The organism is Segatella asaccharophila, assembly GCF_054687055.1.
This window is the reverse complement of record NZ_BAACAN010000008.1, coordinates 115343-173013: the sequence shown is the minus strand read 5'-3', so window position 1 is coordinate 173013 and position 57671 is coordinate 115343. Positions and strand designations below refer to the sequence as shown.

The 57671-nt window shown below is 44.1% G+C and carries 41 protein-coding genes and 1 tRNA gene (2 of these 42 running past the window's edge); 27 read left to right on the top strand and 15 right to left on the bottom strand.

From position 1 onward, the window contains the following. A protein-coding gene (locus tag ACYRYG_RS07095) for a PD-(D/E)XK nuclease family protein (RefSeq protein ID WP_460197892.1) crosses the window boundary here: on the top strand, positions 1-1401 show its 3' portion. Its footprint begins 1356 nt before the window's first position; 1401 of the gene's 2757 nt are visible here — the last part of the coding sequence; its start codon lies off the left edge, out of view; it ends in the stop codon at positions 1399-1401. 3 nt (positions 1402-1404) lie between these two features. Then, a complete protein-coding gene (locus ACYRYG_RS07090) occupies positions 1405-4575 on the top strand; it encodes a UvrD-helicase domain-containing protein (RefSeq protein ID WP_460197891.1) in 3171 nt (1056 codons plus the stop codon). Positions 4576-4906: 331 nt separating this feature from the next. On the opposite strand, the gene ACYRYG_RS07085 is transcribed toward ACYRYG_RS07090, so the two are convergent. Continuing rightward, on the bottom strand, positions 4907-5203 hold the full coding sequence (locus ACYRYG_RS07085; RefSeq protein ID WP_460197890.1) for a hypothetical protein: 297 nt from the start codon (positions 5201-5203) through the stop codon (positions 4907-4909). Between the two features lie 96 nt (positions 5204-5299). Beyond that, complete coding sequence (locus ACYRYG_RS07080; RefSeq protein ID WP_460197889.1) at positions 5300-5872, bottom strand: type IV toxin-antitoxin system AbiEi family antitoxin domain-containing protein; 573 nt, start codon at positions 5870-5872, stop codon at positions 5300-5302. A 1100-nt stretch (positions 5873-6972) separates the two neighbouring features. On the opposite strand from ACYRYG_RS07080, the gene ACYRYG_RS07075 reads away from it, so the two are divergent. After that, entirely contained in the window at positions 6973-7230 is a 258-nt protein-coding gene (locus ACYRYG_RS07075) for a hypothetical protein (protein ID WP_460197888.1), read from the top strand. After that, positions 7227-7502 carry a helix-turn-helix domain-containing protein gene (locus ACYRYG_RS07070; RefSeq protein WP_293416646.1) on the top strand — a complete coding sequence of 92 codons (276 nt, stop codon included), beginning with the start codon at positions 7227-7229 and terminating at the stop codon, positions 7500-7502. Before ACYRYG_RS07075 ends, ACYRYG_RS07070 begins: the two co-directional genes overlap by 4 nt. A 439-nt stretch (positions 7503-7941) precedes the next feature. Here ACYRYG_RS07070 and ACYRYG_RS07065 read toward each other — a convergent pair. Then, positions 7942-8023, bottom strand: a tRNA-Leu gene (locus ACYRYG_RS07065). 159 nt (positions 8024-8182) lie between these two features. After that, positions 8183-10981: a DNA gyrase/topoisomerase IV subunit A gene (locus ACYRYG_RS07060; RefSeq protein WP_460197887.1), complete on the bottom strand. Its 2799-nt coding sequence runs from the start codon at positions 10979-10981 to the stop codon at positions 8183-8185. 309 nt (positions 10982-11290) lie between these two features. Here ACYRYG_RS07060 and ACYRYG_RS07055 point away from each other — a divergent pair, with 309 nt between their 5' ends. From ACYRYG_RS07055 to ACYRYG_RS07035, 5 genes are all read left to right on the top strand, one after another. Next, entirely contained in the window at positions 11291-12853 is a 1563-nt protein-coding gene (locus ACYRYG_RS07055; protein ID WP_293416650.1) for a glycine--tRNA ligase, read from the top strand. Then, positions 12834-13493, top strand: a complete 660-nt coding sequence (locus tag ACYRYG_RS07050; RefSeq protein ID WP_293416652.1) for an FKBP-type peptidyl-prolyl cis-trans isomerase — start codon at positions 12834-12836, stop codon at positions 13491-13493. The genes ACYRYG_RS07055 and ACYRYG_RS07050 overlap by 20 nt, the downstream gene beginning before the upstream one ends. 156 nt (positions 13494-13649) lie before the next feature. Continuing rightward, positions 13650-15680, top strand: coding sequence for a M13 family metallopeptidase (locus tag ACYRYG_RS07045; RefSeq protein WP_293416654.1), 2031 nt, complete (start codon positions 13650-13652; stop codon positions 15678-15680). 160 nt (positions 15681-15840) lie between these two features. Beyond that, positions 15841-18672 (top strand): M16 family metallopeptidase, encoded by a 2832-nt coding sequence (locus ACYRYG_RS07040; protein ID WP_460197886.1) that lies wholly within the window; start codon positions 15841-15843, stop codon positions 18670-18672. Between the two features lie 177 nt (positions 18673-18849). After that, complete coding sequence (locus ACYRYG_RS07035; RefSeq protein WP_460197885.1) at positions 18850-20964, top strand: hypothetical protein; 2115 nt, start codon at positions 18850-18852, stop codon at positions 20962-20964. A gap of 102 nt (positions 20965-21066) precedes the next feature. Here ACYRYG_RS07035 and ACYRYG_RS07030 read toward each other — a convergent pair whose 3' ends face one another. From ACYRYG_RS07030 to rfbA, 3 genes are all read right to left on the bottom strand, one after another. Next, positions 21067-21495, bottom strand: coding sequence for a BT0820 family HAD-type phosphatase (locus tag ACYRYG_RS07030; RefSeq protein ID WP_293416660.1), 429 nt, complete (start codon positions 21493-21495; stop codon positions 21067-21069). A 58-nt stretch (positions 21496-21553) separates the two neighbouring features. After that, a complete protein-coding gene (locus tag ACYRYG_RS07025) occupies positions 21554-24109 on the bottom strand; it encodes a GumC family protein (protein ID WP_293416662.1) in 2556 nt (851 codons plus the stop codon). A 78-nt stretch (positions 24110-24187) separates the two neighbouring features. Continuing rightward, entirely contained in the window at positions 24188-25075 is an 888-nt protein-coding gene (rfbA, locus tag ACYRYG_RS07020) for a glucose-1-phosphate thymidylyltransferase RfbA (protein ID WP_293416664.1), read from the bottom strand. 311 nt (positions 25076-25386) lie between these two features. On the opposite strand from rfbA, the gene ACYRYG_RS07015 reads away from it, so the two are divergent. The 10 genes from ACYRYG_RS07015 to ACYRYG_RS06970 all read left to right on the top strand — a co-directional run bounded on the left by ACYRYG_RS07015 (position 25387) and on the right by ACYRYG_RS06970 (position 37672). Continuing rightward, positions 25387-26040: a hypothetical protein gene (locus tag ACYRYG_RS07015; protein WP_293416666.1), complete on the top strand. Its 654-nt coding sequence runs from the start codon at positions 25387-25389 to the stop codon at positions 26038-26040. Positions 26041-26183: 143 nt separating this feature from the next. After that, positions 26184-26486 carry a hypothetical protein gene (locus tag ACYRYG_RS07010; protein WP_293416668.1) on the top strand — a complete coding sequence of 101 codons (303 nt, stop codon included), beginning with the start codon at positions 26184-26186 and terminating at the stop codon, positions 26484-26486. 94 nt (positions 26487-26580) lie between these two features. Next, positions 26581-26895: a cell division protein ZapA gene (locus ACYRYG_RS07005; RefSeq protein ID WP_293416670.1), complete on the top strand. Its 315-nt coding sequence runs from the start codon at positions 26581-26583 to the stop codon at positions 26893-26895. Between the two features lie 24 nt (positions 26896-26919). Then, entirely contained in the window at positions 26920-28452 is a 1533-nt protein-coding gene (gene rny, locus ACYRYG_RS07000; protein ID WP_293416672.1) for a ribonuclease Y, read from the top strand. 217 nt (positions 28453-28669) lie between these two features. Next, positions 28670-29626: a LuxR C-terminal-related transcriptional regulator gene (locus tag ACYRYG_RS06995; RefSeq protein WP_293416693.1), complete on the top strand. Its 957-nt coding sequence runs from the start codon at positions 28670-28672 to the stop codon at positions 29624-29626. A gap of 636 nt (positions 29627-30262) precedes the next feature. Beyond that, a complete protein-coding gene (nrdD, locus tag ACYRYG_RS06990; RefSeq protein WP_293416674.1) occupies positions 30263-32416 on the top strand; it encodes an anaerobic ribonucleoside-triphosphate reductase in 2154 nt (717 codons plus the stop codon). Then, positions 32410-32874 carry an anaerobic ribonucleoside-triphosphate reductase activating protein gene (gene nrdG / locus ACYRYG_RS06985; protein ID WP_293416676.1) on the top strand — a complete coding sequence of 155 codons (465 nt, stop codon included), beginning with the start codon at positions 32410-32412 and terminating at the stop codon, positions 32872-32874. The genes nrdD and nrdG overlap by 7 nt, the downstream gene beginning before the upstream one ends. 122 nt (positions 32875-32996) lie before the next feature. Beyond that, the gene (locus ACYRYG_RS06980; RefSeq protein WP_293416678.1) at positions 32997-35516 is read left to right on the top strand and encodes a ribonucleoside-diphosphate reductase subunit alpha; all 2520 of its coding nucleotides are present in this window, start codon (positions 32997-32999) and stop codon (positions 35514-35516) included. 29 nt (positions 35517-35545) lie between these two features. After that, positions 35546-36595 (top strand): ribonucleotide-diphosphate reductase subunit beta, encoded by a 1050-nt coding sequence (locus tag ACYRYG_RS06975; protein ID WP_293429410.1) that lies wholly within the window; start codon positions 35546-35548, stop codon positions 36593-36595. Between the two features lie 207 nt (positions 36596-36802). Then, positions 36803-37672, top strand: a complete 870-nt coding sequence (locus tag ACYRYG_RS06970; protein ID WP_293416683.1) for a VIT1/CCC1 transporter family protein — start codon at positions 36803-36805, stop codon at positions 37670-37672. A 20-nt stretch (positions 37673-37692) separates the two neighbouring features. On the opposite strand, the gene ACYRYG_RS06965 is transcribed toward ACYRYG_RS06970, so the two are convergent. The 4 genes from ACYRYG_RS06965 to kdsA all read right to left on the bottom strand — a co-directional run bounded on the left by ACYRYG_RS06965 (position 37693) and on the right by kdsA (position 41605). Further along, positions 37693-38322 (bottom strand): response regulator transcription factor, encoded by a 630-nt coding sequence (locus ACYRYG_RS06965; protein WP_293416685.1) that lies wholly within the window; start codon positions 38320-38322, stop codon positions 37693-37695. A 91-nt stretch (positions 38323-38413) separates the two neighbouring features. Beyond that, positions 38414-39733 (bottom strand): cardiolipin synthase, encoded by a 1320-nt coding sequence (gene cls / locus ACYRYG_RS06960; protein ID WP_293416687.1) that lies wholly within the window; start codon positions 39731-39733, stop codon positions 38414-38416. A gap of 64 nt (positions 39734-39797) precedes the next feature. Next, complete coding sequence (locus tag ACYRYG_RS06955; RefSeq protein ID WP_293416689.1) at positions 39798-40778, bottom strand: KpsF/GutQ family sugar-phosphate isomerase; 981 nt, start codon at positions 40776-40778, stop codon at positions 39798-39800. Positions 40779-40849: 71 nt separating this feature from the next. After that, positions 40850-41605 (bottom strand): 3-deoxy-8-phosphooctulonate synthase, encoded by a 756-nt coding sequence (gene kdsA / locus ACYRYG_RS06950; protein ID WP_293416691.1) that lies wholly within the window; start codon positions 41603-41605, stop codon positions 40850-40852. 301 nt (positions 41606-41906) lie between these two features. Here kdsA and ACYRYG_RS06945 point away from each other — a divergent pair, with 301 nt between their 5' ends. Further along, positions 41907-42035: a hypothetical protein gene (locus tag ACYRYG_RS06945; protein WP_293423584.1), complete on the top strand. Its 129-nt coding sequence runs from the start codon at positions 41907-41909 to the stop codon at positions 42033-42035. Positions 42036-42931: 896 nt separating this feature from the next. Then, the gene (locus ACYRYG_RS06940; RefSeq protein WP_293419730.1) at positions 42932-43801 is read left to right on the top strand and encodes an aldose 1-epimerase family protein; all 870 of its coding nucleotides are present in this window, start codon (positions 42932-42934) and stop codon (positions 43799-43801) included. Between the two features lie 18 nt (positions 43802-43819). Here ACYRYG_RS06940 and hemG read toward each other — a convergent pair whose 3' ends face one another. From hemG to ACYRYG_RS06925, 3 genes are all read right to left on the bottom strand, one after another. After that, positions 43820-45175 carry a protoporphyrinogen oxidase gene (hemG, locus tag ACYRYG_RS06935; protein ID WP_293419733.1) on the bottom strand — a complete coding sequence of 452 codons (1356 nt, stop codon included), beginning with the start codon at positions 45173-45175 and terminating at the stop codon, positions 43820-43822. A gap of 55 nt (positions 45176-45230) precedes the next feature. Next, positions 45231-46604 (bottom strand): oxygen-independent coproporphyrinogen III oxidase, encoded by a 1374-nt coding sequence (gene hemN, locus ACYRYG_RS06930; RefSeq protein WP_293419736.1) that lies wholly within the window; start codon positions 46602-46604, stop codon positions 45231-45233. Between the two features lie 76 nt (positions 46605-46680). Next, positions 46681-48747, bottom strand: coding sequence for a TonB-dependent receptor (locus tag ACYRYG_RS06925; protein ID WP_460197884.1), 2067 nt, complete (start codon positions 48745-48747; stop codon positions 46681-46683). Positions 48748-48971: 224 nt separating this feature from the next. Between ACYRYG_RS06925 and ACYRYG_RS06920 the strand changes: the two genes are divergently transcribed. Further along, the gene (locus tag ACYRYG_RS06920) at positions 48972-51005 is read left to right on the top strand and encodes a TonB-dependent receptor (protein ID WP_460197883.1); all 2034 of its coding nucleotides are present in this window, start codon (positions 48972-48974) and stop codon (positions 51003-51005) included. Positions 51006-51040: 35 nt separating this feature from the next. On the opposite strand, the gene ACYRYG_RS06915 is transcribed toward ACYRYG_RS06920, so the two are convergent. Continuing rightward, a complete protein-coding gene (locus tag ACYRYG_RS06915) occupies positions 51041-51613 on the bottom strand; it encodes a hypothetical protein (protein ID WP_293419745.1) in 573 nt (190 codons plus the stop codon). A gap of 468 nt (positions 51614-52081) precedes the next feature. On the opposite strand from ACYRYG_RS06915, the gene ACYRYG_RS06910 reads away from it, so the two are divergent. The 5 genes from ACYRYG_RS06910 to ACYRYG_RS06890 all read left to right on the top strand — a co-directional run. Continuing rightward, on the top strand, positions 52082-52450 hold the full coding sequence (locus ACYRYG_RS06910) for a BlaI/MecI/CopY family transcriptional regulator (protein WP_460197882.1): 369 nt from the start codon (positions 52082-52084) through the stop codon (positions 52448-52450). A gap of 18 nt (positions 52451-52468) precedes the next feature. Continuing rightward, on the top strand, positions 52469-53722 hold the full coding sequence (locus ACYRYG_RS06905) for a TonB family protein (RefSeq protein WP_460197881.1): 1254 nt from the start codon (positions 52469-52471) through the stop codon (positions 53720-53722). Between the two features lie 44 nt (positions 53723-53766). Next, entirely contained in the window at positions 53767-54717 is a 951-nt protein-coding gene (locus ACYRYG_RS06900) for a tetratricopeptide repeat protein (RefSeq protein ID WP_293427829.1), read from the top strand. A 7-nt stretch (positions 54718-54724) separates the two neighbouring features. After that, entirely contained in the window at positions 54725-56842 is a 2118-nt protein-coding gene (locus tag ACYRYG_RS06895; RefSeq protein ID WP_460197880.1) for an outer membrane beta-barrel protein, read from the top strand. Positions 56843-57228: 386 nt separating this feature from the next. Continuing rightward, positions 57229-57671: the 5' portion of a tetratricopeptide repeat protein gene (locus tag ACYRYG_RS06890; protein ID WP_460197879.1), read on the top strand. Its footprint extends 1141 nt past the window's final position; the window shows 443 of its 1584 coding nt (coding positions 1-443); its start codon is at positions 57229-57231; the stop codon falls past the right edge of the window.

Here is a 57671-nt window from a genome sequence, read left to right as displayed (position 1 = left end):
TACAAATATGCCGATTACCGTCAGTACAGTGCACAGCGTGGCTGCCGTAACGTCATTGCCTCACCAGGGAATATCGCAGGACAGACAGAGCGCACGGTCTGGTGCGACTTTATGGGATATGTGTCAGAGAAACTGACATACAGTTTTCTGACTCCAATGGAGAAAAGGGCGTTCAAGAAGGAATTGTCCTTGTGGGACGAGAGTAAGGAACTGCAATACCGCCGTGAGACCCTGCTGTTGCCGTTAAAGATGACATCCTTGCAACTGACGCTTGTTACTTACGACCGAAACGAGAGGGAGCCGGTGGAGAAGCATCCGTTGATGATACGGCTGATGCAGTCAATAGAGAACCTGGATGTTATTATTGACCATCCGCAGCTTGACAACAGTCTCTATGAGGATGCTAAAGTCATCGACAACAAGAACCGTAACAATGACACCGATGAGTTCGTGCACCTGCCACATCCTGAACTTGTTATCTTCCCCGACTGCGAAAGCTACAGCTCGCTAAGCAACATGTTCCAGAGTCCGGTTGACTATACTTTCCAGTTCATCGCAGACATTTATCAGTCCGGACTATCAGCCATGGCACCGATGAGGACAACGAAAGGAAATGTGGCTCATGCCGTCATACAGACACTGTTCTTTAATAAGGACGTTGAAGGCAGCGGTTGTGTTCCTTATATTGAGAAGAATCTCAAGGACAATTATGACCGTGTATTTGTAGAAACCGTCGATGCATACGGCTCCATCATGCTCCTGCAGGAAAACCGGATTGACACCCGGACCTATAAGGAACAACTCCGCCAGTGCGCTGAGAGGCTGTTGGGCATCATCAAGGCTAATAGTTTTCACGTCACCGGTATAGAGACTTCTGTAAAGAACAAGCTGGGCTTTGCCCACGACATAGACCTGCTCGGCTATATAGACATGTACCTTGCCAATGATGACGGTATGCCTTTTATTTTCGATTTCAAGTGGAGTGACAACCATAAATGGTTTGACGGACTGTTACGGGAGAACAAGTCGTTACAACTCTCGCTCTACCGGGCGCTGGTCAACTCCAGGGAAGAGAAGAAGGTTGGCGGGGTAGGCTATTTTCTTATGCCCGAAGGACGCATGGCCACTACTGGCGGTATCGCAGGCGACCTCGTCTCGACAATTGCGTTAGACGAAGACCGCAAGGGTAAAGACCTCATGACCGAGATGCGCAACTCATATGCCTACCGCCGCAATCAAATTGAACGAGGACTTATTGAACTTGGCGAAGGAGAGGGGGTTGGAGCTCTCCAATACGGAAAGGACGAGACGGAAAAAGATCTTGTACCGCTTGACACCGACGAGGATGGCAACAAGGCGACCTGCCCATTCAGTATTTATGAATGTTTCAAAAGAAAGTAAATAATGAGGAACATACAATATATCAGCGCAAGTGCGGGCAGCGGCAAGACCTATACGCTGACCCACAAACTGGCGGATGCCGTCCGCGGCTATTCCCTTGATGATAAAGGTGGCAAGACTCCCTGCGTGAAGGTTGAGCCTGAACAGGTAATCCTCACTACCTATACCGTGAAGGCGGCAACGGAATTCCGCGAGAAGGCGAAAGCTGCGATGCACGAAGCTGGACTCCACGATGAGGCAGAGCGTCTTGACCAGGCAATGATAGGCACCGTCCACAGTGTCGCTGATGGATTCATCCATAAATATTGGTATCGGCTCGGCATCAGTCCGGAGCTTAACGTGATGACTGATGAGGACAAGGATTTCTTCATCAATCAGTCGCTCGCGTCCTTGCCGTCTGGGGATGAACTGAGGTTCCTCAGCCAGTTCAGCTACCAGTTCGCCGTAGGCTACAAGTACGGCAGCGGCAAGTATGACGTGAACGATAAGCACTGGCAGGAGGACTTGAAAAGCATCGTTGACTACACGACCAACTATGGCATTACCGACTACACTCACAGTGAGGAATACTCCGAGAATGTCATTAAAAATTTCTGCCGTGAAGGAGCGCATGTAAACTTTGACAGGACCACTGCCGGAAAAGTCTTGGATGAACTCGGTTCCATCAACCGTACGGAAAGCGAGAGCGGCGCGTCCAGTAAGCGTAAAAATAACATTGAGGAGTTCGGTCGAAAACTGAAGTTCATAAACTATGCCGACATGGTCAGACTGCGTGACTTTATCTACGGCCTGCCAAAGAAATCCTGCTGTCCGGCAGCACTTGATTTTGCCTCTACCCTTGACAATATTTGGGTGTCGGAGGAAGTCCGCGATATGCAACTGCGCTATATCCGTCTGCTGTTCAAGTATGCCAAAAAGTGGCGTACGGTATTCGTCGATTACAAGCGTACCAAGCACCTTATCGACTATAACGACATGGAGGCACTCTTTCTTGACTTGTTAGGCATGCCCGATGTGGCCGCTGATATCCGGGAAGAATACAAATACCTGTTTGTAGACGAGTTTCAGGACTCCTCTCCCATACAGGTTCACATCTTCGACCGTCTCTCGGAAATCGTGGACCATTCGGTGTGGGTAGGTGACTACAAGCAGGCCATCTACGGCTTCCGTGGCGCAGACACTGATCTTGTCAAGGCCGTTACCGACATCATAGCCAAAGGTGATAATGGATGCACTACCGATACCCTTGGCACAAGCCACCGCTCCTATCCTGAAATAGTGGAGACCTGCAACAAAGTCTTCATACCGGCTTTCAGTGGCATTCTCCAACTTGAGCAAGTGGAGTTGAAGCCGTATAAGAAGAACAAGGAAAATCTGAGAAACCTCCGTGTATGGCCGCTTGAAGGCAGAAGCAAAGACGAGCGTATGGGCCATCTGGCATATAACATAGCCTGTGAGATAAAGGGCGGTAAACAGCCTAAGGATATTGCAGTCCTTGCGTTGGCCAATGCGGACCTTGACTCTCTTGCCGATAAGTTGCGTCCTTATGGTATTCCCATCTGCCGGGATGATGCTAACGTCGCTACAAGAGACGAGACCTTGCTGCTCACGGCATTGCTGTCGCTTCTTGTCAACCCAAATGATGAGCTCTCAAGGGCACAGATTGCTCTGCTCACGGTCCAAGGCTACGGTACTGCGAGAATTCTTGACGAAAAACTCGTTGTTAACGCTAGTGACGGCAAGACCAAGCGCTATCTTGACGACATACCGCTGGTCAGGGAGTTGCTCTCAAAGCTAAATACCTTTCGCTTACAGTCTGTGCGTGCCGTGGTGGAGAGTATCATCATCGAACTTGACCTTGACAATGTAGTCGCGCACTGGGAAAATCCTCAACAGAGCCGTTCCACACTCCAGGCACTGGCGGAGACTGCGGCAGTGTATGAGGATCATTGCCTCCAGATGACTCTTCCTGCTACAGTATCCGGCTTCATTGCCTATGTCAGCCAAAACGGAGTCATCGCCCTTGGAGCCCCTGATGGTATACGTCTGTCCACCTACCATAGTGCCAAGGGACTTGAATGGGATACCGTCATCCTACTGTCCCTTGACGACAATCCTGCAGACATCAACAAACTGACAACACGTTATTACTACGGGGTTCAGGTTTTTCACGAAACTATGCCGAGTGCCAGCAACCTGTATCCCGACATGACCATCAGCCTGCTGCCGTGGATTTACGGTTCACAGAAAAGTGCGCCTGAAGAGGTGGCGGAACAGCTGATAGACTCTGAAAGATTCAAAAGTATCCGTACTCAGAGACTGTCTGAAAGCAAGCGGTTGCTATATGTGGGCATGACACGCCCGTCAAAAGAGTTGATACTCGCCCCCTCAACCTCCTCAAATGGCCTGCGTATCTTCGACACTATCTATGACGGCACTTCGTTGAAGACCGGCAATTATACGAAGTCCGGACTTTGTGACCCGTTGGGTATCGGCGTCAACTTCCTGTCTGAGACACCATGCGATAATGTGTTGGAGAATGGTGACTGGAATTACCAGACCGTTACAAATAAGATTCTCCGTCTTCACGGGGAGCCTTGCAATGAGCCGCCACGCGATATACAACCGAGCGGAACGGAGTCTTCGGAAATGGAAATAGAGAAGGAACTGGACAGTGACGGAAGACTGCTCACAATAACAGGTCATCCAGACATGGCGGGCATTGGTTCCTGCATCCATGACATCTTCTGTGCCCTTGATAGGAACAAGAACGAAGACTATGTGAAAAATATCATAGACGGTTATGGACTGTCGGACCATCTTACTGATCCATTACAGGTAATAAAGGCTTGGAACAGGTTGGAACAATATCTTACCGGACATTTCGGCAAGTCGATCCGCCGGTATCATGAGTTGCCTTTCAAACAACTGGTAGATGGTCAAATTGTCACGGGTAACATGGACTTGGTGTGGAAAACCGACAAGGGATGTGTTCTTATCGATTACAAGACTTTCCCGGGTAACGAGCAGCTGGTTCTCTCTCCCGGTGACCACTATGCTGGCAACTACAATGGCCAGTTCGACTATTATACGAATGCGTTGAAGGCTGCGGGTGAAAATGTAATTGCAAGATTTGTTTACTATCCTGTAACGGGGATGCTTGTGAAAATATAACGGACAATGGATGCAATTGAGATAAAAACGGGAACGGATATATGCATGTCGACATACCCTTGTCAGCAGATGACAGGCCTGCCATACTGAAAGACAAGAACATTCAACAAAATTTCATTGATATTTTGCGGAAGTTTCTATTACGAGCCGAGACATGAGGCGACCTGTAAACCAAGCGGCCAGTGACTATGGCATGTCCTTTACAGTTCAATGGACATCCTCTGACTTGATGAAGAAAGTGGGTGCATTGTTTTCCAATGCAATATATACTATTCAAAGTTGGATCTTATGGCGAAGGCAAAAGATGCAGGATTTGGACCGTAAAGAGTTGTTAACTTAGCTGGTAAAACTCCATGATGTCCAGCATAATGAATAATGTTCCGTTGATAGAACTGCGCCAGCTTTGATGGAAATGCCCATAACACCAGTACTTTATATGGTGATTATGCTGTTGCAGATAGTTATAGATTTTATCCATTATTGTACGCTCCAAAGAGACATCAGCAAGCAAAGCAGAGTCTCTTTTACCCCATGCCTTTAACCCGTCCTTTGAATGTAATTCACAAAAGGCAGGAGCTGTATGCGTGATTACTGTGTCAACGGTAAATCCTTCACTGATAACATCCATTTTCTTCGAATCATATACAGGTGCTTCAGCTTGCCAGTAGATATTTCTGCCAAGCTCTTGTCTGAATGGATTTACCGTAATTCTTTATCTGTTCACTCATAGCTTTATCTCAAGATATTTGCTGAGAATATTGGCAACGCGCATCGTTTGCGCGTAATCCATCAGAAGGGAGAGGTTCCTCTCCGGGCGGTCAAGGTAGCTGTTAACGACCTCGGAGCATATATCCATACCGACCTTATTACGGAATTTTACAGCGTCGCATACACTTCTCTCTGCATTGTAGACTTTCACTTCATATCCACTGACAATCTTTTGTTCTATTCCGATTTCAAGAAGATCCTCAGAAATATGGTACAACTCTATTCCTGGATATTCAGGCAGCACGATCTTCCGTCCCCTTTTTATAGCGACATGATAGGCTTGTGGCATAGAGGTGGTCAGACCGTGAATACTCCATGCCGAATAAAGACATAGAATACCCTTTGGAATTACAACTTCAAGGTCTATCATGGTATCAGCCAGTTGCTCCTTGCTGGCGTATACTCCCCGACGGATACGGACAAGTTCACCTTTGTGAACTTCGGTCAGCATCCTGTAATATGCTGTCCTTCCCTTTTCCTTGTATCGTGAAGAAGAAAGAAACTGATTAACATTGTTGTTATTCTCCATATCATTTCTGTTTTCGGTACAAATATACTACAATTATTTAAATATGTAGTTGATTCGTACGGATTATTCCCTATGAAAGAGCTGGATTTAACACTTTTAAATTATAGAGGTGGAATATCCTTTCTATAAATAGAGTTGTCAGAAATGAATATAACCCCTGCAAATATTGCCATTTTCTTTCTGATCAGCAAGGATTCCATTGATTTTTGCCGGCCATATCTGAAATCCCTGAGTTGTTAATGCTATGATGAAAGGTAAAGGTATCCGGCATACCCTTCCAGAACTGGTGCATTAAGGCCGATGATAATATCTGTACCATCTATACCTGTACTTGAAAGACAAACCTTACTACTCATTTAAAATAAAGCAGCGAATGATGATTTCAGTTATTTCCTGGTGAAAATTGAATTGATCCGGGGCAGAGGCGGGGACTTTCCGGACATGAGGATTACACAGTATCCGGGAGAAGGCCTGAAATGCAGTTATGTGAAATCCCGTAAGGATATGATCAATCATAGTGAAATTCAAAGGATAGGACCTTTCAAATATTGAAAGGAGATAGCCGGTATCGAAAGGACTTTCCAAAAAGTTAATACGTGCACTGATGATGGATTATTCAACCGTAAGATTGTAAAAAAGAGGAATGAGAGATTTGAATTTCATTCCTCTTTTTTTTTATTTTCGGTGAAATATAAGAAGCAGAAAGCGGTTTTGATCTTACTGTCAACCAATTGTGTGGTTCTTGAAATTCCGGTTATTGCTTTATGTGGCATCTGGTGATGTTATCAGAAGTATCTTCTATATATCAGCAATACTACTTGAGACTTATTATAGAATATGCGATATTCTGCTGGTAAAATGAACGGTAATTTCCATTATTTATAATGACATTTGTGCTGTTTACAGATTCTGCAATGACCTTTAATTATGGTTGAATAGTTACTTTCAATATAGATAAATCCTGAAAAATTAAATTTTTCTCTCTTTTTGGGATGACAAATATGATATTAACAGTATAATATTTAGAAAGTATAGAGATTGAGATGAAAAGATATGTCCGATAATTCTGTACTTTAAACTAAAATTAAAAATAAGTTCTTATGAAAAAAATTAAGAAAGTCAATACTCCTAAGACTATAAAAAGGGAGCGGAAAATCGCAGTCCATACAAATTGTGCTGTGTGGGTAAATAATATCTTGTGCCGGATTATGGCTGAAACAAGTCTTGGCCTTCACAAGAACCTCCATTCAAAAAAGATTGAGACTGCTAGGATGCAGATGTCAATGAATACCTGCCATGATATTTTTACCGACATGAAGCGAACAGAAAATTTTTACATGAAAGGGATTAGAATATGAATATTGGTGAATTAATGAATAACGGGCAAAATGCCTTGCTTGTAGTATCTATGTCAGATTTAAAGGAATTTGCTATGGAGATTATCAATGAAGTAAATCAGTCTAAGGTTCTTGACAATACAGCCTATACTGCACAGGAATTTGCGGATAAGCATCATGTAGATGTATCAACTTTGTGGAGATGGAAAAAGCAAGGGATTCTCAAGCCGACTAGGATTGGTGGGCGCGTGTTTTACCATGAAAGTGATTTGTTGAAAATGACTGAATCATGAAGTAGAAATGAGAAATTAGGTAGACTCATCAACCGAAAATTCAAATACAAGTTTATCTGTTTTTAAGTTATAGACCAGTTCTATGTATTGCTATTCACCCTAATAACCAAGGGGCAAAGCAGGTATGGATCATAGGGTAGGATTGTTCGTCTCATTCGACGGACAGTCCTTTTTGATTTATAGACCGGAAGGGAAATCTTCCCCCGAGAACTTTCAAACCGGTTTGTAGGTAAAGGAAATAGTTGCTACCTTTACATTTGTCGTTAACAACTTAATTCATTTTGGGGTGTAATACTGGGATAGCCGTGTGTTCATCTTTCTGTACCATTAATGGTATCAAAACACGACAAAGTCAAAATAAGTCGCCAAAATGTCGCCAAAATATTATTTTCAAAAAGCGTAATCGCTTGTAAATGAGATAGTTATGCTTATACTGATGTGCGCCTGACAGGACTCGAACCTGCACAGCGTAAACTACTAGATCCTAAGTCTAGCGCGTCTACCAATTCCGCCACAGGCGCATTAATCGTGTGCAAAAGTACAAATAAAATTTGAATTCAGGGATATGAAGTTCAAATAATTTGTCTTTCATTCGGATTTAAGTGAAACGATTATTCCATTGGCTCAGTTGCTGATGAGGATAGAGGCTGATCCTGCTTCCTCCTCAATGGCGAGGAGGCTTATTCCTTATTCTTCAAGTCTGTGTCTTTTGCTGCCGAGTCTTTTCCCTTTTGCTCCTTTTCCGAGAACAAACTTAACTGACCGGTCATCTCATCGATGACCTCCTGTTGACTCTTGTCTTTATCTGGATCAAGATCTTCTTCGGTTTCCTCAATATCTGCGTCGTTTCCGTCAAGATCAGATACAGGAGAAGGAGAGTCCGGCTCTGCTGACTCCTGCTGTTCTTCCTGCGGGAGTTCTTCTATTTTATCAACGGTCCAGGTCGTGAGCCGTTTGCCCTTGGCCTTGAATCCTTTTACTGTAATAAACTCGTCAGCCTTGATTTCTTCCGCATTTCGGACTGCATCGACTCCTCCATAAGTGATCTTGATAACCGGATGTATCGTGTCCGTAAGCAGGATCAACCTGGAATTCGGATTATCCCCCATGAAGGTCTGATGACTTTTGGTAGCTTCCATCATAAATCGCTTGATGTAGGGATAATCATGATTATCTGCATCATAGAGCACGGCAGTCCATATCTTGCCCCGATCCCATTTCTCCAGTCGGAGGATATTGTCTTCATAATGGTTGTTGGCATCGAAAGAAGTAATGTAGAATTCGTTGTTCTTCAGAATGACCAGCACGGCATCATTGTCATAGAATTCTCCCAGATATTTTCCATGTTCGTCATAGTTGAGTCGCAGAACATCCGGATCGAACCATACTTTTCTTCCTCCGAGGGTAGAATGTCCCCGGCTCTTCAATCCGATACGATGGACACTCTCTTTGGTCAGAATATTTCCTCTTGCAGAACGTCCCTTGATCATCACTTCAGCAAAATCCTTATAGAGGAAGATATTTCTCTTTTTGGGGCTTGGGTTCAGGGTCACCTTGATGACTTCCGCTTCCCCGTTGGGGTTAGCAGAGAAATAAAGAATCCTGGAGTCCGGTTTGCCTTGTGTTACGTCGTAATCACGGTCATGGATGATAGCCGGGATATAGAACCTCTTGATATAAGTATATCCTTTTGATCCATCACGGTAAACGACATTATAGATCGTCCGCTTGTCATTTTTCTTGAACACTTGTACCCACAGGATATTCTTGCCTGCAAAGTACTTGTCAGCCACTTTAATGACCTTGTATCTGCCGTTCTTGTAGAAGATAATGATGTCATCCAGGTCAGAGCAGTTGCAGACAAATTCATCCTTTTTGAGTCCCGTTCCGATGAATCCTTCCTGGCGGTTGATATAGAGTTTCTGGTTAGCGTCTACGACCTTTGTCACCTCGATGGTATCGAAGTTGCGGATTTCAGTTCTGCGAGGATGATCTTTGCCATATTTTTGCTTGAGATATTCATACCAGTCAATAGTGACCCTTGTCATCTGGCTCAGGTCCTTATTGATGTCAGCAATTTCAGCTTTGATCTTTGCAATCAGTTCGTCAGCTTTATCCTTATTGAATTTCAAAATGCGCTGCATTTTGATTTCCATCAGTTTGAGAATATCCTCCCGGGTCACGGGGCGAATGAATTGTTCTGTAAACGGCCGGAGTTTCAAATCTACGAAAGCCACGGCTTCATCCATATCATTTGCCTGTTCAAATCGTTTCTCCTTATAGATTCGCTGCTCGATGAAGATCCTCTCCAGAGAGGCAAAGAAGAGTTGTTCTTCCAACTCCTTTTTCCGGATCATCAGTTCTTTACGCAAGAGTCTCTCTGTGCGGTCCACGGAATAACGGAGGACATCGCTGACCGTAAGGAAGCAAGGTCTGTCATCCATGATGACACAACAGTTTGGATTAATGTTTGTCTCGCAATCTGTAAAAGCATAAAGAGCATCGATGGTCTTGTCAGAGGATGTTCCTGGTGTGAGATGGACCTGTATTTCCACTTCTCGTGCGGTCATATCATCAACACGTCTTATCTTGAGTTTGCCCTTTTCTACAGCCTTGGTAATTGAATCCTGGATGGTCGCAGCTGTCTTTCCGTATGGGATTTCGCGGATGACGAGAGTTCTGCTGTCCATTTTCTCTATTTTTGCCCTTATCCGGAGGACACCTCCCCGCTGGCCATCATTATATTTGCTGACATCAATAGCGCCGCCTGTAGGGAAGTCCGGATAGAGGTGGAACGCCTCTCCCTTGAGATATTTGACCGCTGCATCACAGAGTTCGTTGAAATTATGGGGCAGTACTTTAGAAGCCAGTCCTACGGCGATGCCTTCGGCCCCCTGAGCCAGCAATAAAGGAAATTTTACAGGTAAGGTGATCGGCTCCTTATTACGTCCGTCATAAGAGAGTTGCCAATCAGTCGTCTTTGGGTTAAAGACAGTTTCCAGAGCAAATTTAGACAGGCGTGCTTCAATATATCGAGGGGCAGCAGCCCGGTCACCAGTAAGGATATTCCCCCAGTTTCCCTGAGTGTCTATCAACAGTTCTTTCTGTCCCAACTGCACGAGGGCGTCACCGATGGAAGCATCTCCATGAGGATGGAACTGCATCGTGTGTCCTACGATGTTAGCGACCTTGTTATATCTGCCGTCGTCCATCCTTTTCATGGAGTGGAGGATACGCCGCTGGACAGGTTTCAGGCCGTCTTCGATACTTGGGACAGCACGTTGCAGGATGACATAAGAGGCATAGTCAAGAAACCAGTTCTTATACATTCCGGACAGATGGTGCACGGCAGAGGCATCAAACCTTTCTACTGGTTTGTAGTCAGAGTGCAGGTCGGGAGTTAACGCTTCGTTTTTATCTTCAGACCCTTTTGCATGGTTATTGTCTTCCGTGTGGTTCTTGTTGTTTTCGTCGTCCATAAAAGTATCTTGGTTTTATCCTTGCAAATATAGTAAAATATTTTGGATTGCCAAAATTCAGAATCGTTTTCATATTCAGTAGCCATCGGACTTTGCTGGTCAGTGGAGAAACAGAAAACAGGCGATGGCCTGAATTAGCCAGAGGGCGGAAGCGGGAAGCCTGTTACTGTTCAAATTGCAAGGATAGCATCTTTGCTGTTGCTAATTGTTGTTAACTTGCCTTGAAAGAAGAACATAATTTGCATATTACAGAAAAAAAGATGTATCTTTGCAACAACTAATTAAAATTAAAAAAGAGAGCAAGAGAAGATGGCACAAGAAGACGTTTTCAAGAAGATAGTCAGTCATTGTAAAGAATATGGCTTTGTCTTCCCGAGTAGTGAGATTTATGATGGCCTCGCAGCGGTCTATGACTATGGTCAGAATGGTGTTGAACTGAAGAATAACATCAAGAAATACTGGTGGCAGAGTATGATCCTGCTCCATCCGAATATCGTTGGAATTGATGCTTCTATTTTCATGCACCCAACGGTTTGGAAAGCGTCAGGTCATGTGGATGCCTTCAATGACCCTCTGATTGATAACCGCGATTCCAAGAAGCGCTATCGTGCTGACAATTTGATTGAAGACCAGATTGCCAAGTATGATGAAAAGATTGATAAAGAGGTGAAGAAAGCGGCCAAGAAGTTCGGTGATTCTTTTGACGAGAAGAAATTTCGTGAGACGAATGCCCGTGTCCTGGAGCATCAGCAAAAGCGTGATGCCCTTCATGCGCGCTATACTGCGGCCATGCAGGGTCCTGATCTGAAGGAATTGAAACAGATTATTCTGGATGAAGGAATAGCTGATCCTGTCTCCGGAACAAAAAACTGGACGGATGTGCGCCAGTTCAACCTGATGTTCTCCACTCAGGTGGGATCAACTACGGATGCTACGAACCGGATATATCTGCGTCCGGAGACTGCGCAGGGAATTTTTGTCAATTTCCTGAATGTCCAGCGTTCCAGCCGCCAGAAGCTACCTTTTGGAATTGCCCAGATCGGTAAAGCTTTCCGGAATGAAATTGTGGCCCGTCAGTTTATTTTCCGTATGCGTGAGTTTGAACAGATGGAGATGCAGTTCTTCTGCCAGCCTGGTACCGAGAAGCGCTGGTTTGAATACTGGAAGAAAGCTCGTCTGGCCTGGCATGAGACTTTGGGCATGGGAGCAGAAAACTACCGTTTTCATGATCACGAGAAACTGGCCCATTATGCAAATGCGGCTACCGATATAGAATTCAAGATGCCTTTTGGCTTTAAGGAAGTGGAGGGTATCCATTCCCGTACGGACTATGATCTTTCCCAGCATGAGAAATTCTCCGGCCGTCAGATTAAATACTATGATTCTGACCTGCAGAAGAATTATACTCCTTATGACGTGGAGACATCCATTGGTCTGGATCGGATGTTCTTGAGCATTATGTGTCATTCTTATACGGAGGAGAAGTTGGACAACGGCGAAAGCCGAGTGGTCTTAAAGTTGCCGGAAGCTCTGGCCCCTGTAAAATGTGCCGTGTTCCCCCTTGACCGTAAAGACGGTCTCGAAGAGATTGCCCGGCAAATCGTAGACGATCTTAAATTCCATTTCTACACCCAGTATGGTGATCCGAAGGATTCCATCGGGAAACGTTACCGTCGTCAGGATGCCATAGGTACTCCGTTTTGTGTAACCGTAGATCATGATACCCCTAAGGATCATAAAGTGACCATTCGTTTCCGTGATACGATGGAGCAAGAGCGCGTAGACATTGATCGTTTACGTACTATCATCGAGGATCGCGTCAGCATTACAAGTTTATTGAAAAAACTGGCCAATGTTATCAAAGACTATTAAATATTGCACATCTGCACTGCTTTTAGGTCTGCTTATGCTGACTTCGTGCAGTCAAGAGAGTGGAACGGTAGACGAATATGCCAATTGGCATAGCCGTAATGATAAAGCTTTCAGCGACACGCTGGCGTATGCACATGATCGTATTGCCCTGGGGGATTCTACCTGGAAGGTGTTCTGTGACTGGTCTCTGGCCGGGCAGATCCAGTATGGCAATACGGTATTGACACATACAGGTGTTGACAGTATCATTGTTCATGTCGTTCAAAAAGGGACGGGAAGCGGGTGCCCTTTTCTTACGGATAGCGTACGTGTACATTATGCGGCTTATCTGATTAACGGACATTGCTTTGACTGTTCGTGGACCGGGGATGAACTTGATCCTTCTACGGCTGTACCGGCAGGTTTCAACGTCAAGGAGGTGATAGATGGATTTGCTACAGCACTGATGAAAATGCACATAGGTGACCGGTGGACGATCTATATTCCTTATCATTTAGGTTATGGTTCTTCCTCTAATGGTACGAGTGGCACAACATCTTATATTCCTGCCTATTCAATGTTGAAATTTGATGTGACCCTTCATAGCTATTATCGTAATTCAATAAATTCTGAAACAGAGGAAAATGAAAATGATAATTAGGTGTCATCCTTGCAAAGCACAGTTTGAAGATATGCACGGAATGGCGGTCAGAAGTTAAGATGTGTACGTAGTGCGAGAAATAAAAATTGAGAGAGGATGCAGCCATCTTTTCAGGCAGAAGAGATGATACTGCCATCCGGTCTAATAACAACAAATATGAATTATAAAATCTTATTATTCGCTTCTTTGCTTTGCTCTTCAGCACCGGCATTGGCGCAGAATAGTCAGTCAACGGGTTATGACCGGTCCAATCTGGATACATCCGTAAGACCTGGTGACAATTTTTATGAGTTTGCCGTCGGAGGATGGCTGAAATCGCATCCTTTGGATGCTCAGCATACGGAAAACGGTGCGTTTATCGATTTGTATGAACTGAACCAGACACGGATCCGTAATTTGATTCTGGAATATGCCAGCAAGCCTCAGAAGAAAGGTTCACTGGGACAGAAAATCGGAGATCTTTATAATCTTGCCATGGACAGTGTCCGCTTGAATAAAGAGGGCTGGGATCCGTTGAAACCCGATCTCACCCGGATCAATAATATCAAGGACCGCAGAGAATACCAGTTAGTCATGGCTCAACTGGACCGTTGTGGCGCAGGGACCCTGATGTTCGGCATCGGAGCAGATGCAGACCTTCGCAATGCTTCTATGAACCTCGTATCCATCGGTCAGGGAGGACTTGGACTGGGAATCCGTGATTATTATTTCAAGCAGGATGAACAGAGCAAGAAGATCAGGGCTGCATATAAGGCTTATCTGAAAAAACTCTTCATGATGACGGGGGATGATGAGGCCGCCGCCCAGAAGAAAGTTGATGCGGTATGGAACATCGAAATGCAAATTGCCAAGGTGAGCTATGACCGTGTGAAATTGCGTGATATTGATGCAAATTATCATAAACTGTCCTATGATCAGCTGGTGACAGATTATCCTGGGATCGACTGGGGTAATACTTTCCTGGCTGAAGGCTTTCCTCCTTTCGAATCCGTTTGTGTAGGTGAGCCGGAGCCGATTCATGAGGTAGAGAAGATCCTGACGGATACTCCGTTGGATGATCTGAAGGCTTATGCCGAAGCTAAGGTGATCTCGAATGCTGCCAGTCATCTGAGCGATGATTTCCGGAAGGCAGATTTTGACTTCAGCAGAGTGATGACCGGCGTTAAGGAAGACCGTCCTCGCTGGAAACGGGCCGTAAGTCTGGTCAGTGGTACTCTGGGTGAGGCTATCGGCAAACTTTACGTAGAGAAATATTTTCCGGCAAGCAGTAAGCAGATGATGCTTGACCTGGTCCATAATCTCCAGACAGCCCTTTCAGAACGCATCAATGAGGCCACGTGGATGGGTGCTGCTACGAAAGCAAAGGCACAGGACAAACTGAAGAATTATATTATCAAGATCGGTTATCCAGACAAATGGAAAGACTATAGTGGCCTGCAGGTCAATGACAGTTTATCCCTTTATGATAATCTTGCAGCCATCAGCCGTTGGGCCAGTGATGACTATATTGCGCGTCATGTGAATAAACCGGTGGACAAGTCAGAGTGGGGGATGACTCCGCAGACGATTAATGCTTATTATAATCCGACAACAAATGAAATCTGCTTCCCGGCTGCCATCCTTCAGCCGCCGTTCTTTGATCCTAAGGCGGATGCAGCAGCTAACTATGGAGCTATTGGCGGTGTGATAGGCCATGAGATGAGTCATGGATTTGATGACCAGGGTTCGCAGTTTGACAAGAATGGCAATGAGAAGAACTGGTGGACAAAGGCTGACAAGGCAAATTTTGATAAGAGAACAAAGGTGCTGGCCGATTATTTCAGTAATTTCGAAGTCCTTCCGGGTGTAAAAATCAATGGTAAGCAGACGTTAGGAGAGAATATTGGAGATAATGGCGGATTGAACATCTCCTATCGTGCTTTTCAGAACGAGATGAAGAAAGCACCGTTGAAGACCGTAGACGGATTTACTCCTGACCAGCGTTTCTTCCTTTCCTGGGCTCGTGTATGGGCATCCAATATGACACCACAGTTTATCCAACTGCTGATTACCTCTGATGTCCATTCTCCGAATATGGCACGAGTTAATGGAGCTCTGCCTCAGATTGACGGATGGTATGATGCTTTTCATATCAAGAGAGGCGATAAAATGTATTTACCGAAGAGCAAGCGTGCCCATATCTGGTAATTAAATTTATAGATCAGACCAGTCATTGGACATCGGGAATATTTCCCCGAAATCTAATGACTGGTTTCGGTTTTTACCAATATACCTGTTTTATAAGACTGAAATAACAGTATAACACTGAGATAACAGTCTGATCAAAATTCAAATTTTCGATATGAACATGAAAATCAAACAAATTTTAGTGTCTGGCCTGTTACTGTTGACGGGGATGTTATCCGTTTGTGCACAGGTCTCCCAGATGCCGAAGATACCGGTTGATCCAAAAGTGAGGATCGGGCATCTTAGCAATGGACTGACTTATTACATCCACCACAATGACTATCCGGCTCACGTAGCTAGTTTTTATATTGCCCAGAAGGTCGGTTCCATTAATGAGAATGATGACCAGCGTGGCCTGGCTCATTTGCTGGAGCACATGGCTTTCAATGGCACAGATCATTTTAAAGACAATGATCTGCAGGAATATCTGCAGAGCATCGGCGTGGAGTATGGACGTAACTTGAATGCTTATACGGGCATAGACCAGACCGTGTATTACTTTACGGATGTTCCTACCACCCGCATCTCTGCCGTGGATTCATGTATGCTGATTCTAAAGGACTGGTCACATGGTATCACCCTTTCCAAGAAAGCAATAGACAATGAGCGGGATGTGGTACACAATGAGTATCGGATGCGGATGACCGCCCAGCAGCGTATGTTTGAGCGTGATCTTCCTGCACTTTATCCTGGCAGCAAGTATGGCTACCGTATGCCAATCGGACTGATGAGCGTGGTGGACAAGTGTGACCCGAATACGTTGAGAGCTTACTATCATAAGTGGTACCGTCCTGATAATCAAGCTATTATTGTCGTCGGGGATGTGGATGTGAACCATATTGAAGGAGAGATCAAGAAACTCTTCAGTGATATTAAAGTGCCTGCAGGTGCACCGAAGGTTATCCCGGAAAAAGTTCCTGACAATGATACCCCTATTTACATTGTGGATAAAGATAAGGAGCAACAGGTGAATGTCATCTTTGCCATGATGAAGCATGAGGCAACGCCAGACTCCTTGAAGAACAATATGCTCTATCTGGTCCAAGGATTTATTAAAGGTGCAGTCAGTTCCATGCTGGGTTCACGTTATGATGAGAAGTCCCTGGATCCCGCCTGTCCTTATTTACAGGCAGGGGCAAGTGATGGCGAGTATCTGATGTCGCGTACGAAAGATGCATTTTCTATCGCGGTCGTTCCTAAACCCGGTAAACTTCTGGAAGCCTATCAGGCTGCTCTTGAGGAAGCTGAACGAGTTCGTCAATTTGGTTTTACCTCTACGGAGTATGAACGCTACAAGGCAAACTTCATGAGCAGTATCGAGAAAGCCTATTCCAACCGGAATAAAATGAAAAATGACCAGTTTACGGATCAGTATGTGGATCATTTTATTTCCAATGAACCGATTCCTTCTGTAGAGCAGGAATATCAAATGGATAAGATGTTCGTTCCTCATATCCCTCTGGAAGTCGTGAATGAGATGGCCCGGAAATTGATTAATCCTACTGATACTAATTTTGTTACTCTGGTGATGATGCAGCAGAAGCCGGATGCCGTTTATCCTACAGCCCAGCAGTTGAAGGACGTGGTGGCGAAGGTCCGTAGTGCAAAGTTGACGGCTTATGTAGATCATGTCAAGAATGAGCCTCTGATTGCCCAGCTTCCGAAAGCCGGGAAGATCATGAAGGAGACGGAGAACAAGAAACTAGGTTTTCAGGAACTGACGCTTTCCAATGGCGCTCATGTCTATCTGAAGAAGACAGATTTCAAGGATAATGAGGTTCGTTTCTTTGCAAAAGCCCAGGGAGGGCAATATGCGTTTCCTGAATCCCAGTACCTGAACATCAGTTTAGCATCAGAAATTCTTAGTGCCAGCGGACTGGGAGATTTCTCAAATACAGAGCTCAGCAAGGCTCTTGCCGGCAAGGAAGCAAGCACAGGTTTCTATATCAATACTTATCATCATGGTCTCAGTGGCTCTTCAACACCCAAGGATTTGGAAACATTGATGCAACTTATTTATCTGGATATGACAAAAGTGTCTAAGGATGAGAAGTCGGTGAACAATCTTAAAGATTCTTATGCCACCCAACTTCAGAACCAGAGCCAAAATCCTCAGATTGTGTTCTCAGACTCTTTGTCCAGCACGCTTTATTGCCATAATCCATTGTTCCTGACGCCTAAATCTTCCCAGATAGCGGGAGTGAACTATGACTGGATTCTGAAGACGGCAAAAGACCTCTATGGGAATGCAGGTGATTTTAATTTCTATTTTGTAGGAAATTTTGATGAGGAGAAGATACGTCCTTTGATAGAGCAGTATATAGCCTCTCTTCCCGGATATGAAGAAAATAAGACTGCTTATAGAGAGGTTCCTCATTATGTGGGGGAAGTAAAGAATGTGTTCGTTCAGAAGATGGAGAATCCTCAAAACATGGTTGTAGAAAACTGGCGTTCAAAGAAGGTCAGGAACAATCTGCAAGACCAGGTGTGGGTAGACATTGCTGCCCGTCTGTTAAACATGAAGTATGACCGGAGCATCCGTGAGACACTGAGTGCAGCTTACTCTGCAGGCGCAGAGAGTGGGGTGGCCGTTAATCCTGACAGGACCATCAGTCTGTCCATCAATGGTGTAGCTATGTTAAATCCGGCGAAGTCAGCCAAAGCTATTCCTTATTTCTTTTCCGGTCTGAAGGAGACGGTTGCCAAGCCTGATCCTGCGGATTTGGAAAAGGTAAAGGCAATTCTGCTGAAGAATGCTGATGTTGAAGCGAAAACGAATGGCTACTGGATAGGTGTCCTGGATGACTATGTAGATCATGACATGGATATGTACACCGGTTACAAGGATATTGTCCGTAATACGACCGCTAAGGAAATTTCAGCCTTCTTGAAAGATGTTATCCTGAAGAGCGGTAACCATGCAGAAGTGATCATGAATGCCGCTAAAGATTAAGCGCGTCCGGTTTTTCTTCCTGTCATAAATCCGTTTGGACAGGATGGAGATGACAGGCCTCTTTTAGAGGTCCATGGATGATAAGGAGAAAAGTCTGATACATTTTCTGATGTATCAGACTTTTTTTAATGGATTTTTTCTATCTTTGTCCGACAAACTAAACTGCTTGAACAAATCATGAAAATCCGAAAATTGCCTTTAGTTTTCTTTTTATTGTTGATGCTGAGACCAGTCTTTGCAGGTCCTGTCAACCATTATCAAGTTGTGGAACGTAATTGTCCGATCGTGACGAAAGTCGATTCCCTTCAGTCGCTGACCGTGGGTAACGGCCACTTTGCCTTCACCGTGGATGCCACTGGTCTGCAATCCTTCCCGGAGAGATATGCCCATGGAGTATGCCTGGGAACCATGAGTGACTGGGGATGGCACAGTTTTCCGAATCCTTGCCACTATCGTCCTGAGGATGCCTTTGTAACCCGGAATTTTGGCCGGGGACATCCGGAAATCTATTCTGCCCAGTTTAAACTGCCTGGCAGGCAACGTGATGCGAGCATCTGGCTGAGAAAGAATCCGCATCGTCTCCATCTCGGAATGATCGGTCTTGATCTTGCCGATCCCTTGAAATTAACATCAGTCCATGAGAAGTTATGTCTGTGGACGGGAATGGTAAGGAGTCGTTTCCTCTATGATGGAAAGCATTATGATGTACAGACGGTCTGTTCACCTGTTGCTGATGAGATTGCCTCAAAAATCATAGCAGAGGAGAATCCCAGGGTCATCCTCCGCTTCCCCTATCCCTCAGGAGGACACAGTGATGATGCCTGTGATTGGCATGCGGACGGAAAACATTCTGTTACGATGCAGAAAAAGTTATCCCATGGGGTTATCTTGCGACATACGATTGGCAGTACTGTGTATGGTGTACGGATAACCTGGAAGGGAGAGGCTGGTTTTAAAGCCACCGGCAGAAACCGTTTCCTGTTGTCAGCTACAGGGAAAAAGCTGGATTTTACCGTTACCTTTTTCCCTGAATCCGAAGGTCAGAAGTTTAACCAGCGGAATGCAGGCGATTTTCGCTCCGTTTCCCATGACGCTGCCTTGCACTGGAAGGGCTACTGGCAGAGAGGAGCGATAGTTGATTTTTCCCATGTCGCCGATCCTCGTGCCCGTGAGTTGGAACGCCGTGTAGTACTCTCCCAGTATTTGCTTGCGGTCAATGATGCCGGGGATACACCGCCTCAGGAGACCGGGTTGACCTATAATTCCTGGTATGGAAAGTTCCATCTTGAGATGGTGTGGTGGCACGATGCACAGTTTGCCCTCTGGGGGCATCCTGAATTTCTGGTTCCCGTGCTTGACTGGTACCTCCATGTAGAACCTGTGGCACGTTTGATAGCACAGCGGCAGGGATTCAGGGGTATACGCTGGATGAAGATGACGGATCCTTCCGGACGTGAAGCTCCTTCTAATGTAGGGTCCTATCTGATCTGGCAGCAGCCTCATCCTATCTACCTGGCGGAGCTGCTATACCGTGCCGTCCCTGCCAGGTCAGGGGAGATTCTGGCCCGTTATGGAAAGATGGTGGACGAGACGGCAACGTTTATGGCTGATTTTGTGACCTGTGACAGCGTCAGGCATCGTTATATTCTGAAGGGGTGCATTCCGGCTCAGGAGACATTAAGAGCAGATTCTACGGTGAATCCTCCTTTCGAACTTTCCTATTGGTATTTCGCCTTGAGCACAGCTCAGAAATGGAGAGAGCGCCGGAGATTGCCTCGGGTTCCCCTTTGGGACCGGATTCTCTCACGGCTCTCGCCTTTGGCAATGAATTCAGATAGTCTTTATCTGTCTGCGGAATCAGCCGTGAACACATACAAAGACATTCGTTTTACCAGTGATCATCCTGCTGTTCTCGGAGCATTGGGCATGCTCCCCAAATGTCCGCTGGTGAAGTCGGACGTCATGCGTAAAACGCTTCAGTGGGTATGGAACCACTGGAACTGGCCTACGACCTGGGGCTGGGATTATCCTATGATAGCCATGTGTGCAACCCGTTTGGGGGAACCGGAGCGGGCCGTTCAGGCATTGTTGATGCCCAGACAGAAAAACACCTATCTTATCAATGGACATAATTATCAAGACGACAGATTAAGAATTTATCTGCCCGGCAATGGAGGCCTTCTCACTGCCGTGGCCATGATGTGTGCAGGATGGGATGGCTGTACGACGCCTCATCCAGGTTTCCCTGCCGGTTGGGATGTAAGATGGGATGGACTTCGGCCTTTACCCTGAGAGAGCGTACAGAAAAGTTCTTATCCGTTTGCAGAAAAGGAAAGGGCCTGGAAAACTAAATCGCTTTCCAGGCCCTTTACATCTTATCTGAAAGAGGAATCTTTATTTTCTGTTCCACCAGTGTTTATGCTGCGGAACCTCCGTTTCTTCACCCATGCTTTCACGAATGATATCCCTATAGGTTTTGCCTTCGTGAATAATCCTGTAAATTTCTCCCCAGTCAGGAAGTCCGCCTATCTGGCGATCATCAATGAATATGTCCGCTTTAATCTTCCGGCTGAAATGATTATTATTTAGGGTACCATTTTCTTCCGGGTAATCGCGGTTGACAGCCCAGAATTCCACCCCACGCTCTCTGCACCAGTCGATAGCATCCTGAAGAAGTTGGCCTTCCCGTACGCTCCACAGGATAAGGCGGTGATGTTCTTGTATCAACATGCGGAGCGTCTGAGTAGCAAAAGGTATTTCCGGTCCTATTTCCGGATAACGGTGTTCTACAATCGTTCCGTCAAAATCTACAGCAATTGTCATTTCTTGTTTCTTTCTTATGTATGATCCGGTAAGAGGATTAAGTCCTACCGGATACCACTTATTTCTTTACTGAATCATCATCCTTCTTGCCATAGTGACTGTTGGCATAGCTGCCGTAGCTGCCGTAGGAACCATAATTCCCATAGTGCCCGTATTTGCCATAGCTGCCATAATGACCATAATTTCCATAATGTCCGTACTTTCCATATTTCCCATATTTGCCATAACCGTAATAGTAACCGTATTTCTTCTTGCTCAAGTCAATACCGTTAATGACAATGGACATATTCGGTAATTTCTTCTGGTCAGACAAACTGTTGATCAGTCCGAAACTCTCCTTCGGAGTATAATCAGCCCTGCATACGATGACGGTCGCATCACATACACGACCAACTTGAAGGGTATCTGTAACCAATCCTACAGGAGCGGAGTCAATGATGATATAGTCATAATCTTTGCGCAGGATAGCTATGATCTTGTCCAGACTGCTGCGCGTAAGCAGTTCGGCCGGATTTGGCGGAGTAGGACCAGCCATCAATAAGTCGAGGTTCTTGTTTACGCCGGAAGGTAATATCTGACCCTCTATTTCCTCCTTTGACGGGTTATCATTGACGAGTAGAGGAGTGATGCCATGATGGTGATCACGAATTTGGAAAAGTTCGGCCAGACGAGGTTTGCGAATATCCAGTCCCAGAAGGATGACTTTCTTGCCTAAGAGAGCAAAACTGACGGCCAGGTTAGCAGCGTTGAAGGTTTTACCTTCCCCTGAGGTAGAGGAGGTGAACAGGATCACCTGCTGATCCTTCTTCATCAGGAATTGCAGGTTGGTACGCATGCTTCTGAAGATTTCCTCCATCTGGTTGTTCTGATTCTCGCTCACGACGATGTCAGCTTTTGCCTTGGTCTTATCGTTAGCTACAGCTACATCAGCAATAATAGGTAATTTCGTAAGTTTTGCGACATCTTCATGGCCTTCAATCTTATAATGGAAGAACTGGAGGATGAAGAGGATGAGTGCCGGGATACCCAATCCGAGGATGAGCGCCAATAAAAAGACCAAAGGTTTTTTAGGGCTTACGATACCTTCCACATCCGGAATATCAATTAATTTTCCCTTGTCGACTGTAGCGGCAAGATTAATAGAATTCTCTTCACGTTTCTGAAGCAAAGTAAGGTAGAGACCTGACTTGACATCCTGCTGGCGTCCGATCTGGTTCAGCATACGTTCCTGTGCAGGTGTTTCTCCTACCTGGTTCTGATATTTTCCATAGAGTTCGGCTACTGAATTGCGTTGGATATTCAATCCTTCGATAGCCTGGTTTACAGCATGGCGGATAGAGTTGGTGAGGTCATTAAGCTGGGCAGTCAGAGGGATCACGCTTGGAGAACTCTCGCTGGCACTACGCATCAATTTGTTACGTTGCAGCACGATCTCATTATATTTGTTAATCAGTTCGGTGGCACTCTGGTCTGTCAGGCCTACATTGGAGGGTAAAGTCTGGTACCGGTTTGTCGGCCGTCGCATATAATCCCGCAGGGAACTCAGAAGAGCGATCTGAGTGTTGGCGTCAGATAATTTCTGGCTGTAAGTATCTGCATCCTGTACAGTCTGGGCAGAGTTTAATTTCATCTCTACCATATTATTGCGCTTTTTATAGTTTTCTAACTGCCCTTCAGTGTTGCCGAGTTCAGCATTAATTTTCTCAAGACGATTATTGATGAAATTTTCCGTCCGCACAGCTACTTCATTCTTGTCCTCATTAGCCTGGCGGTTATAAACTTGTATTAAGTCAGTGAGGTAGTCCGTAGCCCGGTCCGGTATCTCGTCATGCAATACAAGTTGGGCAATGCTTGTGTTTTTGCTGGTCTGGCTTACGGTAAGGTTTTCTACATATTTCTTGGACATCATCTTTAAGGAATAGATAGTCACCTTTTCAGTCATTCCATTCATGGGAGTGTCTGTTTTGCGGAAAGTCAGTACTCCGACATGTGTAACGATTCCTATTGGGAGAGAAGGGAAAGTGCTGTCAATGATATATGGAATGATTTTACTATGTATCTTGTCTATGACAGCATATTTTCCGGTGACGTGGTACCCCTTGGCACTCTGCTCAATGATGAGTTTGATTGGATAGTTGAGTTTGTCCAGATGGGTAGGATCTATATCCACGGATATAGGTTCGTCTTTATAGAGAAGATAGTCCTTGATATGCCCTTTTGCACTATAATTGACGTACAGTTTCAGATCATTGATGGCTCCTTCTGCTAAAAGGTGTGACGAAAGGATTTCCATTTCATTATCAATTCCGTTGGAACCACTGATCAGTCCAAGGGTGGAACTGCTCTGCAGGAGGTCATTGTTCCGTCCTCCTGAGGAGGAGTTGCTATCATCGTCTTTGATCAATAATTTGGCGTCTGCCTGCCAGACAGGCGTGCTGTAGCGGATATAGATGAAAGCTAAGCCCAGGCAGACAATGAGCGAAAGGACAAACCATTTCCAATTCAGGACGACGGTGGCATAAAGGGTGGCAAAATCAAAAGATGATTCTTTCTCGTTTTCTTCTTGCTGCTCATCAGCTGTGTTTGCCGATTCTGTATTCTTGTATTCTTCCATTATTTTCTTTTACTATTTTTTCTTTGAGTATAGCCGGATAGAGTTATTCCCTATTTTCACGGGTAATCTTTTATGCTATTATGGTAGATATTGTTTTCCCTCAGCTAAGTCAAAGAGGTATTTCCCATAGTTGTTTTTTAACATGGGCTGTGCCAGGACCTTTAATTGTCCTGCGTTGATCCAGCCCTGCTGGAAGGCAATCTCTTCGAGACAGGCGATCTTCAGGCCTTGTCTCTTTTCGATCACTTCTATGAAAGTGCTGGCTTCTGACAGACTGTCATGAGTGCCGGTATCCAGCCATGCAAAGCCGCGTGGCAAGGTGCGAACCTTTAAAGCATGATGCCGCAGATATTCCTGATTGACACTTGTGATTTCCAATTCTCCGCGCGCGCTGGGCTTTATGTGTTCAGCAATATTAACTACAGAATTAGGATAAAAGTAAAGTCCTGTCACCGCATAATGACTCTTAGGATGCTCAGGTTTTTCTTCAATGCTCAGGCAGTTGCCTGCAGAGTCAAACTCAGCCACTCCATAACGCTCCGGATCATTTACATAGTAGCCGAAGACGCTGGCCTTGTCTTGGTCACAGGCTTTTACACTTTCCTGCAGCAGGCCCGTAAACCCTGCCCCATAAAAGATGTTATCTCCCAGTACGAGACAGACACTATCTGAACCTATGAAAGTCTTGCCGAGAATGAAGGCTTGCGCAAGACCATCAGGATGAGGCTGCTCCACATATTCGAAATGCATGCCCAGATCCTTTCCATCACCTAAAAGACGTCTGAAGGCAGGCAGGTCGTAGGGAGTGGAGATGATCAGAATGTCGCGTATTCCAGCCAGCATCAGTACTGAAATAGGATAATAAATCATAGGTTTGTCAAAGATGGGAATGAGTTGCTTGCTGATTCCCTTCGTAATAGGATAAAGGCGTGTTCCTGAACCGCCAGCTAAAACGATACCTCTCATGTTGAAAAATAGAATGTTTCTTGATTCTTTATAATTCTGCGTACGCCTTTTCCTTTATTATTGAACTATTGCTCAAATCGGTCGTGAAACCTTGATGACGTTCGGTGACGCTATGGGTGCAAAGTTAATCAATTTTTTTGAATCTGTTCTTTTATTAGTATAAAAATCCTTTTGAAAGTGTTGAAAGACAGGTATTCGTTGATTGTAAAATAGGTTTTCAATCGAAAATTTTGCTTTTCGCGATATTTCTGCTATCTTTGCACATACTTATTATATTGTTTCAATTTTTTATCAATCGATAGAATAACATTATGGGAATATTGGAAAAATGGTTTGGGCGGAAAACGGCACCGAAGGAGAAAGTCGGTGGGATGGAAGATTATATGACCCTCGTGAGGGTGTATCTCCAGGCTGCCCTGGCTGCAAAGTTAGGCATCACTAATCTGAATATGCTGCCTGATCTCCGTGTCTTCAAACAGACTCTTCATGTGGCTACTGTTCATAACAAACTCGGAGTGGGGGAAAAGTCGGCAGCGAAGAAAATGATGAAGAATCTGTATAAGACCGATGAAGATTTCTTTGATGAGATCGATCAGACGATCAAGAAGAATTGCCGTAATATCCAGCAGGTAAATCCTTTCCTTGTCCAGTTTCAAGGTTTTACCCAGGAATTGATGATGCTTATGGGTAATCTGATGAAGTTTAAACTCCGTATCCCTGGTATTTTTAAGAAAACCCTCTATGCCTTAACTCAAAAACAGGTGGAGGATGTTTTTACTAAAAACAGTTTTAAAGATCCGAGCGTAGTGAAGGCAGTCATGGCTGTAAGAAAATATAATCTCCGGTTAAATTTCAGTCAGAAATGGATGACGGATTTTGTTTATCAAGTTGTCATGCTGGCCAAAAAAGAGCCTCGTCCTTCAAAAGAGCAAGTTAAAGAGGCCAAGGCAAAAATGGGGAAATGAAAATTTGCAGGGAAGACGAAATATCCGCAGACCTGTTGACAGATAACAGATCGGAAGAATTGACAACTGCAAATTAGAAAAATGGAGTAAAATTTGGCATTACCGATTAATTATATTAAATTTGTGACCTAAAAGTAGTCTGTATGGATGCCAATGAGAAGATTTTGAACACGTTTACTACCCGGGTAAGGCAAATGATTCTCCGCTTTGATGATCTTAAAAAAGAGATTCTTGACTTGCAGATGAAGTTAGAAGAGCGTGACAATCGGATTAGAGATCTGCAGGAGAAGTTGGCTCAGACCCAGAGAGACTATGAGAATCTCAAGATGGCCAAGATGATCGAGGTGAGCGATAGTGATCTCGAGGGGGCGAAGAAAAAAGTAGCCAGGCTCATCAGAGACGTTAACAAATGCATCACACTACTGAATGAGCAATCCATACAGTAGGAAAATGACTGCGTGACAGACATCTCAAAAGGAAAATTAACAGGGTCAGGATTTCCTTTCGGGGCGTATGAAATGTGCAGCAAGAATTGAATCGATGGCAGAAGAAGACAAAGAGAAACTAACCATAAGGCTGAACCTGCATGATACGATGCTTTCGGTAAGGATTCCCCGCGATGATCAGACCGAGGAAGAGTACTATCGAAAGGCGGCAAAATTAATCAATGAGGTCGTAAATACTTATTCGTCTCACTACAAAGAAGTGAAGAGTGATAAGGAAATTTTGTATATGTGCCTGGTTGACATCGCTATGCGCTATGAAAAGCAGAAAGGACAAAACGATACAGCTCCTTATAATACTGTTCTCTCCCAGTTGACTTCGGAAATTGAGGAGGTTCTGAGGAAAGAATAGTATCATCATTAAACAATTTTATAAATGTCAATAATCATAATCGCCGTTATGGCACTCGTCGTTGGAGGTGCTATAGGCTATTCTATTTTCCGTTATATCGTCAAAGGAAAATATAATGAGTTAATGGAGACTGCCAAGAAGGATGCGGAAGTCGTAAAGGAAAAAAAGCTCCTTGAAGTGAAAGAAACATTCTTGAACAAGAAGGCTGAACTGGAGACGGAAGTACGCCAGCGTAATGCAAAAATTCAGCAGTGTGAGAATCATTTGAAACAGCGTGACCTGTCACTGAATCAGCGTCAGGAGGATCTGGGGCGGCGCAAGCAGGATTTGGATCTCCAGCAGCAGCGTATTGCCAATGAGCAGAAACTTCTCGAGAGCCGTCAGCAGGAACTTGACAAGATGCAGAAGCAGGAACAGGAGAAGTTGGAAGAACTGTCCGGGTTGAAAGCTGAAGAGGCAAAGAACCGACTCGTTGAGAGTTTGAAGGGACAGGCTAAACTTGATGCGGCAAGTTATGTGAACGAGGCCATGGATGAGGCCAGGCTGAATGCAGAGAAAGAAGCAAAGAAAATAGTCATTACGACCATCCAGAGGGTAGCAACAGAGACGGCCATCGAGAATTCCGTAAGTGTGTTCCATATTGATAATGATGAAGTGAAGGGGCGTATTATTGGCCGTGAAGGACGCAATATCCGTGCCCTGGAGGCTGCAACAGGTGTCGAAATTGTCGTGGATGATACTCCTGATGCTGTAGTCATTTCAGCCTTTGATCCGGTTCGCCGTGAAGTCTGCCGGCTCGCTTTACATCAGTTGGTCGCTGATGGTCGTATCCACCCGGCTCGTATAGAAGAGGTGGTCGCAAAAGTGAAGAAACAACTGGATAATGAAATTATTGAAACGGGTAAGCGTACTGCCATAGACCTTGGAATCCATGGCTTGCATCCTGAATTGATCCGTATTATCGGAAAAATGAAATACCGTTCTTCCTACGGCCAGAATCTACTGCAACACGCTCGCGAAACAGCGAATCTTTGTGCAGTGATGGCTTCTGAGTTAGGCTTGAATCCTAAGAAGGCTAAGCGCGCCGGACTGCTCCATGACATCGGAAAGGTGCCGGATGAAGAGAGTGAACTCCCACATGCTCTCTATGGCGCGAAGATAGCAGAGAAGTATAAGGAAAAACCGGATATTGTCAATGCCATTGCTGCCCATCATGATGAAGTGGAGATGAAGACTTTGCTTGCTCCTATCGTACAGGTATGTGATGCCATTTCCGGTGCTCGTCCTGGTGCCCGTAGAGAGGTGGTGGAGGCTTATATCAAGCGCTTGAACGACCTTGAGGCTATTGCGATGAGTTATCCTGGCGTTACCAAAACTTATGCCATTCAGGCTGGTCGTGAACTTCGTGTGATCGTGGGGGCTGATAAGATGACGGATGATGAAAGTGCAAAACTCAGTGATGAGATCGCATCGAAGGTCCAGAGTGAGATGACCTATCCGGGACAGGTGAAGATCACCGTGATCAGGGAAACGCGGAGTGTCGCCTACGCGAAATGAAGATTTTTCCGATCTATGATCGGTAATCTGTTTCATAAAAAGTTGATGAAGGCTGCCATTCATGGCAGCCTTCATTGTGTTCTGTGGGTTGGGATCACTTGAGATATTGACAGACCTGGTCTTTTTCTTATTAAAACCATCATCATTATTTTTAGGTATTGTGTAGTTGGATAAAAATACTTATATTTGTACTCTGAAAATATCAAAGCAAAGGATGATGAAAAACCTGAAGATGTATGAAGCTAATGATAAGATGATTTCTATTATCAGTGACAATTACAATATCTTGCAGAGCCTTGGCTCTTTCGGGATCAATTTGGGCTTTGGTGATAAGACCGTCCAGGAAGTTTGCGAAGAGCAGAAAGTAGATACTTATACTTTTCTGGCTGTCGTGAATTTTACGATTAACGGTTATCTGGACCGGGACGGCCTTGACCGGTTGTCTATTCCTACGCTATTGCAATATCTTACGGCTTCACATGCTTATTTCATAGATTTTCAACTTCCTTTTATCCGCAAGGAACTTCTTGAGGCCCTTGACGAAAGCAATGAACTCGCAAAACTTATCCTTCAGCTCTATGACGATTATGCTCATAGCGTGATCAATCACATGAAATATGAGGAGAGGACTGCCTTTCCTTACGTACATAGTCTTCTGGAAGGGAACCCGACCGCTGATTATAATATTGAAACTTTCTCAAGACATCATAATCAGATAGATCAGAAACTGAAGGAACTGAAGAATATTATTATAAAATATCTGCCTTCGGATGGCTTGCATAATAATATTCTGAGTGCTACTCTATATGATATCTATAATAATGAGGAATGGCTGAGTCAGCATGCCCGGGTTGAAGACAATATGTTCATTCCGGCTATCCATAACCTGGAACTGAAGAGCAGGAATGATGATGTGAGCGCGAATATCTCGAAAATGCTCCATACAAATGTGGGGAATAATGAGACCTTGAGTGATAGAGAGAAGGATGTTATCGTATCTTTGGTCCAGGGGATGACTAACAAGGAGATAGCTGAGCATCTTTTCATTTCTGTCAATACGGTTATTACTCACCGCAGGAATATAGCTAAGAAATTACAGATTCATTCTCCTGCCGGACTGACGATCTATGCTATTGTCAATCATCTGGTAGATATTTCAACTGTAAAATTCTGATTTTGTCCTTTTCTCTTTTTCGGCAAAGACGATCGGTCTTGTTCGATGCCTTGTTGTTTTCGTAATCTTCATGACAAATATCCTTTAGCATTTTTAGTTTTATATTCGGATAGGATGAAGGTTCTCTTGTGATCTTGTTGCTGTGGCTTTATTCATGGAAAATGGATTGGCTTATTGATGGAATGAAATAAATATGATTTATCTGTTTCAATAATATGCTTTTTCTGTAAATTATATGAAGATTTATTTTTAGAAGTTTTCAAATAAGTCATAGATAAGATTTATTTATGTTGGAAATGTTTGAACTTCCTGACCTTTAATAGTCTTTTCTCTTGTAATACTTCGGCCCAGGGTGCTAAAGTATTATTATCCGTATAGTTACCGGTTATAAATGATAAATGGCATAATTTGAATGCTTAAATAATTAAAATATGGAACAAAAAATGACCTTTAGAAGGTCTTTCTTCAGATTTTTTATTCTATCTTTGCATTTGTGAAGTTTGATAAAATGGAGAACTTTTTATAAAATGAATAATGAAAAGTTATCTGAAAATATAATTCTTTAGATTAAAATAGGCACGAAGTTGTTAGAAGGTCTGACCTGTCAATCGTTTTAATTTTATACTCATTGAGATTATGGAAATGCAAAGTTTTACCATTACGAAGCGCGATGGAAAAAAAGAGCGCTTCTCGCTGGACAAAATTATGAATGCAATCATTAAGGCATTTGATTCTGTAAACGAGCCTGTGGATTTGGGAGCTGTATCCAAGATCATCAGTCATCTGGATATTCAGGAAGGAATTAAAGTTGAAGATATTCAGAATGAGGTTGAAGAGTCTTTAATGCGTGAAGGATATTATAAGGTGGCCAAGAGTTTTATGCTTTACCGCCAGCAGCATGCTGAAGACCGTGAGACGTTGAGAAAGTTGAAGTTCCTGACGGATTATTGTGAGGCTTCCAATGCTGCTACGGGTTCAAAGTATGATGCCAATGCTAATGTAGAGCACAAAAATATAGCTACACTGATCGGCGAACTCCCTAAGGCAGGGTTTATCCGCCTGAACCGTCGTCTGCTGACAGACCGCATTAAGGCTATGTACGGGAAGGAACTTGCCGATCAGTACCTCGATCTTCTCACCCATCATTTTATCTATAAAAACGATGAGACATCACTGGCAAACTATTGTGCCAGTATTACTATGTATCCATGGTTGTTGGGTGGGACAACTTCCATAGGAGGCAATTCTTCCGCCCCGACTAATCTGAAGAGTTTTTGCGGAGGTTTTATCAATATGGTCTTTATGGTCAGTTCAATGCTTTCCGGTGCCTGTGCTACCCCTGAATTCCTGATGTATATGAATTATTTCGTCGAAAAGGAATATGGGAAAGATTATTACAAGCGGGCAGACGAGGTCGTCGATCTGAGTTTGAAAAAGCGTACCCTTGATAAGGTCATTACAGATTGTTTTGAACAGATCGTATATTCGCTCAACCAGCCTACGGGTGCCCGTAATTATCAGGCCGTATTCTGGAACATCTCCTATTATGACAAATACTATTTTGAAAGTCTGTTTGATAATTTCTATTTTCCTGATGGCAGCCGTCCAGATTGGAAGGGGGTTGACTGGCTGCAAAAGCGTTTCATGAAATGGTTCAACCAGGAGCGGACAAAGACAGTTTTGACCTTTCCCGTGGAAACCATGGCTATGCTGACAGCGAACGGGGATTGCAAGGATAAAGAATGGGCGGACTTCTCTTCAGAGATGTATGCCGAAGGACATAGTTTCTTTACTTACTTAAGTGACAAACCTGATTCCTTGAGCAGTTGTTGCCGTTTGAGAAATGAGATACAGGACAATGGCTTTAGCTATACCTTGGGAGCAGGCGGCGTCAGCACAGGTTCCAAGAGCGTACTGACCATCAATCTGAACCGTACCATCCAGTTTGCTGTCAATCATAAAATGGATTACAAAAAGGTCCTCAGTGAAGTGGTAGAACTCTGCCATAAGGTTCAACTGGCTTATAATGAGAATTTGAAAGAATTGCAAAGGCACGGAATGCTGCCGCTTTTTGATGCAGGTTACATTAACATTAAGCGTCAGTATTTGACCATCGGAGTTAACGGACTGGTTGAAGCCGCTGAATTCCTGGGTCTGAAGATCAATGATAATCCAGACTATCTGCACTTTGTCCAGGGAGTATTGGGTATTGTAGAAGCTTGTAATAAGAAATACCGTTCCAAGGACGTCATGTTCAACTGCGAGATGATCCCTGCTGAGAATGTAGGAGTCAAACATGCCAAATGGGATCGCGAAGACGGCTATTTCGTCCCGCGTGATTGTTATAACAGTTATTTTTACGTTGTGGAGGATGACAGTCTGAGTGTTATAGATAAATTCAAACTGCATGGTGCGCCCTATATAGAGCATCTTACCGGGGGATCGGCCCTGCATCTGAATCTGGAAGAGCATCTGAGCAAGGCTCAGTATCGACAGCTTTTTAAGGTGGCTGCCAAGGAAGGCTGCAACTATTTTACCTACAATATTCCGAATACGGTCTGTAACGACTGCGGACATATTGACAAGCGCTATCTTCATGAGTGTCCGGTCTGCCATTCTAAGAATGTAGACTATCTGACTCGTGTCATCGGTTATCTGAAACGGGTGAGTAATTTCTCTCAGGCACGCCAGCAAGAGGCTCATCGCCGCTTCTATATTTCACCAGACCATATCGGACCGGTCAACAAGGAACTGGATACGGTGAAATCCGGGGAGACAGAGAAATGCTGAAATATGTGAATACGGGCATCGTTTTCCAGGAGATCCCGGATGAAGTTACTCTGGCTGTAAACATTTCCAATTGTCCTATCAGGTGTCCGGGATGTCATAGCTCTTATCTATGGAAGGATATTGGTGAAGAACTTACCCCCGGGGTGATTGATCTGTGGGCTAAGAAACTGGGACCGGATATTACCTGTATCAGTTTTATGGGCGGTGACAGTGATCCTGCCGAGGTTGACAGACTTGCTGCTTACGTTCATAAGACTTATCCTGAATATAAGGTAGGGTGGTACAGTGGAAGGCAGAAACTGTCCGTGGCAATTAATAAAGAGAACTTTGATTTTATTAAGTTGGGCCCGTATGAAAGTCAACTTGGTGGATTAAAGGAAAAGACCACCAACCAGAGACTGTACAAAAAAACTGATGGAGAATTTCGGGATGTGACTTCCCGGTTCTGGAAAAAGTGATATGTCGCGTTTCTGGTTAGGGACCATTCATGGGATGATTTTCTGCAAGTAGAAGGGATATAGTCCGTAAGGGCAGGTGAATGGACAGGTCAGAATCTTGGTCTGTTGATAGAATAGAAGGTATGGAGATAATCAAGAGAAATGGGACGGCGGAAACTTTTGATGGACAGAAGATTTCGGCAGCCATCAGAAAGAGTTTTGCAAGTACAAGTCGGTTCATTACAGACAATGAATTGAAAGGTATTGTACTTGAGGTGGAACGATATATAGCGGACCATCCGTCGAAAAGGGATGTGGAGAGCATTCAGGATAAGGTGGAAAAATGCCTGATGACGCATGGCTTTTATGATGAGGCTAAGAGTTATATCCTTTTTCGCGGAAGCCGTAGCGAGGAGCGGCAGGCTATTGTCCATATTACTGACAGGATAGGGGTCCCAGATCTGGATGAAGTGCTGAAGTCCGTATCCCATGCGTTCCGGGCTAAGGAATATGGTATGGTGATCCTGGACGATAAATTTTCTGGTTTTTATCATCCACAGATGAAAAGCGAGGAAGGGCTCTTGGCTTTGATCAAGGCTTCTGTAGAACTGACTACACCTAAAGCTCCTGCCTGGGAGATGATCTCAGCACGTATTCTCAACTTCATGCTGAACCGGAACATTGGAAAACGGGAAGCAGAATTGAATCTTCATTCCTTTTATGAGAAAGTAGCTTATCTTACGGCTGAAGGACTTTATGGTGATTACATCCTCAAGTCTTATACCCGGGAAGAGATAGAGCAGTCGGCTGTTTTCATGAAGGCAGAGCGAGATCATCTACTGAACTATTCAGGTCTGGACCTGTTGGTAAAACGTTATCTGATCCGGACCTTTGATGGACAGCCTGTGGAGAGAGTCCAGGAAATGTTCCTGGGGATTGCTTTACATCTGGCTATGCCTGAAAAGAAAAACCGCCTTCAGTGGGTGCAGAAGATCTATGATCTGCTGAGCTGCCTGGAAGTGACGATGGCTACCCCGACGATGTCTAATGCCCGTAAACCTTGTCATCAGCTCTCCAGTTGTTTCATTGATACGGTTCCGGATAGTCTGGAGGGCATCTACCGCAGTGTGGATAATTTCTCTCAAGTCAGCAAGTTCGGTGGCGGGATGGGCTTGTATTTTGGTAAGGTGCGCGCTACAGGGGGTACTATCCGGGGCTTTAAGGGGGTTGCAGGCGGAGTGATCAGATGGATCAAGTTGGTGAATGATACTGCTGTAGCCGTGGACCAGTTGGGCGTCCGCCAGGGTGCTGTAGCGGTATATCTTGATGTATGGCACAAGGATCTGCCTGAATTTCTTCAACTTCGTACCAATAATGGTGATGACCGTATGAAGGCACATGATGTCTTTCCGGCGGTATGTTATCCTGATTTGTTCTGGAGAATGGCAGAGGAGGATATTAATCAGAGTTGGTCCCTCTTTTGTCCCAATGAGATCATGCGTGTGAAAGGTTACTGCCTGGAGGACTATTATGGCGAAGAGTGGGAGAAACGCTATAAGGAATGTGTTTCAGACCGGCGCTTGTCACGCCGGGTAATCAGCATCAAGGATGTGGTGCGACTCATCTTGCGGTCGGCGGTGGAAACCGGTACGCCTTTTACCTTTAACAGGGATGCGGTCAACAGGGCTAATCCCAATCCTCATAAGGGCATGATCTATTGTTCTAATCTTTGCACTGAGATCGCTCAGAACATGGCTCCTATTGAAAGTGTTTCCAGGGAGATAAAAACAGTGGATGGTGATACGGTGGTCGTCAGCACGGTTAAGGCTGGTGATTTTGTAGTCTGTAATCTTGCCAGTCTGACTCTTGGCAGGTTGCCTCTGGAGGATAAGAGGGCCATGAAAGATAAGATCGCAACGGTGGTCAGGGCGTTGGATAATGTAATAGACCTTAATTTCTATCCTGTGCCTTTTGCTGAGATAACCAATCACAGGTATCGTAGCATCGGCTTGGGAGTCAGCGGCTATCACCATGCACTGGCTAAAAGAAAAATCAGATGGGAGAGTGAAGAGCACTTGAGATTTGCTGATGAAATTTTTGAAACCATCAATTATGCGGCGATAGAGGCCAGTTGTGAGCTGGCACAGGAAAAGGGCGCTTATGCGTATTTCAAGGGCAGTGACTGGCAGACGGGAGCTTATTTCCGGAAACGTGGCTACACTTCTGAAAGATGGGGGAAATTGGCCGGAAAGGTCTCTGCCTACGGTATGCGCAATGCCTATCTTCTGGCAGTGGCTCCTACCAGCAGCACCAGCATTATTTCCGGTACTACGGCAGGACTGGATCCTATTATGAAGCATTTCTTCCTGGAGGAAAAAAGAGGTGCCATGCTTCCCCGTGTAGCTCCTGAATTGTCAGATGCGACTTATTGGATGTATAAAAGTGCTTATCTGATCGACCAGCAGTGGAGCATCAGGGCTGCCGGAATCAGGCAAAGGCATATTGACCAGTCACAAAGCGTGAACCTTTATATTACAAATCATTATACGATGCGGCAGGTACTTAATCTTTATCTGCTGGCGTGGAAGTGTGGAGTCAAGACGCTTTATTATGTGCGCAGCAAGTCGCTTGAGATAGAAGAATGTGATAGTTGCTCGGCTTGAAGGGTATGTAATGGAAAAATAGAATGATAATGGAAACAGGACAATTGAGAAGGAATACGCTCTTTAATCCCAATGGAGACACTGACCTGAGATTGAGGAGAATGATAGGGGGAAACAGTACCAACCTGAATGATTTCAATAATATCAGATATGAGTGGGTAAACGATTGGTATCGTCAGGCGATGAATAATTTCTGGATACCGGAAGAGATAAATCTGTCTCAGGATGTAAAGGATTATCCGTTGCTGGAAAAGAGTGAACGTACGGCTTATGATAAGATATTGAGTTTCCTGGTGTTCCTGGATTCTCTTCAGAGTAATAATCTGCCGACGATTAGTGAGTATATTACTGCCAATGAAGTGAATCTATGCCTTCATATCCAGACTTTTCAGGAATGTGTTCACAGCCAGAGTTACAGTTACATGCTGGATACGATATGTAGTCCGGAAGAACGGAATGACATTTTGTATCAGTGGAAGACGGATGAGCATCTGCTCCGGAGAAATCAGTTTATCGGTGACTGTTACAATGAGTTTCATGAATGTCGTGACAAATTCAGACTGATGAAGGTATTGGTTGCTAATTTCATCCTGGAGGGTATTTATTTTTATAGCGGTTTTATGTTCTTCTATAACCTGAGCCGTAACGGGAAGATGTCAGGTTCTGCTCAGGAGATCAGATATATCAACAGGGATGAGAATAACCATCTGTGGCTGTTTCGTAATATCATTCTGGAACTGAAGAAAGAGGAACCGGATCTCTTTACGGATGACAGGATAGAGGAATATAAAAAGATGATGCTTGAAGGCGTCCGTCAGGAGATTGCCTGGGGGCAGTATGTGATAGGTGATGAGATTCCGGGACTGAATACGAAAACGGTGTCTGACTATATCCGTTATCTTGGTAACCTGCGCTGGTCCAGTCTGGGACTGGGATACCTTTTTGAAGATAATCGGAAGGAACCGGAGAACATGCACTGGGTGTCACTGTATTCTAATGCCAATATGGTGAAAACTGATTTTTTTGAAGCGAAGAGTACTGCTTATGCTAAAAGCACGGCTTTGCTGGATGATTTGTAGATTATCGGATATGTCTGATGAATAGCAGCTTAAGCGCAGGAATGGAGCCCTGCTTTCCTGTCTTTGTCATATTCCTGCAAGATTATTTGGGTCGTATAGGAATTAATTTGTAACTTTGCGGGCGAAAAGAATGCTTTAGGTGCTCTTCATCCGATCTATATACGATGTGCAGGAAGGGGGCATTTTCAGCGTATAAAGTAAAAAATAATGGATCTATTAGAAAAAGACAGGGCTGATTTCCTTCGTTATCAGCGGGGGGAGTTGACAGCATCTTATGTTTATCAGAAACTGGCATCGGTGGAAAAGAATGAAGCAAACAAGAACATTCTGATCCGTATTACTCATGAGGAGCAAAAACACTACAATATCCTGCGGCATTACACTCAGACAGATGTGAAGCCGGACATGTTAACCGTGAATACTTTTTACTGGATGGCAAAGATTCTTGGGAATACTTTTGCCATTAAGAAGATGGAGGCATCAGAAATCGATTCACAGACGGCGTATCGGGTGTATACCGATTACCCGGATGTTCATGATATGACCATTGACGAGAACCGGCATGAAGATGAACTTATCGCGATGATCAATGAGGAGCGGTTAAACTATATGGGGTCTGTTGTTCTGGGGTTGAATGATGCTCTGGTAGAATTTACCGGTGCACTCGCCGGATATACGCTGGCTCTTAACAATAGTACCCTGATTGCCCTTACGGGGAGCATTACCGGTGTTGCCGCAGCCTTGTCCATGGCCTCCTCTGAATATCTATCGACAAAATCAGATGGTGAAGATCATAAAAAACCGGTAAAGGCGGCCGTTTATACCGGGTTTGCTTATCTTGTAACAGTCGTTGCGCTGATAGCGCCTTTCATGATATTCAACAATGTTATCGTTGCCCTTGTGATCATGCTGGCGATGGCCCTGCTGATCATTGCAGCCTTCAACTATTATTATTCCGTAGCTCGAGGGGAGAATTTCCGGAAGCGTTTTTCGGGGATGGCTGTTCTCAGTTTCAGCGTGGCTGGTCTTAGTTTCGTCATTGGGTATCTTCTCAAGTTGATCGTAGGCGTCGGGTGATCCGTCCTCGTGCTTGTTTCTTAGATCTTATTGATGTCGACATATCCGTGCATGACGGCATAAATGGTAAGGGCAGCAACACTTTTCTTGCCTAATTTCTCCTGGATGTTTTTCCTGTGGGTGATCACGGTTGTCAGGCAAATATTCAGTTTGTCTGCTATCTCCTTGTTCAGGTAACCTTGGGCAATAAGGGACAGGACTTCAACTTCCCGGTCAGTGAGGACTTTTGATTCTACTGCTTTGGGCATGGGGGGAAGGTTCTTGCCATGGGGATGCCCGAACTGTTCCAGACGCAACAGGGATTTGACCAGTTGTTTTTCAGGTACATTGACACAGATATAATGGAAATCTTTCATCCATGTGTTCGGATCAGCGGAGTTGGTCAACACGATAGTCTTGTGCTGTCTTTTCAGAAAAAAGAGGCGATGGGTTAGGACTATGTCGTTGGTTACAAAATAGTGGAAGAAGGTGTCGGGATGATGTCCTTTCAGGTCATCAAAAGAGTAGAAGGTCTCAATATCCATGAAAGGTATGACATCATGCAGCATCTGTTTCAAGCCGATTTCTGCCAGGGTATTGGAATCAATGATGGCGAGTTTGGGACGTCCTCTCATCATGGATACCGGATTTGGATTTTTCTTGTCTTCCATTTCTTTTCTGTTTATATGTTAATGCTCCCTTCAAAAAGTTTTTTATCTTTCAGGGAGAATATTCCTGACTGCCCTTTTCTCTTGTCCTTGATCAAAGGAAAGGGGAGAGCATCTTGGCGAAAGTCCCGCGGAAGCGCTGCCACGGCGTCCGCCATTCTTTCCACTTCTTTTCAGTGAGCAGGAAACTCTGTTTCTTTTCTCGGTCAAAAAGGTCGCAGAGCTGCTGAGTCGTATATTTGTCCAGTATGACGGCATTGTCTTCATAGTCCCAGCGGAGACTCCGTGAGTCCAGGTTGGCTGATCCTACCGTACAGATCCGTCCATCCACCATGATGATCTTAGTATGATGGAATCCTGCCGTGAACATCCATATCTTACAGCCGTGTTCCATCAGCAGGTGGGCATTATAGAGTCCACAGTCTGGTGTCAGGGGCACGTCACATTTTGTGGAGAGCATGATCTCTACCTTTACACCTCTCCTGACAGCTTTCTCCAGCGCCTTCATCAGTTTGTGGCTCAAGGTGAAGTATGGGTTGATGATTTCAATACTGTCGTGAGCATCATTGATGGCATTGAGATAGAACAGGCGGATAATGTCATTGCTTGTATGCGGCTCACGGTTGATGATCCCTACCATCTTCTGGTAGCGTGTGGGCGTGGTGTCCGGTTTGAGGTCCGTAAAATAATCTGCCGGTACACCTCCACGGTAGTATTTCCAGCCATGCACGTCCTGGTGGCTCACTTTCTTCCACATTCTCAGGAAGATCGACTGTAATGTGTTCACGGCGTCACCGTCTATACGGCAATGCATGTCATGCCATGGCCCGATCTTCGGCTTGCCCGTGATATAATAGTCGGCTACATTCATTCCGCCTGTATAGGCTATCTTTCCATCGATGACGACGATTTTACGGTGATCACGATTGAAGAAGTCATCTATCCAGGGGAAGCGTACAGGTTTATATTCATAGATCTCGATTCCCGACTGACGGATCGAATCAATGTTTGTTTTCTTCAAGGGTTTATTGTTGGAACAGTTTCCGAATCCGTCGAACAGGAGCCGTACCTCTACTCCTTGTTTTACTTTCTTCGCCAGCAACTTGATGAGCTTATGGGTGATGGAGTCATTGCGGAAATTGAAATATTCCATGTGTATGCTGCTCCTGGCATCACGGATGGCCTTGAAAAGATCTTTGAATTTTTGCCTTCCGGTTTCGAGGAGGACGACGGAATTATTATGTGTGAATTTTATGCCATGTAATCGCAGCGTTCTTGCAAGCATGGAATCTGCTGTCTGTACAGTGTAAGAGGAATCTGTATTGTACTCGTTAAAAGACTCTTTCCGTTCGGCACTGGTTGTCAGGCACAGCAAGGAGAAGAGGAAGAGAAGAAAAAACTTAGGATATTTCATTGTTGGATGATGCGTGTGTGAGTATAAATTCTGATGAGTTGTTCTGTTTGTTTTGGATATGACTTTAAATCATGCAGGCATAATGGTCTACTACTCCCAGCAGATGTTTATCCTTGTCAACGACTAGTACCGTATGGATTTTGTTGTGATTCATGATTCCCTGTATTTCTACCACCTTTGTTGTAGGGGAAACCATCTTCGGCTCCCGGGTCATAATATCGCTCACGGTGTGATCGAAAAACTTTGCCTGCCAGCGTTCCATCGCCCGGCGTATGTCTCCATCCGTAATCAGTCCGATGACAGCTCCCTCCTTGTTGACGGAGACACCTAAGCCCAGTTTGCCTTTGCTGACATGAATGATCGCTTCTCCCAGGTGCATTTCTTGTGGGATGACAGGCATCTCTGTTGTCCTCATCACATCTTCAGCAGTTGTTAGCAACCGTTTGCCCAGTTCTCCCCCCGGGTGGAATTGTGCGAAGTCATGTGGCTTGAAATCCCTGACCTCCATCAATGCGACAGCCAGTGCATCCCCCATCGCCAGTGCGGCTGTGGTGCTGCTGGTCGGGACAAGGTTCAGTGGGCAGGCCTCTTTCTTCACGCTGACCAGTATGTGGATGGTGGAATATTTTGCCAGAAGGGAATTGACATTTCCGCTCATGGCGATGATCGGAATATTCATGTGCAGGACTATTGGTATGAAACGTAATAGTTCATCGGTCTGTCCGCTGTTGGATAAAGCCAGCACAATGTCGCCTTCCGTCATCACGCCGAGATCTCCATGGTACATATCCAACGGATTGATAAAGAATGCGGGCGTTCCTGTAGAAGCGAGAGTAGCTGCTATCTTTGCACCTATATTGCCACTTTTTCCTACACCTGTGACGATAACCTTTCCTTTACAGTGGTACATCATGTCTACGGCTTTGTCGAAATTACTATCCATGTGCGGGATCATATCCAGTATGGCTTGTGCCTCATCTCGCAGGCATTGTTCTCCGACTTGCCGGACTTTTGACATTTTTTCTTCTAGGGTTGTTGTGGTCATGATTTTCTGATCTTATCAGAGGGGTTGGAATTGAGTGGATGATTGAAATTTTAATGCGTTGAGGAGAGTACTCACAATAGGAGTTGACGGATAATCCCTTCCAGTTTGTTCAGCTCCAGCATGTTGGCGGCATCACTGAGCCCCCTGTCCGGGTCAGGATGTACTTCAAAGAAGTAACCGGTGGCTCCGAAAGCCTTTGCTGCAAATGCCATGCAAGGGACAAACTTCCGGTCGCCTACTGTTTTGGCATTCCCTGCTCCCGGGCGTTGTACGCTGTGTGTGCAGTCCATGATTACGGTCGGCACAATCTCTTTCATGTCGGGGATATTACGGAAGTCCACCACCAGATTGTTGTATCCGAAACTGTTGCCCCTTTCGGTGAGCCATACTTCACGGGCTCCGCTGTCCTGGGCCTTTTCTACTGCATAACGCATATCTCTGCCGCTCAGGAACTGTGCCTTCTTGATGTTTACGGTCTTTCCTGTATGTGCTGCAGCTGACAGAAGATCGGTTTGCCGGCATAAAAAGGCTGGTATCTGAATCACATCGCACACCTCGCCTGCAGGCGCAGCCTGATAACTTTCGTGAATATCTGTGGTGATCCGGAGCCCGTACTTTTCCTTGATGTCTGAAAGCATCTGCAATCCGTGGTCAAGTCCGGGACCTCGGAAGGAATGAATAGAGGTACGGTTGGCCTTATCAAAGGAGGCCTTGAAAATGATGTCTGTACCTAATTGCCGGTTGATTCTCACGAGTTCCTGTGCTACAGTTTCCAGGAGTTCCATGGACTCAATAACGCAGGGACCGGCGATGAATACTGTTTTCATATCTTTTTCCGTAAGTTTTGCAAAGTTAATTAAATCTAACTGAAGAGCCAAATCTTTAACTTTCGTTTGTATTTTTATCCGTAAATCTTTTTTGCCTGGAATTCTATCCTTTCCAGCTTCTGATAGGACACCCTGTCTGCTTGCTTCTTTTTCAGGTAAACCTATTATATATTATCGTAAAAGTCTTTGCAGACATTAATGGGAGTTTTACCAATGGGGCTTGTCCAACGGCAAAAGTAATAAAAAATTAGTGTTTTCAGTAGGGACTTTCAACTTTTATTGATTTTTAAGTCAAAATAGAATGCCAGGTCTCTTAAATGATCTGGCAGGTGTGCAGGTTGCTGCTTTCAGAATAAGATCATGGATTGGTGGAATCATGGATTCTTTTGAATTGATCATTACCGGTCTTTTCTTTGACAGGAATGGTTAACTAACCTTATTTTGGGAGCTTTCTATTGATTTAAATCAAAATCAAGATTTATTTATGCAAAAAATACTGAAAATATTTGGTGTGTCCGTACACAATGATTATCTTTGCATCGTCAATAGGTAATTAGAAGGTTTAGAGATTGGTAATCAGGTAAGAGTTTGAAGTAAGGTATTAGTTTAAGGTAATCAAGAAGATTGAAGATTCAGGATGTGAAAAAGGTATTAGATTAAGGTAAAGGTAAAAAAGATTGTTTCGAGAGGTGTTAGTTAAGGTAAAGATAAAGATTGGAATGTAAGGATAATGAATAGGTATTAAGTGAAAGATTGTTAGAATTTCAGGATTATCAAAAAAGAGTTTATGTTAAAGGTGAACGCCGTGAGGCGGAAACCTGAGTGTCGGAGGGGAGTGATCCTTGTCCGATTTTTTGTTTTAGGACGATCTTGGCTCAAATAATATTGTTGTTTTGTTAACGATAAGAATGGATCATAGTCACTGATTCTCACGGTGATAGTCAATTGTGACCGATATGGTGCATTTCGCTCCACCAAAATGGTGCATTATGGTACCCCGAAATGGTGCATTTTGCTCCTCAATGACTATACCTCCCAGAATCAGGCGTCAGACTGACTTTAAGACCATAAAAATCATAGATATACTGCTGCTTATTTGTATAGCCAATTAGACGACTATAATTATTCTGAAAATAAAAGGAGCCCTTTAATCTGTGATATGACTTGGGATAGGATAAAGTTGGGCTCCCGAGAATTTATCTTTCCAGATTCCGGCAGTAACTGGGATTACAGGCAGCCGCTGCCTGATCGTTTTATTTTGTCAGATATTTTTCCGTTTGAAAATAAAATGCTATATTTGTAGAATAATCTCTTAAAGGTTAAAACATGGAACAGATCAGAAATGACAAACTTACGTTGTGTGTGTCTTCCCTGGGAGCTGAACTTCAGAGCATCAGGGACGTAAACGGTGTGGAGTATCTATGGGATGGTGACCAGGACTACTGGAACCGCCATTCTCCGATCCTTTTTCCAATCGTCTGCGGATTGTGGAAGGATACTTATCGACTGGATGGTATACCTTATCATTTGACACGCCACGGTTTTGCTCGTGATAATGAATTTACGGTAATTAGAAAGGGTGAGAATCATATTACCTTCGCTTTTCACGAGAATGAGGAGACCTTGAAAGTATATCCCTTTCACTTTAATCTGGCCGTTACTTATCGCCTTGACGGTAATCATATTCATGTGGTCTGGCATGTGGAAAATACGGATCATAAGATCCTTTATTTCCAGATCGGCGGTCATCCTGCATTCCGGGTGCCCGGTGCAGTAAAGGGTGAGCCTCTGGCCGGAACACTGAATTTAGGCAAGACCCAACTTGAACGTCTGTACGGGAATGTCGGTGGATGTATTACCAAAAGCCGGCATCCGTTGAAAACGGATCATGGACTGTTACATTTTACCGAGGAGGATTTTGCTGATGATGCCTTGATCTTTGACCGTAGTCAGTTACAGCATATTGAACTCCTGGATAAAACGAGGCACACTGTCATCGCGCTGGACACAAAGGCACCTGCTTTGGGGATCTGGAGCCCTGCCGGAAAGCATGCTCCTTTCGTCTGTATCGAACCTTGGTATGGCATCCATGATGAGGTGGGCTATGAGGGAGATTTCCGGAACAAATATCTGATGAACCAACTCCTGCCCGGTTCGAGTTTCATGAGTGAATATATTATTACGGTGGGATCATAGATCTTGGCCATGGAATAATTAAACTATATTTGCCAGTCGGGTGGCTTGCTTGATTCGATCGGCAAGGCCTATGCCATCCCGCAGGCCTCCTGCCAGGATGAGTCCTTTGTACTGTCTCTGTAACTCTTCCACAATTTTGATGCGTCGTTCACTGTCTGCTTCATATTGCGGTATTGCCTTGGAATGCCGGAAAACGTGGAATTTATCCGGTCGCGTACCTTTGGGGTATGACAACATCCTGTGCAGGGCATCTGTGACCAGAGAGTATAATTCCTGATCGGACAGATCCAGCATTTCCTGATGTTTCATCCCCCCGAAGAAAAAGGACAACGAGGCAGCTCCTGAGGGGGCTCTGTCATTATAGCATGAAGAATTGAAAAGGATACCCAGCACTTTTTCCTTTTCAATAGATGGAACCAGTCCGCCGAAAGCTTTTGGAACAAGGCTGCCATCTTTGAGTCCTACTCCTATCTGAATAATAGGGGCATAGTCCAGTGATGCAATAGGTCGCATGTCCTTCTCCGTTATAAAGGGGAGCATGGCAGGCAGGGCATAGGCGGGCACTGTGGTGATGACATATTTGGAATGGATCTTTTTCCCTTGGTCCGTGAGGGTGGTCAGCCAACCGCCTGCAACGGGTTCAGTGGTGATCTTTCCTGTCCGGGTCTTGATGGTGTCGCCGGGTATTTGCCTGCCGATGGCCTTTACTAATTGTTCAAAGCCTCCCTTCACGGAAAAAACTGCTTTGCTGATGCCTTGTCTTTTCTCCTCGGCCAAGGCCTTATGACGCTTGATGGATCCTCGTATAAAACTCCCGTATTCGTGTTCCAGCATATAAAGTTTGGGTAGGGCGAACCGTGTGACCAGCCGATCCGGATCACCGGCGTATACTCCTGAAATAAAGGGATCGACGGCATAGTTGAGATAAGATTTTCCCAAGCGGCGTTTGACCAGTGATGCGATACTTTCAAACGGATCATTTCCTTGTTCGCGGAAAGGTTCAAAAAGTATGTTCACTTTATCATGCCACGAGAACAATTGGGTGGAGAGGGCTGTGGACAGGTTGCTGGGTAATGGGCAGAAACTCCCGTCTTTCCAGATCAGCCTGACCTTGGATTCCTGTTGCGCAATCTGCGGGGAACAGTCACCGTGGAGCTTTTCAAACAGTTTTACAACTTCGCAGTTGGAAAGGACTCCGGTATTTGGTCCTGATTCGAATAAATACCCCTCATCACTGAGAGTATGCAACTGTCCGCCTATGCGGTCTGCCTTTTCCAATAGTAAAACCCTTATTCCTTTTTCCTGTAACAGGAAGGTGGTAACTAGTCCTGTAATTCCTGCACCGATAACGACTACATCAACTTCTTCGTCCATAATGATTTGTCATTTTTTATTCTCGTTTATTCTCAAAAACGGGTTCCTGTGAGATCTATACCGGTTTAGAGAATTTCTTTGCTTTCCCGTTACGCATGAGGGGATCGAATACGGCAGCTACATTGCGCAGAAAGACATTCTTTCCTCGGTTCACCTTAATCTCGTCTGGTGAATAGAGAATGATTCCGTCCTCTGCCATTTCTTTCAGTTTGCTCTCATCGTATGCCAGGCGGCGCTTGATTTCCTCTGCAGGAATGCCGATATGTCCTGAGAGTTCTTTCCAGTTTAACCGTTCATTGCACATCAGGGTGGTGATGACTTCACGTACCAACTGTTCTTCCTTGTTCAGAGCATATCCCCTCATTACCGGCAGATGTCCCTCATTGACAAGTTTAATATATTCCGGGATGCTGCGTAAGTTCTGACAATATGCTGCTGTCAACTGGCTGATACCGGTCACCCCGAAGGCATATACCTGGCCTGTTGTCGCCCGTGTGCAATAGCCTTGGAAATTGCGGCTCAGCAGCCCGTTTTGCAGGGCCTTGTTCAGAGTATCCTCTGGCCGTACGAAGTGATCCAGGCCGATGGGCACATATCCGTTGGCGGTCATGATTTCTGCGGCCCGGCGGTACATCTGACTTTTTTCCTCTGTCGGTGGCAGTCCTGCCTTTTCAAGAATCAACTGGTTTTTGTTTACCCAGGGTACATGGGCGTAAGAGAAGGTAACGAGACGGTCCGGCTTGAGTTGCGCAGCCTTGTTGATGGCTCTTCCAAAACTTTTTGCCGTTTGTCCGGGAAGACCATAGATGAAATCCATGTTAACGGTAAGTCCATGCGAGTGCAGCAATTGTAAAATAGTCTCCATGGGCAGGAGAGACGGACGCCTGTTGCAGGTCTTCAGTACCTTGTCGTCAAAATCCTGGACTCCGATGCTGCAACGATTGAAGCCTGCCTCCAACAGCTCCAGCCAGTTGTTCTCTGTGAGATAGCCCGGATGACATTCTATGGCTATTTCCGGGTGTTCGATATGTGGAAAAGAGGAGAGAAGTAATTCGTTGATTTCTTTCAGGAAGTGTAAGGGGATGGCGGTTGGAGTGCCCCCTCCGTAATGAATCTGAGCGATTTTCCGATTTCTGTCTAATAGCGGTATGACCAGTTTGATTTCTTTCTTAATGGCTTCCATATAGGCTTCTACCGTGGCTTTCTTTTCCATAGGATAGGAATTGCATCCGCAATAATAACAGAGTTGGGGGCAAAAGGGGACATGGATGTAGAAAGATAAAGATTTAGGTGATAACTGATTAGAGTCAACGATAGCTTTTCTGTAATCGGTTTCCTTAAAAGCTTCATTAAAATAGTTGGCGGGGGGATAGCTGGTATAGCGGGGGGTGGGGACGTTATATTTCTTGATCAATTCTTCGGTTGTCATGCTGTTTATATTCTTTAAAAATTGAAATATCTTTTTCAGGTAGCTCTTTGGTGATGATGAGTAAGGAGAATTCCTTTTACATCGAGAAAGAAATGGTCGTCCCAAAGGTGAGTGGTTTTCCCTTTTCTGCGAAATAGTTAGGACCTAACGGGAACAGGTATGCCGTGTATTTCCTGGAGGTAGCATTCTTTATCCAGAGGTCGACGGTCATATTTTTCTTTACCGCAGATATTTTGCCGTTCAAGGTCCCGTAAAATCCCTGGCTTACGGCATTTGCCTCATTCCAGTATTGACGCCCGATAGCTGTATATTCGGCCGAAAAGAGCAGGCGGTCAATATAGCGGGAATACAGATCCAGAGTGTAATTACCTCCTAACATGACGGTTTGTCGCGGAATATAGGGGGTATAATTGCCCGAATAATCGGCAGTCCCATAGAGATATTTCCTGAATTTGGCCTGGGTGTAACCGTAGGCGAGTTGTAGACTGAGCCGGTCTGTGGGATGTGCCCTGAGAGAAAGTTCCACGCCTTTACTATAGGAGCGTCCCGCATTGGTCAGAATCTGTCCATTAGGAATCAGATGTGAGATCTGCTGGTGGCGCCAGTCGATATAGAACAGGGCTGCATCTGCCTGGAGTTTACCGTTGAAAGTGGATAGTTTACTGCCGATCTCATAATTCCAACTGTATTCCGGAGCGTAGGTTCGTTCTTCGGCTGAAGAGAAAGATACATTAAACCCTCCCGTTTTGTAGCCACGGGTAACCGTGGCGTACATCATGTCATCGGAATTAAACTGGTACTGTAAGGAAAATTTCGGGGTGAACTGTGTGAAGGTCTTGCCGTCATTCAAATGCTTGGAAAGTTCATTCTTGTCTTGTGTTTGGGTCCATACGGTATAGTCTTGCTTGTCCCTTTCCATATCCAGTCGCACACCTATTGTGGCTGAAAGTTTCCGGATAAACAGGTCTTTTAGTGTAGACTGGTGATAGATGGCTATTCCGTAAGAGGGTTCTTTATAGCCATATCGTGCATTGAATAGCACGGTCCTGTCAACCTTATTATAAAAACCGAACAAACCGTTCAGCCAATTCCATTTATGATTACCGGCAGAGCGCATTTCCAGTTCTTGTGAAAATTGGTTCTGGTGACTGGTCTGAATTACAAAAAGATTAGCCTTTGAGGTGAAGTCCTGGTCTATGGCCTGTCGGTCATTCAGATTCTGGTAGCCGGTTATGGAACTGAATATCATTCCTGAATATTCATATTTAAAGGTCAGCCCGGCTGTCAGAACTCCTTGCCGGTAGGAACTTCTATCATTATAGTTTACGCTGTCTGTCACTCCTGTAGTGGGATGGTAAAGTCCGTAGGGATAACCTCCCTGATCAGTATATTCATAGTTGACAGCGAACAGACCGTCCAGTCCGTTCTTGGATTTCCATTGTAGTTTTCCTCTGGTTGCGATATGATTGGAGCGATCCACTTTCTTCCCTGTAAATGCATTGGTAAAGAAACCATCACTATGCCTGTAGGCGGAGGAAAAGGAATAACCTGCCTGTTTTGACAGTTTTCCATAATAAGCTCCAGAAAAGTCGGTTTGTCCGTAGTTCCCTACAGTTTGCCGGTAATTGAACCCCTCGTAGTCCAGGGGATCCCTGGTATAGACATTGATGATGCCACCCATCGTGTTTCGCCCGTAAAGTGTACCTTGCGGACCTCTTAAAACTTCTATACGACTGACTTCATTCATGTCTATATCGAAAACTGATTTCTCAAAAAAAGGTATCCCGTCAACATAGAGTCCTACTGACGGGGTCAGTTTGGAACCTATTCCGCGAATATATAGTGGTGAGGTCAATTTAGAACCGTAGTCTGGAAAATAGAGGTTGGGAATGTACGAGCTGATCTCCTTGAAATCGGTGATATTGGCTTTGTCCAATTCGTCTGCTGACAGGATAGATACAGAAGCGGGGATTTCTTTAAAACTTTTCTTCTCTTTGTAAGAAGTCACAATTACTTCATCCAGTGCTATGGGCTTATGGAGGATAGAATCTGTGATTGACATTTTGGTAATACTTCCGGCATGGACTGTTGCGGAGTGCATCAACGCGGAAAACATAAGGGTGGAGAGTAATAAATACTTCATGATGGTTGTCTCTGTTTTTGCTTGCAAAAGTACTGCTTTTTAAGCTCTCCGGCAATCCTTATTTATGATGATATATTTGGTGGATAATTCTTCTTTATGATAGACAAAAATGGTGGATATATGAATCTTTTCGTTCCTGTCCGTAAAATGTCAGGAAGATGTCAGGTTCTTTTTTTGCCATTAAGCCTTACTCCTTTTATCTTTGCCTCAAAAAACAAGCAGAGATGAAAAGAATAGGTTTGATTTTATGGGTGGCTATCTTGGCATTACCTACTGTTGCCCAGAAAGAGATACATTTGAATGAGGTAAAGGTGGAAGCGGCAAAGGTGGTAAACAAGGCCGATGGTAAATTGCTCCTGCCTTCGGAGGCTCAAAAGCAGAGTTCTACTAATGGCTATAGTCTGCTTGGTAAATTGTCTCTTCCGGATATTCAGGTGGACGTGGCGATGCATACCATTAAAACTTTAAGTAACAAAGGGGAGGTTCAATTGCGTCTCAATGGTGCACTGGCTTCTAAGGAAGACTTGATGGCTTTTGATCCTAAGTGCATCAGAAATATTGATTTCATTGATAATCCGGGAGTAAGGTATGGAGAGGGGATCGCTTATGTCATCAATATCAGGACCAGTCGTAGTAATTCCGGGTATACGGTAGGAACAGAACTGACCAATTCAGTGACGACCTGGGATGGAGATCATTCTGTCTATGCCAGACTGAACCACAGAAATTCGGAGCTGGGCCTGGTCTATGATTTCTCTTATTGGGATTTTGATGGTGATAGGAATAAGGAAGATGCTGACTATCTGTTGAATGATGGTACACATTATAAGATCTCAAGGGAGGATCAGCAAACACGTGATCGTAAATTCTGTAACAACATCGAACTGAAATATAATCTGGCTGATTCTGCTTCTTATGTGTTCCAGGCAACACTCTCCGGTAATTTCAGCCATAATCCCGGCAGTTTCGATGATCGTCGGATCATTGATGGAACACAGGACCATGAGGCTACAATTCTAGACCGGGACAGGAGTTTCTCACCTGTCCTGGATCTTTATTTCTGTCATCAGTTGCCTAAGCATCAGTCTATGACAGCTAACGTTACAGGGACATCAATTTCAACTCGTCAGTACAATTTTAATAATGAAGGATCAGATTATGAATATCACGTCGGAGGACACACCTGGTCGTTGATGTCGGAAGCCATTTATGAGAATCGTCTGAAACCGTTCTCCCTATCTTTTGGCTTGCAACAGTCTGTCAAATATACTAGAAACATCTATAGCGGTGATGTGGAATCTGCGAATTATATGCACAATAGTAATCTCTACCTGTTTGGAGAGCTGAAGGGACACGTAAAGGGTCTCGGTTATGTTGCTGGTCTAGGAGCCAGTGATGCACATTATTCTCAGGGAACATACCATTATCATTTCTGGATGTTCCGGCCGAAAGCTACTTTGACTTATGCTATCTTAAAACCATTAAGTTTGAGATGTAGTTTTGAAATCTATCAGCATATCTCTCAGGTTGCCATGATTAGTGATACGAAGATTCGTCAGAACTCAATGGAGTGGACGGTTGGTAATCCGAATATTGAACCTAACCGTGTGATTAAACATCAGATTATGCTTGCCTGTACTCTCCCTCGTTTTACTTCACAAATGGATATGCAATATCGGGTAAATACAAATTGCAATATGGCCAGTTATACCCGTACTGCCGATGATCAGTTCTATTATACTCAGAAGAACCAGCATGGTGTTAATATACTCTTTCTTCGGAATAGTTCCACCTATGATATTCTGCCAGAGAAATTATCTGTTTCTGTCAATGGTGGTATTTTCCGTTTCTTCAATCGTGGTGACAACTATAGCCACTATCTTACAGCTTATAGCTATGGTGGGAGCCTTCAGGCCTATCTTGGGAAATGGACATTTACATTTAATGCTGATAACGGTTGGAAGTTTATGGAAGGTGAAACATGGGATCGTCAGGGATCTGCCACCTATCTTACGTGCAGTTATCATCTGGGTAATTGTGATATTTCTCTATATTGGCAGCATCCGTTTGAGAACAATCCGAAACTCAACTATGCCGAACTGGTAAATAAGAATATCCGGAAGAAGATGGTGATGTATGGTACAGATTATGGCAATGGACTGACTATCGGATTCTCATGGAGGTTGAATAGGGGACGTAAATACCGTGATATTCAGAAAAAACTCAAGAATTCCGATACACAGACTGGGATCTTATGATAAAAAGCCTGAAAGTTAGATTATTGTTGGAATTGTCAGAATGCCAGGCCAAAACTTACGTATGGATAAAACCATCCTCTGCTTACGCCATGAGAATCGTTGAAGTTGAACGAAGGGCAAATACCTGTTCGGAATTGAAAGCCCTTGGCGGATACGTGCCGATATCCAATATCTCCATAAAAAAAATATGCAAAGGTATTATGTGACAGATTATTTGCAATCATTTCATAGCCACCATTATCTGTCTTCCCTATGATTTTGTATCCAATATAATGCTCATTGTAGATGCCTAGGTTAACTCCAGCGCCTAATTCAAGGTGACTCTTGTGTTTGCCAAGCAGGTAATTGACTTCAATGGGTACAGTATAACCCTTTAGAGACTGACTGTCACCAAAGATGCTTGAATCTTTCGAATAGCACCAATTTAGTCCTGTACGATAACCCCATGGAGAATCTTTTTTGAATCTGGCATCGTAGTTGAGGCCAACAAAATTTGAGGCTCCTCCGATTTCCATGTAAATACTATGGTCTTTATTCTTTGTGTCTTGAGCTGCTGCAGTGGTTGCTAATCCAGCCATCAGGGTTATTATAAGGATAGCTTTTCTCATATAAAAAAGGTTGTTGATTAATCTATTCGTCTTTCAAATCAGACTCAAAATATTGATTCTGACAGCAAAGGTATGGAAACTTTTAAGAAAAAGTGATCCTTATATTCATAAAATTTAGTAATTATGTTAAAATATAATAATCGGGTTTGATAATCAAAAGGTTAAATTCCTTCTGTATAGTAAATCATACATTTTATTTGAAAGGTGGAACTGTTTTTTTAACCAGAATCATCCGTTGATAGTGTTGAGGATGTTTGGTTTTTCTCCTTCTTATCTTGAATTTATTATTGGTAATCTTCTAACTAAGGCTTTTAAATGCATAGATAAAAATGTTATTGATAATGGTTGTCATTATCTACGAATAGTTCGTAAAATGTTAAAATACAGTCTGATTTAAATCTTTTAACTCTTTGTCTGTCCTCTTTGTTACGAAAGTTTCGTAGATTTGCAATCATAAATGATTAGCGTATGAAAAAGTTAACGAAACAAGAGGAAGAGGTGATGAAAGTCATCTGGAGTTTAGGCTCCTGTGGAGTGAAGGATATTGTAGATCAATTACCGGAACCACGACCTCCTTATACGACAGTCGCATCAGTTGTCAGTAATCTGAAGGACAAAAACTTTGTTGTTCAGGGTAAACAAGGTAAAGCCTATATCTATCAGCCGGCTATTACGGAGAATGACTATAAGAAGAGATTTATGAAAGGTTTTGTACATGACTATTTTCGTAATTCCTTTAAGGATATGGTTAGTTTCTTTGCAAAAGATGAACAGTTGACGCAACAGGACTTGCAGGACATCATTCATGAGATAGAGGATGGTGGTGATAAAAAATAACTTTTTAAGGATAGGATGATGGCTATTTATATTCTGAAAACGAATTTAATCCTGATATTGCTTTATGGCTTTTATCGGCTGATGATGAAGCAGGATACTTTTTTCAATTATCGGCGCTTTATATTACTTGCCCTGATAGCAGTGAGTATTTTTGTTCCTTTTCTTAATCTGACCGGTTTGTTTCAGGAAAATACTACGGCTGAGAGCATGGCCGGTACCTATGCCAGTTTTATAACCCCTGTGGTTTCGGTGTACGCCTCTTCTGCTGCATTGACATGGAAGGATGTGGCTAGTGGCATCTATCTGTTAGGTGTAGCAATACTTGCCATTCGATTTCTCTGGCAACTTGTCAGCATATTCTCTTTGGTTCGCCATACTTCTTCGCAGGAAGTTGAAGGTGTTCCCGTACATATCCTGCCGGAAGAGCAGAGTCCTTTTTCTTTCATGCAATGGATATTTGTCAATCCTGAGGCCCAGTCAGTTGAACAACTCCATGAGATCATGGTTCATGAACAGACTCATGCACGTCAATGGCACTCTGTAGACATTCTCTTTTCCGAGATGTTCTGTATCTTCTGCTGGTTCAATCCTTTTAGTTGGCTGATGAAGAGGGAAATACGTCTTAATCTGGAGTATCTTGCCGATGAGTCTGTACTGGACAGGGGAACAACTCGCAAATCCTATCAGTACCATCTGCTCGGTCTGGCCTATCACCCGGCGAAAGATAATCTGACGAATCAATTTAATGTCTTACAACTTAAAAACCGTATTAAAATGATGAATAAGCATCGTACAAATGGAAGGGGGAAGGCAAAGTATTTGCTTTTTATCCCATTAGCAGTGGCACTGCTGGCTGTCAGTAATATTGAATCCATAGCCAGGACTGGTGAAGATTCTGAGTTGAACCTCAACTTTCAGGAAATACATCATCAGACAATGTCTGCGAAAGAGCCGGCTAAAATTTATGATTACTGTGATCGGATGCCGGTCTATCCGGGAGGCATCAATTCTTTGATAGCTTTTCTGTGCAAGAATGTGAGGTATCCGAAGGTCTGCCAGAAGGCCAAATTGCAAGGAAAGGTATTGGTGCAGTTCGTTGTTGAGAAGGATGGTTCTGTTTCTCATGTCGAGGTCGTTCATTCGGTTAACAAGGCCTTTGATGCAGAAGCTCTGCGTGTGGTCAATTTACTGCCACGCTGGCAGCCTGGTTATGAACATGGTGAGGCTGTAAGAGTGAAGTATAGCCTTCCTATCAGTTTCAGGTTGCATTGATTTTAAAAGGATTTGAATACCACAATACATTTGAAGATGAATATATGGCTATGAATAGAAAGAAAATGTTCTTATTGCTGGCTGGTATCCTGTTCAGTCATTTAGGAATCAGTGCAGGAAATCGGATGAACTTGATAGCATCCGGTGATAGTTGTGTCAGCCATTATGATTATTTTCATGCTTTGCAGTATTACCGGCAGGCACAGAAGCAGTCTGATGATTTTCAGATACAAATGAAAATAGCCGATTGCTATTATTGTCGCTCTGATTTTCAATCCTGTACGGATCTCTTGAAGAAGATAGATGAAGACAGTTTAAGCCATGATGCCTTTCGAGAGATCTTTTATTCCTATGGGGCAATGAAGCAATCTGGCTCACAAGTGTATTGGGGTAATCAACTCCTGTCTCGTTATCCGATGGACAGCAAAATTTTAGCGGATTTGATGCATGTCTATTCAACGGATGAAGTATTGCAGCCTCAGAATGCTATAGAAGTGGGACTGAAGTATTGTAAGACAGATTCTGAGAATATCGATGTCAATCGTGCTTTGGCTGAAGCTTATTTTGCCAACCGCAATTTTGATTCTTCTTTGAGCGAATACCAACGGCTTCTTCAGGAAAGGGATACTACTTATTCCGGGTTGTACCATCTTGGGTTATGCTGCCAGTATCTGAATCAGATGGATTCTGCGCGGGTATATCTTCAGACGGCAGTATCCCGATACCCGACTTATCCGGTAGCGTATTATCTGCTTGGAGTAGTGGAAAATCGTCTTGGAGATTTCCCGGAAAGTTGTATCAGTTTGGAGAAAGCGGCAAAATTATATATGCCTGATCCTACATTGATGCATATTATCTATAAGTGTCTCGGTCAGTCGTATGCCGGGCAGCAAAAGAATAGTTTAGCCATTGACAGTTGGACGACTGCTTTGAAATATCAGGATGATCCGGATCTGAGAAGTAAGATGGAGGAATTACAGCAATCAAACAAATGAGAATGTGATGAAAATAGAGAGAACTTCAGGCGAAAATAAAGTGCTGAAAAGACTGGTCTGGATTGCTGTTATGATTCTGGCTATGGATACTTCTCTGAAAGCCCAGAAAGCCGATTCCCTCCGAATGGATAGCATTATTCATTCTTTACCCGAAGTGATGGTTAAAGGTGAACGTCCTGTAGTGAAAGTGGAACAGGATAAACTTGTATATGATGTGCAGAAATTGGTGGAAAAGAAAGCGGTAGACAATATCTATGATGCGTTAAAGGAAATCCCTGGTGTTACTGCACAGGAAAAGGCTCTCACGCTGGGTGGGATGCCTGCAACGGTCGTTCTGGATGGCAAAGTGACGACCATGACGTCAGAACAACTCATGACGCTACTGAAAACGCTTCCGGCAAGTCGCATTGACAAGGTTGAAGTGATGTACAGTGCCCCTGCCAGAATGCAGGTGCATGGTGCACTCATCAATGTCCTTCTCAAGCACTCTGCCGGTGAAGATACTCCCTTTTCCGGAGAACTCAATGCGTCTTGGGATCAGGATCACGACGCAAGCTTTGGGGAACGTGCCACTTTGTTGTATAATGAGGATAAGTTTTCGATGGATATCATGTATAAGCACAGTCATGGCGATGATTACAGTACTAAAGATGAAAACTCTCTTCATACTCTGAATAATGGCACTATACATGATATTATGACTCATGAGGTTGATCGAGCTAATAGCTTTGAGCATGACTGCCGTATCGGAATGGATTATACTTTTTCCAAAGACCGTCAACTCAGTTTTATCTATACAGGTAACTATGAGAAAGATCATAGCCATCAGAATATTACTGAAAGTGTCAAGGGTACAACTCGGATCAATGAACATACCTGGCTTCATAATCTGAGGCTTGACTATCATACTCCTTTTGGATTGAGGGCAGGAGCAGAAATGACCTATTACCATAATCCGGAAATGCAATATCTGAATAGTACACTTCCTACTGGCTCTCTCAACTATACTGTCGACAATGAGCAGAAGATTAACCGTTGGAAATTTTTCCTCTCTCAGGATCAGAAACTGAAGGAGGGGTGGAGTATCAATTACGGGGCTGTCTACACTACCAGTGTTGACTATAGCCGACAATATTATATGGAGATAAAACAGTCTGCCGGTGATGATCCTGTGTCATCCTCTACCCGGCAGCGTGAGGATGATGCCAGCCTTTATTTCGGATTTAATAAGGACTTCTGTACTAAACTGATGCTTGAAACCTCATTGTCAGGAGAATATTACCATACTTCTGTGTGGCACCAGTGGCATGTCTATCCTGTATTCACCCTGACCTGGCTTCCAGCCATAGGTCACGTATTCCAACTGGGCATGAGTAGTGACCGGACTTATCCCGATTATTGGACGATGACCAACTTTATCACTTACAGTAATGGGGGATATAATGAGATAACCGGTAATCCTTATCTGAAACCATCCAGCAAATACCAGCTCCAACTTGTTTATGTGTTGAAAGATAAATATCAGTTTTTGGCATGGTTTGCTCATACTAAGGACAAGTTTACCCAGACACCTTACCAGCGTCATGACCGTCTCGCGATAAATTACCAGTATCTGAATCTCAATTTCCAGCAGCAGGCAGGCCTTCAGGCTACCGTTCCGTTCAAGGTAGGATCATGGCTTGACACGCATTTTACACTCTCCGGTGTGTGGATGCGGCAGAAAGATGATGATTTCTATGACATTCCTTACGACCGGAATATTGCATTCGTTATGGCTGAAACCAATAATACCATTACGCTCTCCAACAAACCTGACATCACTATATCCGTTGATGGAATGATTCGTTCAAAAGCTATCCAGGCTACTTACGATCTGCCAGCGTCTGGAAATCTTGACTTGAGTGCACGCTGGCAGTTCTGGAACAAACACGCTATTCTGAAGTTTTTCTGCAACGATCTTTTTGAAACTTCGTCCATTAACCCACGTATTAACTTCAAGGGGCAGAATCTTCGTATGGATTTTTCCTGTTATCGTGAATTTGGCATCTCCTTTACTTATAAGTTCAGAGGATATAAGGAGAAGAAGCGCGCAACTGTAGATACTTCAAGATTCAAAACACAATAGTGGGGATTCAAGATTATTAAGCCTTTCTCTTTGACTTAATTCTTGACCTGATGGTCCTGATTGTCCTGGGGCTGATAGCCATAATCAATCTCCTCTATTTCCTTGTCGCTTTTCTTCATATATCTCAAGATGATGCAGAACTGGTATCTGGGTGACAGATTATCGAAATCCCTTTCCAGATGATCAATTAGTGCCAGATATTAACCTCGATTGAGCTTTCGCATATACGCAAAATGATCTGATCCTATATTCTCCAGGAACGAGGGAGAAATAGTTATTCAGGATTGTTATTTAGTAACAGATTTTTATATTAGCTTGATTCTCTTATCTTATTTGAAATTAATTTCGTATCTTTGTGTAATCATTTATAAAAACGACTATACAATTTGCGAACAAATAAAGTCTTTTTCTTCCTGATAGTATCCATCACTTTTTATCTGTGCAGTTGTGGAAACAAGACACAACTGCAACTTGCTTATGTGGATTCATTGCTTAACAAGGAACTGCAGGACTCTGCTCAAAGAAAAATGAATATCATCCTCCCGTCAACCATTCATGATGATGAGACGAGAGCTTACTATAACCTGCTTGCCACCCGTCTTCTTTATCGGGAAAACAAACCAATACGAAACGACAGTCTGATAGATTTCAGTATCAGTTATTACCGGAAAGCCGGAAATTCCGCCAGACTTGCGGAATGTGACTATTATAAAGGTGGAATATGTGAGGACCGTGGCAACACAAAAGAGGCTATTGATTATCTGAAAAAGGGTGAATACCTGGCAAAGGGACTGAAAGACCTGAATATCATCCATAAGATAGATGAACT

Excerpts from the sequence above, each read along its gene's own strand:
- rfbA (WP_293416664.1), bottom strand. The coding sequence starts at position 25,075 with ATGAGAGGTATCGTTTTAGCTGGCGGTTCAGGAACACGCCTTTATCCT.
- ACYRYG_RS07030 (WP_293416660.1), bottom strand. The coding sequence starts at position 21,495 with ATGACAATTGCTGTAGATTTTGACGGAACGATTGTAGAACACCGTTAT.
- ACYRYG_RS07085 (WP_460197890.1), bottom strand. The coding sequence starts at position 5,203 with ATGGATGTTATCAGTGAAGGATTTACCGTTGACACAGTAATCACGCAT.
- ACYRYG_RS06975 (WP_293429410.1), top strand. The coding sequence starts at position 35,546 with ATGGAAACAGGACAATTGAGAAGGAATACGCTCTTTAATCCCAATGGA.
- ACYRYG_RS07035 (WP_460197885.1), top strand. The coding sequence starts at position 18,850 with ATGAAAATCCGAAAATTGCCTTTAGTTTTCTTTTTATTGTTGATGCTG.
- ACYRYG_RS06910 (WP_460197882.1), top strand. The coding sequence starts at position 52,082 with ATGAAAAAGTTAACGAAACAAGAGGAAGAGGTGATGAAAGTCATCTGG.
- hemG (WP_293419733.1), bottom strand. The coding sequence starts at position 45,175 with ATGGACGAAGAAGTTGATGTAGTCGTTATCGGTGCAGGAATTACAGGA.
- ACYRYG_RS06995 (WP_293416693.1), top strand. The coding sequence starts at position 28,670 with ATGAAAAACCTGAAGATGTATGAAGCTAATGATAAGATGATTTCTATT.
- ACYRYG_RS06980 (WP_293416678.1), top strand. The coding sequence starts at position 32,997 with ATGGAGATAATCAAGAGAAATGGGACGGCGGAAACTTTTGATGGACAG.
- ACYRYG_RS07010 (WP_293416668.1), top strand. The coding sequence starts at position 26,184 with ATGGATGCCAATGAGAAGATTTTGAACACGTTTACTACCCGGGTAAGG.
- ACYRYG_RS07075 (WP_460197888.1), top strand. The coding sequence starts at position 6,973 with ATGAAAAAAATTAAGAAAGTCAATACTCCTAAGACTATAAAAAGGGAG.
- ACYRYG_RS06915 (WP_293419745.1), bottom strand. The coding sequence starts at position 51,613 with ATGAGAAAAGCTATCCTTATAATAACCCTGATGGCTGGATTAGCAACC.
- ACYRYG_RS07005 (WP_293416670.1), top strand. The coding sequence starts at position 26,581 with ATGGCAGAAGAAGACAAAGAGAAACTAACCATAAGGCTGAACCTGCAT.
- ACYRYG_RS07045 (WP_293416654.1), top strand. The coding sequence starts at position 13,650 with ATGAATTATAAAATCTTATTATTCGCTTCTTTGCTTTGCTCTTCAGCA.
- ACYRYG_RS07015 (WP_293416666.1), top strand. The coding sequence starts at position 25,387 with ATGGGAATATTGGAAAAATGGTTTGGGCGGAAAACGGCACCGAAGGAG.
- ACYRYG_RS07090 (WP_460197891.1), top strand. The coding sequence starts at position 1,405 with ATGAGGAACATACAATATATCAGCGCAAGTGCGGGCAGCGGCAAGACC.
- ACYRYG_RS07060 (WP_460197887.1), bottom strand. The coding sequence starts at position 10,981 with ATGGACGACGAAAACAACAAGAACCACACGGAAGACAATAACCATGCA.
- ACYRYG_RS06920 (WP_460197883.1), top strand. The coding sequence starts at position 48,972 with ATGAAAAGAATAGGTTTGATTTTATGGGTGGCTATCTTGGCATTACCT.
- ACYRYG_RS07055 (WP_293416650.1), top strand. The coding sequence starts at position 11,291 with ATGGCACAAGAAGACGTTTTCAAGAAGATAGTCAGTCATTGTAAAGAA.
- ACYRYG_RS06895 (WP_460197880.1), top strand. The coding sequence starts at position 54,725 with ATGAAAATAGAGAGAACTTCAGGCGAAAATAAAGTGCTGAAAAGACTG.
- ACYRYG_RS06945 (WP_293423584.1), top strand. The coding sequence starts at position 41,907 with ATGCCAGGTCTCTTAAATGATCTGGCAGGTGTGCAGGTTGCTGCTTTC.
- kdsA (WP_293416691.1), bottom strand. The coding sequence starts at position 41,605 with ATGAAAACAGTATTCATCGCCGGTCCCTGCGTTATTGAGTCCATGGAA.
- rny (WP_293416672.1), top strand. The coding sequence starts at position 26,920 with ATGTCAATAATCATAATCGCCGTTATGGCACTCGTCGTTGGAGGTGCT.
- ACYRYG_RS07040 (WP_460197886.1), top strand. The coding sequence starts at position 15,841 with ATGAAAATCAAACAAATTTTAGTGTCTGGCCTGTTACTGTTGACGGGG.
- cls (WP_293416687.1), bottom strand. The coding sequence starts at position 39,733 with ATGAAATATCCTAAGTTTTTTCTTCTCTTCCTCTTCTCCTTGCTGTGC.
- ACYRYG_RS07070 (WP_293416646.1), top strand. The coding sequence starts at position 7,227 with ATGAATATTGGTGAATTAATGAATAACGGGCAAAATGCCTTGCTTGTA.
- ACYRYG_RS06955 (WP_293416689.1), bottom strand. The coding sequence starts at position 40,778 with ATGACCACAACAACCCTAGAAGAAAAAATGTCAAAAGTCCGGCAAGTC.
- ACYRYG_RS07025 (WP_293416662.1), bottom strand. The coding sequence starts at position 24,109 with ATGGAAGAATACAAGAATACAGAATCGGCAAACACAGCTGATGAGCAG.
- ACYRYG_RS07050 (WP_293416652.1), top strand. The coding sequence starts at position 12,834 with ATGTTATCAAAGACTATTAAATATTGCACATCTGCACTGCTTTTAGGT.
- ACYRYG_RS07080 (WP_460197889.1), bottom strand. The coding sequence starts at position 5,872 with ATGGAGAATAACAACAATGTTAATCAGTTTCTTTCTTCTTCACGATAC.
- nrdD (WP_293416674.1), top strand. The coding sequence starts at position 30,263 with ATGGAAATGCAAAGTTTTACCATTACGAAGCGCGATGGAAAAAAAGAG.
- ACYRYG_RS06940 (WP_293419730.1), top strand. The coding sequence starts at position 42,932 with ATGGAACAGATCAGAAATGACAAACTTACGTTGTGTGTGTCTTCCCTG.
- ACYRYG_RS06905 (WP_460197881.1), top strand. The coding sequence starts at position 52,469 with ATGGCTATTTATATTCTGAAAACGAATTTAATCCTGATATTGCTTTAT.
- ACYRYG_RS06970 (WP_293416683.1), top strand. The coding sequence starts at position 36,803 with ATGGATCTATTAGAAAAAGACAGGGCTGATTTCCTTCGTTATCAGCGG.
- ACYRYG_RS06965 (WP_293416685.1), bottom strand. The coding sequence starts at position 38,322 with ATGGAAGACAAGAAAAATCCAAATCCGGTATCCATGATGAGAGGACGT.
- nrdG (WP_293416676.1), top strand. The coding sequence starts at position 32,410 with ATGCTGAAATATGTGAATACGGGCATCGTTTTCCAGGAGATCCCGGAT.
- hemN (WP_293419736.1), bottom strand. The coding sequence starts at position 46,604 with ATGACAACCGAAGAATTGATCAAGAAATATAACGTCCCCACCCCCCGC.
- ACYRYG_RS06900 (WP_293427829.1), top strand. The coding sequence starts at position 53,767 with ATGGCTATGAATAGAAAGAAAATGTTCTTATTGCTGGCTGGTATCCTG.
- ACYRYG_RS06925 (WP_460197884.1), bottom strand. The coding sequence starts at position 48,747 with ATGAAGTATTTATTACTCTCCACCCTTATGTTTTCCGCGTTGATGCAC.